The sequence below is a fragment of the Stenotrophomonas sp. INTA L402-1 genome, from assembly GCF_059295135.1.
On record NZ_JCAFWP010000032.1, the window covers coordinates 1 to 55,985 of the forward strand.

Here is a 55,985-nt window from a genome sequence, read left to right on the forward strand (position 1 = left end):
AGATGTGTATAAGAGACAGCTACCAGAGTCTCCGGATCTCAGCCCTTCATCGTGCCGGTATCCAGCCAACGCTGGTGCCACGACAGCGCTTCCGGCAGCAGGTGCGGGGTGTGCTTGCCGTAGCTCTCGCGGCTGGCGCGGTCGAAGTAATCCTGCAGCTGCGGGCGGAAATCCGGGTGCGCGCAGTTGTCGATCAGCACCTGCGCACGCTTGCGCGGGGTCAGGCCACGCAGGTCGGCCAGGCCCTGTTCGGTGACGATCACCGACACGTCGTGTTCGGTGTGGTCCACGTGGCTGGCCATCGGCACGATCGCCGAGATGGTGCCGTTCTTCGCGGTGGACGGGCTCAGGAACGCCGACAGGAAACCGTTGCGGGCAAAGTCACCGGAACCGCCGATGCCGTTCATGATCCGCGTGCCCATCACGTGCGTCGAATTGACGTTGCCGTAGATGTCCACCTCGATCATGCCGTTCATGCCGATGCAGCCGAGGCGGCGCACCAGTTCCGGATGGTTGGAGATCTCCTGCGTGCGCATGATGATGCGCTCGCGGTAGAAATCGATGTTCTCCTTGAACGTCTCGTTGGCCTGCGGACTCAGCGCGAAGCCGGTGCACGAGGCATAGCTCAGCACGCCGTCGCGCAGCAGGTCGAGCATGCCGTCCTGGATCACTTCGGTGAACGCGGCCAGGTCGCGGAAGCCGCTCTTGGCCAGGCCGGCCAGCACCGCGTTCGGAATATTGCCCACGCCCGACTGCAGCGGCAGCAGGTTCGGCGGCAGGCGGCCCTTCTTCACTTCATGCTTGAGGAACTCGATCAGGTGCGAAGCGATCTGCTCGCTGGTCGCATCGATCGGGCTGAACGGGCTGTTGCGGTCCGGGCCGTTGGTGCGCACCACGGCCACGATCTTGTCCGGGTCGCAGCGCAGCGCGGTGTCGCCGATGCGGTCGTTGGCGTTCACCAGCGGAATCGGCTTGCGGTGCGGCGGCAGCGCGGTGCCGTAGTAGATGTCATGCATGCCGTCGACGCCGGCCGGCTGCCATTCGTTGACCTCGACGATCACCTTCTTGGCCAGGTCCAGCCAGGTCTTGTTGTTGCCGACCGAGGTGGAGGGCACCAGCGAACCGTCTTCGCGGATGGCCGAGACTTCGATCACGGCGGTATCGATCTCGCCATAGAAACCGAACCACACGTGCTGGGCCACGTGGCTGAGGTGGATGTCGATGTAATCCAGCTTGCCCTCGTTGATGCGGTTGCGCGCATCCGGGTCGCTCTGGAACGGCATGCGCATGGCGATGCCATCGGCCTTGGCCAGCGCGCCATCGAGTTCCGGCGCGGTGGAGGCGCCAGTCATCAGGCTGATCTGGAAGGGCTGGCCCTGGGCATGCACCGCTTCGATGCGGCGGGCCAGTTCGACGGGAACGGCCTTGGGATACCCGGAGCCGGTAAAGCCGCTCATGGCCACGGTTTCACCGGGCTGGATCAGCGCGGCTGCGGCCTCTGCGGAGACCACGCGGTCACGAAGACGCGCGTTGGCGATGCGATCAACAGACATGACGACACGTGTTGCTGGGGGGAATTCCGATTATCGGCCATCCTCATCCGTACGGGGGGTTCTACCTTCGTGGAATGGCTTTTCCCGCAGGGGTCACCCAAACCCGCCGGTTTTGTTTTGCAGTGCAGCGTGCAAAGTGCTTTCGCAGCCCGCACGATGGACCTGCATCCCGACGTGGGGGAGGGAGCAGAGCCCGCTGGCAGTTCGCTGCAAGCGGGCTTTTTTATTGCCTGTCGTCCAGTATGAATACGCGGTCTCCATTATCGGTAGTGCCGGCCGCTGGCCGGCAACCCCAGTAACCTTCGGCAGGATCATCGGATTTGCCGGCCAGCGGCCGGCACTACCGGGTCCGTTGCGTCCCGGCCGGGTCGATACAATCAGCCCATGACCCTCGCCCCCGCCGACCTTCCCGCGTCCCTGCAGCCCCTTGTCGACCGCGCGCTGGCGCGCCTGGCCCAAGTCCTGCCCGAGCCCGTTCCTGCTGAGCTGCTGCCGCTGCTGACCCGTTTGGCAGTTGCCAGCGACTTCGCGCTGGACACCCTCGTGCGGCAACCGGCCTTGCTGGCACAACTGGCCGCTCCCGGCTGCCCGCCGATCCCGGCGCCGGTGCTCGATCCGCTGCAGCCCAGCGACTGGCCGGCGCAGATCCGGCGCTGGCGCACCGCGATGTCCACACGGCTGATCTGGCGCGACCTGGCCGGCCTCGACGACGTGGCGCAGACCCTGGCCGGCGCCACCGCTTTGGCCGAAGACTGCCTGCGGCTGGCACTGGACGCCCTGCAGCAGGAATTCGCCCAGCGCCACGGCGTGGTCCGCGATGGCGAAGGCGCGCCGCAGCAGCTGGTGGTGTTCGGCCTTGGCAAGCTCGGCGGTGGCGAGCTCAACTTCAGTTCCGATGTGGACCTGGTCTACGCCTACCCGCAGGGCGGTGAATCCGACGGCCCACGCGCACTGGCTGCCGAGGAGTATTTCGCCCGCCTCGGCCAGCGCCTGGCCAAGCTGCTGGACGAGACCACCGTCGATGGCTTCAGCCACCGCGTCGACCTGCGCCTGCGCCCGTTCGGCAGCGCCGGTCGCGTCGCGCTGTCGTTCGCGGCGATGGACCAGTACTTCCAGCGCGAGGGCCGTGATTGGGAGCGCTATGCCTGGCTGAAGGCGCGCGCGGTGGCCGGCGATATCGAGGCCGGTGAGGCGTGGCTGCAGACCCTGCGCCCGTTCGTGTACCGCCGCTACCTGGATTTCACCGCGCTAGACGGCCTGCGCGAAATGAAGGCGGCCATCACCGCTGAAGTCGCACGCCGCGAACTGCACGACGACATCAAGCGCGGTGCCGGTGGCATCCGCGAGATCGAATTCCTGTGCCAGGCGCTGCAGCTGATCCGCGGTGGTCGCGAACCGGCATTGCGCGAGCGTCGGCTGCTGGTGGCGCTGGACGCACTGGTGGCCGCCGGGCAGATCGCGCCCGAGGATGGCAGCGCGCTGCGCGAGGCGTACCTGTTCCTGCGGCGCCTGGAGAACCGCCTGCAGATGCTGCGTGACGCGCAGACCCATGTGTTGCCCAGTGATGCGCTCGACCGCGAACGCATCGCCGTGGGTCTGGGCTATCCGGATTGGGAGGTGCTGCGCGCGGCGCTGGCCGAACAGCAGCAGCGCGTCAGTACTGAATTCGCCGCGCTGCTGGCACCGCGCAAGGGCCAGGCCGCGCCCGATGCGCTGGCCAACTACTGGCGCAGCCTGCCCGAAGGCAGCAACGCACCGCTGCTGGCCGAAGCCGGTTTCCTCGATGCCAACGGCGCCGACCAGTCGCTGCGCGACTTCGCCCAGGGCACTGGCGTGAAGTCGTTGTCCGATGCCGCGCGTGCGCGGCTGGATCGCGTACTGCCCGCGTTGCTGCATGCGGCCACGCGCTCGCCACAGCCCGATGCCGCGCTCAAGCGCGTGCTTGGCCTGCTGCAGGCGGTGCTGCGCCGGACCAGCTATCTCGCCTTGCTGGATGAACAGCCCAGCGCACTGGCGCGGTTGGTGGACGTGCTGGCGCGCAGTGCGCTGCTGGCCGAACGTCTGGCCGCGTATCCGCTGCTGCTGGACGAGCTGCTGGACGTGCGCGTGTCCGGGCCGATGCCCGATGCCGCCGGCATGCTGGCCGAGTGCCAGCAGGTGCTGACGGTGGAAGATCCGGAATCCGCGCTGCGCTGGCTCAATGAAACGCGGCTGGCACTCAGCTTCCGCATGGCGATGGCCACGCTGGATGGCCGCCAGGGCGCGGTCGACAGCACGCGTCAACTGGCCGAGCTGGCGCAGGCCGTGGTGGTCACCGTGTTGGCGATGGCCGAAGCGGACATGCATGCCGCGCACGGCGAGATTCCCGGCGGGCGTTTCGCGATCATCGGCTACGGCAGCCTTGGTGGGCTTGAACTGGGCTTCGGTTCCGATCTGGACCTGGTGTTCCTGCACGACAACCCGGCCGGCGTAGACGCCAGTGATGGCGCGCGTCCGCTGGAACCGGGGCGCTGGTATGCGCGCCTGGCGCAGAAGGTGATGGCGCTGCTCGGTGCGGTGACCGCCGCCGGGCGCCTGTACGACATCGACGTGCGCCTGCGCCCGGATGGTGGCAAGGGTTCGCTGGTGTCTTCGTTGGCCAGTTACACCGAATACCAGCGCGAACGCGCGTGGACCTGGGAACACCAGGCGCTGGTGCGCGCGCGTGGCGTGGCCGGCGATGCCAGCCTGCTGGCCGACTTCGAGCAGGTGCGTGCGCAGACGCTTGGGCGTGAGCGCGACACCGGTGTGCTGTATGCGGACGTGCTGAAGATGCGCGGCCGCATGCGCACCGAACTGGACCGCAGCGATGCCGCGCGGCTGGACCTGAAGCAGGGCGCGGGTGGCGTGGTGGACCTGGAGTTCCTGCTGCAGACCGGCGTGTTGGCGCGTAGCGCCCGGCATGCAGCGCTGCTGCAGCCGCGCGACACGCCGTCGTTGATCGATGCGTTGGCGGTTGCGGAATTCCTGCCGGAAGACACCGCGCAGGCGCTGCATGGAGCACATGCCACGTTGCTGGATGTGGGCCTGGCCTGCACCCTGGACCGGCGCCCGCGGCTGGCACCGACCACGCCCGCGATTGAAGAGGCGTGTGCCGCAATTGCGGCAGCGTGCATCGCCGCGGAGCTGCCGTTCGCCTGAGTGGGGGCACCCGCCAGCGCAATGGCCTGCTTTGGGTGGGTGCCGACCGTTGGTCGGCACAATCTGTCGGCAGCGATGAGTTCTGCTGGGCGTGCCGACCAACGGTCGGCACCCACCGGATCAATGGCCGGCGATGACCTGCTGTTGGCAGCTACCAGATCAATGGCTCGGCGATGGTCGCCGTTGGTAGGTGCCGACCGTTGGTCGGCACAATCTGTCGGCAGCGATGAACGCTGAAGGATCGTGCCGACCAACGGTCGGCACCCACCGGGTTCAAGGTGTGTGCCAACCAAGGTTGGCAGCTACCAGAGCATGTGCGGTCAGCTGGTGGTGCGCAGCGGCGCCATCTTCCACAACAGCGCGCGGAACGGGGCCAGCAGGCAGACGCCAATCGCCAGCTTCACCGCCAGGTCGCCGGCAGCCCAGCTCACCCACGGCAGGGTCGAACCGGCAAACGCGATCGACCAGAAAATGGTGGTATCCACCGTGGCGCTGCAGGTGGTGGCCACCATCGGTGCGCGCCACCAGCTGCCACGGCGCAGGCGGTCGAACACGGTGATGTCCAGCAGCTGGGCCACGATGAAGGCCGAGCACGAGGCAATGGCGATGCGCGGGGTGGCCACCCAGATCGACAGCAGCACCGCCACCGCGAAACCGATCCACGCCACGCGGCGCGCAGGGCCCGGGCCGAAGCGGCGGTTGATCAGGTTGCTGACCAGGAACGCGACCGGGTAACTGAAAGCACCCCAGGTCAGCCAATCGTTGATCGGGTACTGCACCAGTACGTTGGACAGCAGCACCACCGCGCCCATGGCCAGCACCGCCAGCACCAGGGCGCGGGCGGTCAACGGGGCAAACACAGGGGCAGGACGCACGGACATGGCGAGCCAGGGGGACAAAGGGGATCGCCCATTATCCGCCCGGCTCGCGGCAATGCCAAAACCGGCCGTTCAGCTTTACAGCGTTTCGCTCATCACATCGCCGGCGGCATAGGCGGTCGGCACATAGGCCAGCGCCTGGCCCTGCGCGCTCTTCACGGTCCAGCCGGCACCCGCGTCGGTCGGGTCGAAGCGCACCTGCTGGCCGACGACGAAACCGGCAATCGGGTCATCGCCTGCAGCTGCCGGCCATTGCAGCGTTGCGGTCTGGTCGGCCTTGCCGGGCACCTGCAGGTGCACCTGGCGATCACCGGTTGGCGTGGTGGCGACCTGCTTCACTTCCATCGGTGGCAGCGGCACCGCCGGCGTGCGTGCGGCGACCTTGCCGTTGCGCTCGCTGGCCTTGAACGGGGCCTTGGACAGTTCGGCCAGTCCCATCGACGTGGCCAACGGAATCGACAGCACGATCAGCGACGTGACCAGCACGCTGGTCTGGCCGCTGTTCAACTGCGGCGCTGCGCCGGCATGGACGGTGGGCACCACCAGCGCCGAAAGCAGCAGGGCAGTGGCGGGAACGCGCAGGCAACGGAACATGGAGACCTCCTGGTCAGGGTGGGGACGGCGGCTCAGCGCCGGGTGTCGAAGATGTCGCGCGGGCCGGTGGCCTCGGGCAGGTATTCCAGCGGGCGGCCCTGGTTGTCCTTCAGCTGCCATCCCTGGTCGGCGCCGGTCGGTTCGAAGTTCACGGTCTGGCCCACGGTGAACTGCACGGCGGGATCGCCGATGCCGCGCGGGTACTGCATCGATGCGGTGTTCTGCGGGTCGTTGGCATCGCGCAGCAGCACTTCGCGGCGGCCATCCACGGTGGTGGCGATCGCACTCACCTGCATCTGCGGCAGCTTGATCTGCTGCGGGCGGGCCAGCGGCTGGCCAGCGTCGGCGGCATCCTGGGCTTCCTTCGCCGCCGCCGCGCGGGCCGACGTCACCATCTGCGTGGACATCTCCAGGCTCGGTCCCTGCGGGCCCGGGTCGTGGATGATCACGATGCGGCGCTCTGCATGAGCGGCCGTGGACCAGGCCAGGCTTGCGACGATCAGCATCGGCATCAGGACGGCGGGCAGGGTACGCATGTCGTTCTCCTTGCTGGATTCAGGGCGTGGCGGCGGCAGCACCAGCTACCGGCACGTGAGGGATCACCAGTTCCTGCTGCAGCTGGCTGCGCTGGTGCAGGAAATCGAACACCGATTCCACCGTCACCACCGAATAGTTGCCGGAGATGCGTTCGCCGGCCGGATGATCAGTGGTGGTGGCGTTGGCCACGAACAGGCGCGCACCCACGCGCTTGCCGAGGCCGATATGCAGCACGCTGGGCTGGTACTTCTGCTGGCGCAGCCACTGCTGCGCCTGTTCGCGCTTGACGATGGCCGGCGCGCCTTCGGCCTGTGCCATCGCCGCGGCCAGCACTTCCAGCACCCACTGGTTGGAGTTCTGGTAGTCGGTGGCGAACGGGTAGGCAACCACGTTGTATTTGGTTTCGTGCAGTGCCTTCGGCTGGATCGACGGCGACACCAGCATCGCTTTCAACGCGGCACGCAGTTGCGCCGAGGGCACGCCGATGCGCAGGTCGGTATGGCCGCCGCTCTCACCGACGAAGTTGCCCAGCCCTTCGTGGTACAGCTGCGAGCTGTCGGTCTTGCAGCGGTTGAGCAGGTGCATCGCGCGCCAGCGGCCATTGTCCTCACGCACCAGGAAGGCCAGGTGGCTGTGGCGCAGGCCGTAGCGGCTCAGGTCCTGGCCACCGCGCGCGGCCACCACCACGTCCACATCGGGCAGCGCGTCCAGGCGCTCAGCGGTGGTCCAGGCCACGTCCAGCATCGCCGCCTGCGCGGCCACGCTCGGGTAGCGCTCGCGGCATTCTGTGCTGTTGGCCCAGGCCGGTGCGGTCGCCAGCAGGCTGGCGATCAGCAGCGCGGCGCGGGGCAGGCGGGAGAAACGATCCATGTCGATACCTTCAACGGCGGGCAGGCCCGCGCGCCGATCATACGCTGCTCAGCGCAGGGGACGATCCACGCCCTTGCGCTGGAGCTCCTTGTCGCAGGCATCGCTGATCGGGGCCACCGGCAGCGGCGGGCGCTGGCCCTTCGGATCGCGCAGCGCCGGTTGTTCGCGGTACGCGTCCAACTGCTGCTGGCATTGATACGAAATCGGATCCAGCTCGGTGGGCGTGGTGGAGCAGGCCGCGAGCAGGGCCAGGGGCAGCAGGAGCAAGGTACGCATGAAGACGTTCAGAGTGATGGGGGACGCTGGACTCTAACCGCGTAGCCGGATCGAAATGTTCAGAAATCGCTGCGCGGTCGGGTAGTGCCGGCCGCTGGCCGGCAACGACAGGGTGTTCGGTAATGGGTACAGCGTTGCCGGCCAGCGGCCGGCACTACCGTGATGCCAGGCGCCGAGGATTGCCGGCCAGCGGCCGGCACTACCCCAATGCCAGACGCTGTTTCACTTCCGCCGCCACCCGCGCGGTCTCGCGCAGTGGTTCGATGCGGTCGTACTGCCAGTCCAGCCAATGCGCCTGCAGCCGCCCGCGCTCGCGCAGCTGCTGCTGGAAGCGTGCCAGCCGGCCTTGCGCGGTCTCGGCCAGCGCCACCATCACCGGCATGCGCGTGGCGCAGGCTTCAGACAGCAGGTTCACCGAATCGGGCGAGACCACCACGCGGTTGGCCCAGCCGAGCAGGCCGCCATAAGGATTCGTACCGTCGCCGCCGTCGCCCCAGATCACATGCGGCAGGTCGGCGAACGTCGCGCGCAGGATCTCGGCCAACGCCGATGGCGTGCGCCGCGAGGTGGTCGCCAGCAGGCTGCCGCCTTCGCTGCGGATCTGCCCAGCCAGCGCCTGGAACACGCCCACCATCGCCGTTTCATCCCACGGCGCCAGCGGCGTCGGTCCACCGACAAGCAACGCGGTGCGCGGGCCGGGCAAGGTACTGAAGCCGGCGAACGCGGCGCGGCCCCAGGCCAGCCAGTCGTCGTCCACCGGGTTGAGGCTGCCGAGCAGGGTCAGCACGTTGCTGCCACGCAGGGCATCGTGTTCGGGCACCACCACCATGTCCCAGTGGCGGGCATTGATGCGCGGGTCGAGGATCTGCACCACCTGGCTGCCACGTGCGCGCAGCACGCGCAGTGCGCCGGCGGCCTGGCGGCCACAGCCGATCGCAAGCGGCGGTGCGTCTGCGGCCAGCGTCGCGAATGCCTCGCCGTAGCCGTTCACATCACTGGGCAGCCGCCGCGGCGACAGCCAGCGCCAGGGGGCGCGGGGCTGCAGGACCAGCGGGCGATGGGTGCCCTGGCGCAGCGCAGAGGCCAGCGCGACCGCCTGGCGGACATTGCCGGCACGGCCGTCCGTGACCGTCCAGGGCGCACTCGATCGTTTCACCTGTGGCATTAATTCGTTTCAGCCCTGCTGGGTGTTGCAACAGTCGCGACACTCTACACTGCGGCTCGTCGTTTCGCCCCGCGCCGCCCGCGGGCACTGACTTCCCTTAGCCGCCCTGGAGATCCACCGATGTCCCACGCGCTCGACGCTGCTGCCCTCGACCAGCTGTTCCGAACTGCCCGCACCCAGAACGCTTTCCTCGACAAGCCGGTCCCGGCCAGCCTGCTGCAGGAACTGTATGACCTGGTGAAGTGGGGCCCGACCGCCGCCAACACCACGCCGGCCCGCTTCGTCTTCGTCACCTCGAAGGAAGCCAAGGCCAAGCTGGCCCCGGCCCTGTCCGAAGGCAACCACGACAAGACCATGGCCGCCCCGGTCACCGTCATCATCGGCTTCGACCTGGACTTCCACGAGAAGCTGCCGTACCTGTTCCCGCACACCGATGCCAAGGCCTGGTTCGACGGCCCGCAGGAAGGCCGCCACGAAGCCGCCATCCGCAACGGCAGCCTGCAGGGCGCCTACCTGATCCTGGCCGCACGCGCGCTGGGCCTGGATGCCGGCCCGATGTCGGGCTTCGATGCGGCCAAGGTGGATGAAGCCTTCTTCGCCGGCACTTCCATCAAGTCGAATTTCCTGGTCAACCTGGGTTACGGTGACTCGGCGGGCCTGTTCCCGCGTCTGCCGCGCCTGTCGTTCGACGAAGCGGCGCGCATCGCGTAAGTCGTTGTATCGGTTTCGGGCCTGCCGTCCCGCGGCGGGCTCTTGCTACACCGTGTACCCACCCTACGATCCGGAGAGTTCCTGAGATGAGCGCCACCCGTAAACTGCTGCTGCCGCTGGCCCTGACGCTGGCCATCGCCGCCTGCTCCAAGCCGGCCGACACCGCTGCCCCGGCCGCCGATGCCGCCGCCCCGGCCACCACCGAGCAGGCCGCCACCCCGGCCGCCGATGCCGCTGCTGCTGCGCCGGCCGCCGAAGCGATCAAGATCGCCTCGGGCACCTACAAGCTGGACCCGACCCACACCGACGTGCTGGCCCAGTGGAGCCACTTCGGCTTCTCCAACCCCAGCGCGCACTTCGGCAACGTCGAAGGCACCCTGGTGTACAACGCCGAAGACGTGACCAAGTCCACCGTGGAAGTGAAGCTGCCGCTGAGCGGCCTGAACAGCTTCACCGCCAAGTTCGACGAGCACCTGAAGAGCGCCGACTTCTTCGACGCCGCCAAGTTCGCCGATGCCACCTTCAAGAGCACCAAGGTGGAAGCTGCTGGCACCAACAAGCTGACCGTCACCGGCGACCTGACCATCAAGGGCATCACCAAGCCGGTCACCCTGGACGTCACCGTCAATGGCGGCGGCGAGCACCCGATGGCCAAGGTTCCGGCCGCCGGCTTCGATGCCACCACCACCCTGAAGCGCAGCGATTTCGGCGTCGGCGCGTATGCCCCGAACGTCAGCGATGAAGTGAAGATCCGCATCACCACCGAAGCCACCGGCGAAAAGCCGGCCGCTTGATGCACCCCACTCACTCGTCGTGAGAAGGCAGAAGGCCCGCTGAAAAGCGGGCCTTCTTTTTGGGGTTCTGGTAGAGCCGGCCGCTGGCCGGCTGCATGCGAGGTGCCCGATGCTGATGGGTTGCCGGCCAGCGGCCGGCACTACCCGATAGATGCCAACCTGCACCTTGTGGGTGCGGACCTGCATCTGGTGGGTGCGGACCGTTGGTCCGCACGATCCCTCAGCGCAACGCGCCCAACCATGCCACGCACGCCTCGCTCGGGCTCTGCTTGGCCTTCACCGCCAGCCCGCTCACCCGCACGAAGGTCTGCGCGGCCTGCGCCACCACCTGGCGTGCGATCAGCGCCGCCTGCTTGGTCGCGGCCTGCTGCTTGCGCAGCTGCACGATGTTGATCGAAGGCCGACCGACCGGCGCATATTTCTGGTCGCGGCGCAGCACATCGGCTACCTGCGCCACTTCGAATTCGGCCTGCAGGTAGCGGTGTTGTGCTTCCACCAGCTCACGCAGCGGTACGCGCAGGGCAGCGGTGTCGGCGAAGGCGGCCAGTGCCGCGTCGCAGGCGGCGTCATCGGCAAAGCGGGTACGCAGCGCATCCACGCTGGCCAGGGTCAGTTTGGCCATGTGGCCCTCGTTGCTGCAGGAAAGGAGCGCGATTGTCGCATTGCTTGGCGTGCTCCGGGCCGGGAGGCTTTCGCTTTGGTAGAGTCGACTGTCAGTCGACTGCTCTTGGCGCGATGCCGGAAACCCCCGCGCTGCGCGCGATAGTCGACTAACAGTCGACTCTACCTGGCTGGCATTTCAGGCGCAGCCGCATCCACGGAAGGAAGACCCATGCAGGACACGCAGTACTGGTTGAACGAATTCTGGACGGGCCTGAGCGTGCTCGATCTGCTAGGCGGCAGCCTGCTCGGTACGCTGCTTGGCCTGGTGCTGGGCATCTTCGCCTGGCGCTGGCTGCACCGCCGGGGTTGGTTGCAGCGGCGCAAGCGCTGGCATCACTGGCTGCTGGCCAGCTACGTGGTGGTGCTGCCGCTGGCCACCGCCTTCTTCGGCCTGCAGCTGGGCTTCACTGCTGGCGCGCACCGCGCGCTGTTCAAGCAGCTCGATCATTTCCAGCCGCACCTGCAGACGCTGGTGGAAGGCTGGAGCGAAGGCTTCACCGATTCGCTGGACGACCCGCGCATGCGCGAGGCATTGCGCAGCCAGGGCACGGTGGGGGATGTGGCCGACACCATCGCCTCGGCCTACCTCAGCGAACATCCGTTGCCTGGCCTTGATCGTCTTGGCAACGGCCCGTTGGCGCGCGGCACCGGTTGGGTGATCGGCAAAGTGCGCGAAGGCCTGCTGCGCGGCATGGTGGAAGACACGCTGGTGGACAAGGCCGGCACGCTCGGCCTGGAGCCCAAGGTGGTGCGCGAGGCGCTGACCATGCACGTCGATGAGCTGCTGCACACCCGTGGCGTGCTGCGGCTGGTGAAAGCGCAGATCAACGGCATGATGCCCGGCGTGTACTTCGGGCTGCTGTTGCCGTTGCTGATCATCGCGCTGCTGGTGGCGCTGGAGATCTGGGCCGCGCAGCGGTTCGGGTGGACGCGGCAGGTGGCATCCAGCACGGTAGTGCCGGCCGCTGGCCGGCTGTTGCGCGATGCTTCCGGAGGAGTTTGAGGTTGCCGGCCAGCGGCCGGCAGTACCGCGCATTGAACGGCCCATGAGGTTGCCGGCCAGCGGCCGGCACTACCGCAGTGGCGCGGCATCCGGGTCGGCCACCGGCGACGGCGGGCAGGCCGGAATCTCCGACGGCGTGGCCAGTTCTTCGGCGTGCGAGGGCTTGCCCATCATCTTCGCCTTGCGCCAGCCGCCCCAGCGGTAATACGCCAGCGACAGCAGCATCGACACCAGCGAGCTGACCGGGAAGCTCCACCAGATCGCGTCGGCGCCCCAGTACGGCTGCAGCAGTTCGGCGAATGGCACGCGCACGCCCCACAGTGAGCCGGCCAGGATCAGCAATGGCGGAATCACCGCGCCGGTCGAGCGCACCACGCCGGAGATCACGAAGCTGACGCCGAAGAACAGGAACGAGCCGATCACCACGTGGTTGAGGTGGCGGGCGATGTCCAGCGCTTGGCTGGCCGGCGGCAGGAACAGCGCCAGCAGCTGGCGGTCGAACAGCACCAGTGGCAGGATCAGCGCGCCGGTCAGCAGGAAGTTGAACAGCACGCCCTGGCGCGCAGTGCCACGCACGCGATCCCAGCGCTGCGCACCGACGTTCTGCGCGGCCATCGACGAGCACGCCGCACCGATCGCCATCGCCGGCATCTGCAGGTAGTTCCACAGCTGCAGGGCAGCGCCGTAACCGGCGCCGGTGTCGGTGCCGTACTGGTTGACCATGGTCATCAGCAGGATCACCGACAGCGAGATCAGCACCATCTGCAGGCCCATCGGCACACCCTTGATCACCAGCGCCTTGAGGATGGTCAGGTCGAGCTTGAACAGGCGCATGTCGGCGCGGCCCAGCCACAGGGTGTGGCGCTTGTGCCGCATGTACAGCAGCAGGCCGGCCAGCGACAGCGTCTGCGCGACCAGCGTGGCCCAGGCCGAACCGGCAATGCCCAGCGCCGGGAACGGCCCCATGCCGAAGATCAGTACCGGGTTCAGCACGATGTCCAGTGCCACCGACACCATCAGGAAGCGGAACGGCGTGCGCGAGTCACCGGCACCGCGCAGTGCAGCGGTGAGGAAGGCGAACGCGTACAGCGTCGGCATCGCCAGGAAGATGATCTGCAGATAGGCTTCGGCCAACGGCAGCGAGGCGGCCGGTGTGCCCATCGCCGCCAGCAGCGGATGGGCCATGAACCAGCCGGCGATGGCGATGATCACTGACAGGCCGATGAAGAAGGTGGCGCTGGTGCCGACCACGCGCCGCGCCTGCGCGATGTCGCGCGCGCCGATCGCCTGGCCGATCAGGATGGTCGAGGCCATGCCGAAGCCGAACACCGAGCCGATCAGGAAGAACATGATGTTGTTGGCGTTCGCGGTGGCGGTCAGTGCCGCCTCGCCGAGGAAGCGCCCGACCCAGACCGCATTCACCGAACCGTTCAGCGACTGCGCGATGTTGCCTGCCAGGATCGGCAGTGAGAACAGCAGAAGATTGCGGCCGATCGGGCCGGAGGTCAGGTCAAGCGGCGCTTTGGCCATGGAGTGGTGATCGAATCCCGGGAGGCGCACACTAGCACCAAGCCGGTTTGCAGGATGTGGCAATGCATCAACGACTGCAGGTGAAATGGAGCATGGCGTTGGCCTTGATCGGCGCCGCACTGGCCGCATGTTCGACAGGTGACCGGCTGGGCGATACCCAGGTGCGGCCAACCGACCGCCCCGAGTGCCTGGTCGGCAGCCAGCGCCAGGATCTTTCCGCCGGCGTTCCCACCCTGATCGGGGGCAGCGGTTGCCGCACCGACCCCGATAACCCGCGCCCCCTGAACAAGCCACCGGAGTAGCACGCACCAATGCCCGAGCTTTCCCCGCTGTCGCCCAGTGTCCGCCTGGACATCTGGTTGTGGGCGGCCCGTTTCTTCAAGACCCGCAGCCTGGCCAAGCAGGCCATCGAAACCGGCAAGGTCAGCGTGGCCGGGCAGCGCCCGAAATCCTCGCGCGCGGTGCGTGTTGGCGAGCAGCTGCAGGTCGACCGCGGTGAGGAGCATTTCGAGATCCGGGTGCTGGGCCTGAGCGACCAGCGCGGGCCGGCGCCAACGGCACAGCAGCTGTACGCCGAGAGCGAGGCTTCGAAGGCGCGCCGTGCCGAACAGCGTGCACTGCGCATCGCGGCACGCGATGGTTTCCAGCCGCCGGAACACAAGCCGGACAAGCGCGCGCGGCGTTTGATCCGGGCGTTGGGTGACATCGACGCGCTCTAGCGAAATCCTGATTCCAACGGATTGTTCCTATCGCGGTGCGAAACAAAGCGCCGGTCACGGTGCGTTCGGATTGCGCTGGGCAGGCTGTTTTTTCACCTATCGGAGGCCTGCCCATGCGTCGTCTGCTGTTATGCCTGTCCCTGCTTGCTGCTGCGCCACTGCACGCTGCCGACATCACCTTCTGGGACGTTCCGCAACGCGGTGGCAACAGCATGAACATGTCGCCTCCGGACCGGAAATACTTCGAGGCGCTGCGTGCGACCGGTGCGACCTGGGTGCGGCTGGTGCCGGACAAGTGGAAGGGGCAGGGCGGTCGTGACTTCCTCATCGGCAACGCCGATGACTATCGCGGACTGGTTCCGGCCGACCTGGCCACGCTGCGGCGGGTGCTGGATGACGCCGATGCGGCCGGACTGAAAGTGGTGCTGACGCCGCTGTCGCTGCCGTTGCTGCGCTGGAAGCAGCACAACGGCGATGTGGTCGACCAGCGCCTGTGGCAGTCCTTCGACAACCATGTGCCGGCCCGTCGCTTCTGGCATGACCTGGCCACGGCGCTGAAGGGTCATCCTGCCTTGGCCGCCTACAACCTCATCAATGAGCCGGTGCCCGAGTACGGTGCAGGCCTGGCCGAGCATGCGTCCACTGAGGCGATGCAGCGGTGGTATGCCGGTGTGCAGGACGGCCCACGCGATCTGCGCCGCTTCTACTCGGAACTGATCGCCAGCATCCGCGAGGTCGACACCGCGATGCCGCTGATGCTGGATGCGGGCTGGTATGCCGCCGCCGACGGTTTCAACTACTGGCCGGCACCGCTGGCGGATTCGAAGCTGCTGTACAGCGTGCACATGTACGAGCCGTATGCAGCAACCAGTGCACCGAACCAGACGCGTGCCAAACCCTGGCGCTATCCGGCGCAGGTGCCGTTCGGTGCAGGCAGCGAGCATTGGGATGCGGCGCGTGTACGCCGTTACCTGCAGCAGCCGATGACGTGGGCCGCCTCGCATGGCGTCGGTGCCAACCGCATGGTGGTGGCCGAATTCGGCTGCATGCGGCGGTGGCCGGACTGCAGCCGCTACCTGCAGGATGTGCTGCAGGTGCTGGAGCAGGACAAGGTGCACTGGGCCTTCTACGCCTTCCGCGAGGATGGCTGGGACGGCATGGACTACGAACTGGGCGACAAGCCGCTGCCGTGGTCGTACTGGCAGGCGCAGGAAAAGGGCGGCCATGTCGAGCCGCCGCGTTCGATGCAGGCGCCCCTGTTCGCACCGATCCTGCAGCGTTTGAAGGCGGGCAACCGGTAAGCCGCCGGGCATGGCCCGGCGCTACCCATGGCGATGCCGGTAGCGCCCGCCCATGTCCGGCCAGGCTTTCCCTCAGCGCTTGCCGCCGAGCAGATTGCCGCCCAGCTTGAGCAGATCGCCCACTCCGAGCTGGCCGTCACCGTCCTGGTCCAGCAGGCTGCCGAGCAGGCCACCGGCAAGACCGCCCTGCTGCTGCACCTGCTGCTTCTCCTGGCCCAGGGCCTGGCTGAGCGAGCCGGCATCGGCCTGGCCGCCGCCGAGGCGCTGGGCGAGGAAGGCCATCACGATCGGGGCAAGAATCTGCAGTAGCTGGCTGGTGCGGCCGCTGTCGAGTTGGGTGGCCTGGGCCAGGCCGGTTTCCACCTTCTGCTGGCTGCCGCCGAAGATGTGGCCGAGGATGCCGGCGCCGTCGCTGGCGGCACCACCGCCACCACCGCCCAGTACCGATCCGAGCACGCTGCCCAGGTCCAGGCCGCTGTGGTTGTTCTGCAAGGCGCCGAGCAGCGCCTGCGCGCCCTGCGGCTGCGAGGCGTTGTTGCCCAGCGCGCCCATCAGCACCGGCAGCGCGGCACTGATCGCGCCGGAAGCCTGGGTATCGCTGATGCCGAGCTGCTGCGACACCTGCTGCAGCGGGGCGCCCTGCAATTTGGCGAGAAGTTCGTCGGTCAGGCTCATCTGCGGAATCCTTGATTGGGGTTGGGCGTGCAGAAGGTACGACGCGGACCGTTAAAACGGCGACGCCGCCTCACGGGGAGGCGGCGTGCCGTACACGGGGCAGGGCGATCAGAGCTCGATGTCTTCGGCGCCCGGGGTGGCGGTGGGGAAGTCCGCTTCCGGCTGCGCCGGCTTGAACGGATCCGACGGCTGGCTGGCCAGCGCCTTCAGCGCCGCGGCAACACCGGCACCGTAGGCCGGGTCGGCCTTGCTGCAGTTGTCGATGTGGCGCTGCTTGATGAAGTCCGGCGCATCGCCCAGGGCGCGGGCGGTGTTGGCGAACAGGCGGTCCTTCTGTGCCTGGTTATAGCTGCGGAACAGCGCACCGGGCTGGCTGAAATAGTCGGCGTCGTCCTCGCGGAAATTCCAGAAGTCGGCGTCGCCCCGGATCTTCATCGGCGGCTCGCGGTACTGCGGCTGCTCCTGCCACTGGCCGTAGCTGTTCGGCTCGTAGTGCGGCAGGCCGCCGTAGTTGCCGTCCACGCGCATCGCACCGTCGCGGTGGTTGCTGTGCACCGGGCAGCGCGCTGCGTTCACCGGAATCTGGTGGTGGTTCACGCCCAGGCGGTAGCGCTGCGCATCGGAATAGGCGAACAGGCGTGCCTGCAGCATCTTGTCTGGCGACGGGCCGATGCCCGGCACCAGGTTGCTCGGTGCGAACGCCGACTGCTCCACGTCCTGGTACCAGTTGACCGGGTTGCGGTTCAGTTCGAACTGGCCCACTTCGATCAGCGGGTAGTCGCTCTTCGGCCACACCTTGGTCAGGTCGAACGGATGCACGCGGTAGGTTTCCGCGTCCAGCTCCGGCATGACCTGGATGAACAGCTTCCACTTCGGGAACTCACCCTTCTCGATCGCGGCGAACAGGTCGCGGCCGTGGCTTTCGCGGTCATGGCCGACCAGGATCTGCGCCTGTGCGTCGGTCAGCGATTCGATGCCCTGCTGGCTGACGAAGTGGAACTTCACCCAGAAGCGTTCGCTGTCGGCGTTGGTGAAGCTGTAGGTGTGCGAGCCGAAACCGTGCATGTGGCGGAAGCTGCGCGGAATGCCGCGGTCGCTCATCACCACGGTCACCTGCAGCAGGGCTTCGGGCAGCAGCGTCCAGAAGTCCCAGTTGTTGCGCGCGCTGCGCAGGTTGGTGTGCGGGTCGCGCTTGACCGCCTTGTTGAGGTCGGCAAACTTGCGCGGGTCGCGCAGGAAGAACACCGGGGTGTTGTTGCCGACCAGGTCCCAGTTGCCTTCTTCGGTGTAGAACTTCAGCGCGAAGCCGCGGATGTCACGCTCGGCGTCGGCGGCGCCACGCTCGCCGGCCACCGTGGTGAAGCGGGCGAACATCTCGGTCTGCTTGCCGACCTTCTCGAACAGCTTGGCGCGGGTGTACTTGCTGATGTCGTGGGTGACGGTGAAGGTGCCGAACGCGCCCGAGCCCTTCGCGTGCATGCGGCGCTCGGGAATGATCTCGCGGTTGAGGTTGGCCAGCTTTTCCAGCAGCCAGACGTCTTCCATCAGCAGCGGGCCACGCGGGCCGGCGGTCTTGCTGTTCTGGTTGTCCACCACCGGTGCGCCGAAGGCCGTGGTCATCGGCGTGACCGGATCATCGCCGTGCTTCTGCTTGGGCGTGGTGCTCAGCTCGCGCTGCTGCTCGGCGCCCTGCTCCGGCGACGGGGCGGTGTGATACGGGCACTTGGCGTTGTTGTTGTCGGACTGGCTCATCGGCTGGCTCCTGGTGGCGGTGAAGACGTGGGAGAAACATCTTCACTCGACTTTAGCTATGGCCAGATGAAATGAATAATCGAATGATCCATTCAGGTTGATAGATTCTGTCAATTGAAACGCAGAATCGGATTTGCACAATCTTTCAACAGGCCTCCCGCAAGGCGAGCGGGAGGCCATGGGCGTGCGCTGCGGCTACAGCAGTGCCTTCAACCGGTACAGGGCTTCCAGCGCCTGCTTCGGCGTCAGTTCGTCCGGGTCGATCGCCGCCAGCGCGTCCTGCGCCTTGCTCGACGGTGCTGCGAACAGGCCGAACTGCTGCGGCGCATCCAACGCCTGCGGCGCCAACTCGGCGGCATGGCTTTCACCACCGCGCTGTTCCAGCTCGGCCAGGCGACGCCGTGCCTGTGCCACGGTGGCGCGCGGCAGGCCGGCCAGTGCCGCCACCTGCAGGCCGAAGCTGCGGTTCGCCGGGCCATCCTTTACCGCGTGCATGAACACCAGCGCCTCACCGTGCTCGACGGCATCCAGGTGCACGTTGGCGATGCCGCTGCGGCCACCCTCGTGCTGCTCGTCGGCCAGCGCGGTCAGCTCGAAGTAGTGGGTGGCGAACAGCGTGTAGCAGCGGTTCTGGTAGGCCAGGTGACGGGCCACCGCGTCGGCCAGTGCCAGGCCATCGTAGGTGGACGTGCCACGGCCGATCTCGTCCATCAGCACCAGCGAATGGGCGGTGGCGTGATGCAGGATGTAGCTGGTTTCGGCCATCTCGACCATGAAGGTCGACTGCCCGCGGGCAAGGTCGTCACCGGCGCCGATGCGGGTCAGGATGCGGTCGATCGGGCCGATCAGCGCACGGCTGGCCGGCACGAAGCTGCCGATGTGGGCCAGCAGTACGATCAGCGCGTTCTGCCGCATGTAGGTCGATTTACCGCCCATGTTCGGGCCGGTGATGACCAGCATGCGACGGTCCGGATGCAGATCCAGATCATTGGGTTCGAACGGCTGCTCGCGCACCGCCTCGACCACCGGGTGGCGGCCACGCTCGATCTTCAGGCACGGCTCGGCCTGCAGCTCCGGGCGCGCCCAGTCCAGCGCCTGCGCGCGTTCGGCGAAGGCGGCCAGTACGTCCAGTTCGCTCAGCGCGGCGGCGCATTGCTTCAGGGGTTCCAGTTGGCCGCCGAGGGTGTCCAGCAGCTGCTCGTACAGGTACCTCTCGCGCGACAGCGAGCGGTCACGCGCGGACAGCACCTTGTCTTCGAACGCCTTCAGTTCTTCGGTGATGTAGCGCTCGGCATTGGTCAGCGTCTGGCGGCGGGTGTAGTGCACCGGCGCGCGGTCGGACTGGCCCTTGCTGATCTCGATGTAGTAGCCGTGCACGCGGTTGTAGCCCACTTTCAGGGTGGGAATGCCGCTGCTTTCGCGCTCGCGCTGTTCCAGGTCGACCAGGAACTGGTCGGCGTGGGTGGACAGGCGGCGCAGCTCGTCCAGCTCTTCATCGAAGCCATCGGCCAGCACGCCGCCATCGCTCAGCTTCAGCGGCGGCATTTCGGCGATGGCGCTGGCCAGCAGCTGCGCGCACTCGTCGTGTTCGCCCAGCGCCGCATGCAACGTCTGCAGGCGCGGCGAATCCAGTGGTGCCAGCACCTCGCGCACCGCCGGCAGCAGGCCCAGGCCGTCGCGCAGGGTGGAGAAATCGCGCGGCCGCGCCGAACGCAGCGCGACACGGGTGAGGATGCGTTCCAGGTCACCGAGGCGGCGGAACTGCTCGCGGATGTCCGCATCGCTGCCGCGATCGATCAGGGTTTCCACCGCATGGTGGCGCTGTACGAGCACCTCGCGCAGGCGCAGCGGGCGGTGCAGCCAGCGCCGCAGCAGGCGCCCGCCCATCGGCGTCACCGTGCTGTCGAGCACACCCAGCAGCGTATTGCGGGTGTCGCCATCAACACGCGTATCCAGTTCCAGATGGCGGCGGGTAGCGGCGTTCATCGCGATCGCCTCGCCGGCGGTTTCCATCGCGATCGAGGTCAGGTGCGGCAGGCGCTGCTTCTGGGTTTCCTCGACATAGCCAAGCAGGGCACCGGCCGCAGCGGTGGCGCGCGGCTTGTCGTCGATGCCGAAGCCGCTCAGGTCATGCAGCTTGAAGAAATTCAGCAGCTGGCGGCGGCCGCTGTCGGCATCGAACAGCCACGGCGCGCGGCGACGTACGCCGGTGCGCTGGCGCAGGAACTCCGGCCAGTTCTCTTCATCGGGCACCAGCAGCTCGGCCGGTTCCAGCCGTGCCAGTTCGGCTTCCAGCGCGTCGTCGGTTTCCACCTCGTTGACCAGGAAGCGGCCGCCGGCCAGGTCGGCCCAGGCCAGGCCGTAGCCCTGCTTGCTGCGCGACAGGGCCATCAGCAGGGTGTCGCGGCGTTCATCCAGCAGCGCCTCGTCGGTGACCGTGCCGGGGGTGACGATGCGCACCACCTTGCGCTCGACCAGGCCCTTGGCCAGCGCCGGGTCGCCGATCTGCTCGCAGATCGCCACCGACTCGCCCAGCGCCACCAGCCGTGCCAGGTAGCCTTCATAGGCATGTACCGGCACGCCGGCCATCGGGATCGGTGCGCCGCCGGAGCTGCCGCGCTGGGTCAGGGTGATGTCGAGCAGGCGCGCCGCCTTACGGGCGTCGTCATAGAACAGTTCGTAGAAGTCACCCATGCGGAAGAACAGCAGCAGGTCCGGGTAATCGGACTTGGCCGCGAAGAACTGCTTCATCAGCGGGGTGTGTTCCTTGGACGCCTTGGCGTTGCTGGTGTTGTCTTTTGTATCAGTCACTTGGGGCGTTTCGCGTCTTGGCAGGGCGTCGGGGCGTGGCCACGCGCAGGCATGGCCGGAGAGGACATTAGTGTAGCGACCTGGGGAGGTCGATGATCCGCGGCACCCGTGCTGGGCCCGGGGGCTGTCCGTGTGCCAACGGCTGCGCCCCTGCGCCGGCACTTTGGTTGATTTCCCCAGGGGCCCACGGTAGTGTCAGCCCCGGCGATTTCCGCCAAGCGGCCTCCATGGAAACCGGGGCGACTTATCCCCCGGGCGGGCGTTGATGGAAAGAACAAGCATGACTGCAGCCTGCATGGCCGCCGAACCTCGTTACACCTGGCGTACCGTCCTGCTGAGCATCCTGGTCGCCATCGTTCCGCTTGCCGGCTCCGCACCCTACACCTTGCTGAAGGCGGTGCTGCTGCTGGCCCTGCTGGTCACCGGCGTGGTTCTGATCCGCCGCCAGCCCGATGTCCGCCTGCGCTACCGCATCGCCCGGTTCATCGTGATCGTCTGCTTCCTGCGCCTGGCTTATGCCTTCTACAGCATCCTCTGGCACGGGCTGCGCTGGAACGAGCTGGATCTGCCGGCGCAGACACTGCTCTACCTGGGCACCGCTGCCGTGTTCGCCACTGCGCTGGACTGGCGCCTGATCTGGAAGATCTTCGCCGTGTCCACCCTGGTCTTCGGCGGGTCGTGCATCGTGCAGCACCACGTGATGGGCCTTGAACGCGCGCACGGTTTCAGTGGCGGCGAATGGACGGCGATCGAGTTCACCATGGTGACGCTGTGCATGGCGTTGTTCTCGGTCATCCGGTTGATCCAGCCCAATGTGCATCCGGCCGAACGCTGGCTGCACGGCGTGGCCATCGCGGTCGGCGTCTACGGTTCGATCCTGGCGCAGAGCCGCGGGCCGATCCTGGCGTTCATTCCCGCCATGCTGATGGTGATTGCGGTGCACGTCCGGCGCACCCGGCGCTGGCGGGGGGCACTGGCCTTCGTCGGTGCCCTGGTCATTGGCGTGGTCGGTGCCACCTCGGTGCTGAACCATGAGGTGATCCAGCGCTTCGGTGAGGTCAGTGGCGAGATCTCCGGTTTCAACCAGGAAAACGAGGTCGGCTCGGTCCGCGAGCGCATCGCCATGTGGGGCGTGGCGGTCGACGCCTTCGCCGAGCATCCCGTGGCAGGGGTGGGCCTGAACCAGTTCGGTACCTATGCACGTGAGGGCATCGCCCGCGGCGAGGTGTCCGAGTCGATCTTCCGCTACAACCACCCGCACAACGAGTACCTGGAAGCGGCGGTGACCGGTGGCGTGCCGTTGCTGCTGATCATGCTGCTGGTCTTCATCCTGCCCGGCATTCATTTCGTGCGACGTCTCGGCCACGCCGACGACATCACCGCGATGATCGCCACCGCCGGACTTGCCGTGGTCATCGTCTATGCGCTGTCGGCGTTCACGGACAACGTGTTCTACCGGGCGATGCCCCATTCGTTCTATTTCTACCTGGTGCTGGGCTTCATGCTGGCGACCGCCTTGCCTGCGCGCGACCTGCGCCGGCCAGGGAGTCCCTCCTGATGGCGCATATCCACCTGCTGGCCGCCGACAACCAGCGTGGCCTGTCCCATGACATCCAGGTGATCGAGCGCTCGTTGCAGCAGCTCGGGCACACGGTGACGGTCAGCCGTCTGGACGCGGTGCGCAATGGGGGGGCCTGGAAGCTCCGCGGGATGCGCCTGCGCAGGCTGCTGGCCTCGTGGCTGAGCCTGGGGCGCACGCCGGCCCGGTTCGACATCAACATCTCGCTGGAGCATGTCCGGCCGGCAAGCTTCGGACTGGCCGAGGTCAATCTGTTGATTCCGAATCCGGAATGGGTGTCCGCACGCAGCCTGCGGATCCTGCCGCGGTTCGATGCGTTGTTGACCAAGACCGAAGACGCTACGCGCATCTTCAATGCGCTGGGCATGCGCGCACTGGAAGTCGGTTTCTGCAGCCGTGACCGCTACGACCCGGCGGTGCCGCGCAGGCCGCGCACTTTCCTGCATGCAGCTGGTACCAGTCGCATGAAGGGCACGGCAACGCTGGTCGAGGTCTGGAAGCGCCATCCGGAGTGGCCCTTGCTGACCATCCTGCGCGGCGGCCCTTCGGACGAAGATGAGGGCGGGGCCGCGAACCTGCGGATCGTCCGCGAGCGCCTGCCCGACCAGGAGGTGCAGCGCCTGCAGAACGAACATGCGTTCCACCTGTGCCTGTCGCAGACCGAAGGCTGGGGCCATTACCTGGTGGAAGCGATGAGCTGCGGGGCGGTGGTGATCACCTGCGATGGCGCGCCGATGAACCAGATGATCGACGACAGCCGCGGCATCCTGGTTGCCGCGCACGAGGGCGAGCCCTGCCATCTGTCCAGGACCTGGCATGTGGATGAGAAGGCACTGGAACAGGCCGTCGAGCATGCGCTGGCGATGGATGAGGCCGAGTGGACCCGGCTGGGCGCCAATGCACGCGCATGGCACCTGGCCAGCGAAGTGGCGTTCCCACGCCGGCTGGGCGAGGCCCTGGCCAAGCTTTGAGCTGATGGGGGCTGGTTGCTGCAGAGTGCTCAGCCTGGCACCAGGGTGATCTGCGGATGGCTGCCGAAGATCTCCATGACGATCTCGAAGTAGGTCTGTCCCTGGCCAAGCGACAGTGCCATCAACTGAGCGTGGATGGCCGGACCGTTGAACCTGCCGCCCTGATCGAGTTTCGACTGCAGCCAGGCGCGCGTCGTCTCGCGGCCCAGTGCCTCGCGGCTGTGGGCGATGTCGCGCCACACCACCGTGGCGGTGGCATGACCGGCGAGCGCGCCGTAGCCCCCGTGCAGCAGGTCATCAAGCGCGTCCAGGCTTGCGCCCAGCTGCCAGTCTTCGTCGGCCATGAACACACGATTGATTTCCACGTAGAGGCTGGCGATGTCGTTGATGGACGCGCCTTCGATGTGCAGGATCCGTGTCATCTGCAGACTGTAGCCCTCCGGGGCGACGGTTGTGTCCGGCGCAGATAATCCGGGCCGCCTTGGATGGGGTGGTGTTATTATGGTGTTAATCCTGCGTGATTTTCATCGGGCGTTGGCGTGGCAGCGGTATTCGATAAGGATATGGCGCCATTATCGGCCGCTGCATTTTCTGACTGCCTGCACAGTTCCATATATTTGGATCGGTCCATATATAAAGTCCCGTAAAGTTTCCCTCCGCTGCGCCGCCATCGAACGTACGGCCACGATCAAGGGAATTGAGATGCTTGCCTTACGTAATCTCCGTGTGGGATCCCGGCTTGGCGCCGGCTTCGGTCTGCTGCTGCTGTTCATCATGGCCATCGTCGGCCTGGTGCTGTATGGGAATCAGCTGAAATCCGCCCAGTTCGAGAAAGTGGTGGACGTCAACATGGTGAAGATGCGCCTGTTGAATGACATGCTTGATACCAACAACGCGGTGCTGATGCATCGTCGCCTGATGGTGATCAAGCGGGGTGACGAGTTCGACAAGGATTACCAGCGTGCCCAGGAGTTGTCGCGGACCTATGACGGTATCTGGGCCAAGTACATCAAGATTCCGCGTGACGCTACCGGCGATACCCTGGTCGCGCGCATCGAGGCGGCCCGCAAGGCCACCGATGCATCAACCCAGCAATTGCATGAGCGCATGAAGGCGGGGGATTTCGATGGTGCAGCGAAGGAGCTGCTGGCCGAGCACGGATTGGCAACGGCCTGGAATGAATCCATTTCGGCCCTGCTGCGCCACCAGGAAGCACTGACCGAACGCAGCCGCGAAGAGTACCGCGCAACCGAATCGTGGACCGGCACGCTGTCGATCGCGTTCGGGGCACTGAGCCTGTTGCTGGGGACGTTGGCGGCCTGGGCGATCACCCGCAGCCTGACCCGCCCGCTGGAAGGAGCGGTGAAGCTGGCCGACGGCATCGCCAGTGGCCGCCTGGACAGCAGCATCGACGCCACCGGCAACGACGAGGTGACCCAGCTGCTGAAGTCGATGCAGCGCATGCAGGCACAGCTGCAGTCGGTGATGGCGGCACAGGGGGAGCTGGCCCGCCAGCACGATGCCGGCAGCCTCAGCTACCGCATGGACGAGAGCGCGTTCCCCGGTGACTACGGGCGCATGGTGCATGAGACCAATGCGCTGGTTGGATCGCACGTGCAGGTACAGAACCGGCTGATCGAGGTGATGAAACACTACGCACGCGGCGATCTGTCGGTGGACATGGACCCGCTGCCGGGCGAGAAGGCGGCGATCACCCAGGCGATGGACGAAACCAAGTCCAGCCTGTCGGCGATCAACAGCGAGATCCGCCGGTTGGCGACAGCGGCCGCGGCAGGCGACTTCAGCCTGCGCGGCGACGAAGATCGCTTCGCCTATGATTTCCGCGACATGGTGGCCGGGCTCAACCGCCTGATGCAGACCACCGACGAGAACCTGGTGCAGGTGTCGACCCTGCTGCAGGCCATCTCGCGCGGCGACCTGACCGTGCGCATGCAGGGTGATTTCCATGGCGTGTTCGCGCGCATGCGTGATGACTGCAATGCCACCGTCGACCAGCTCAAGCAGATCGTCGGCCGAATCCAGTCCAGCGCCTCCAGCATCAATCTGGCCGCAGGTGAAATTGCTTCGGGCAACACCGACCTGTCGCGGCGTACCGAACAGCAGGCGGCAAACCTGGAAGAAACGGCAGCATCGATGGAGGAGCTGACCTCCACCGTGAAGCAGAATGCCGAGCATGCACGGCAGGCCAACCAATTGGCCATCGGCGCGCATGGTGTCGCCTCGCAGGGCGGTGAAGTGGTGGGCCAGGTGGTCACCACGATGTCGGCCATCGAGGCATCGTCGAAGAAGATCGCCGAAATCATCTCGGTCATCGATGGCATCGCCTTCCAGACCAATATCCTCGCGCTGAACGCGGCGGTCGAAGCTGCGCGTGCCGGCGAGCAGGGCAGGGGCTTTGCAGTGGTGGCCAGCGAAGTGCGTACGCTGGCGCAGCGCTCGGCGGGTGCGGCCAAGGAGATCAAGGGGCTGATCGAGGATTCGGTCGGCAAGGTCGCCGACGGTTCGGCGCTGGTCCGCCAGGCGGGCACCACGATGGGCGAAATCGTGGCCTCGGTGCAGCGCGTGACCGACATCATGGCCGATATCTCTGCTGCCTCCCAGGAGCAGAGCTCGGGCATCGAACAGGTCAACCAGGCGGTGGTGCAGATGGATGAGACCACGCAGCAGAATGCGGCGCTTGTAGAAGAGGCCAGTGCGGCGGCACGCTCGATGGAGGAGCAGGCCAACCTGCTGGCCGAGGCGGTTTCGGTGTTCCGCACGGGGGCAGTGACCGCTGCCGCCGCGGTGCGCCCGGCGCTGGCAGCCGTGGCGGCATCGGTTGCGCCGGTGCGCCGGCCCGCGGTGCTGTCGCCGCGGATCGAGCCGACGCTGGCGGCCAATGCGGGTGGTTGGGAAGAGTTCTAGAAGAGGGCAAGGTCGGCAGGGAGACGGCGCCCATCGCGACGGCTGGTCGCGATGGGCGCGGATTTTCTTCCTGAACGTGCGATGGCCGATGAAGTGGCGGACACGCGCATTTCACTTCCGGTTGCCAACCGCGGGAGGACACTGGCGCCATACCGGAACTCAGGAGATGGCCATGAAGACCTCGACCCGATTGCTTGTGCTGGGCACCCTGCTGGCGGCTTCGTCGGTGGCCGGCGCGCAGACCTATGGCCCGCGCGATGAGGGACGCAAGTTCAACGACGGCAGCCGCGTGGTCTGCAAGAACGTGGAAGTGCAGCGCAACTCGCGCGATCCGAACCGCATCACGGGTACCGCTACCGGCGCCGTGATCGGTGGCCTGCTCGGCAACCAGGTAGGTGGCGGCAACGGCAAGAAGCTGGCCACCGTGGCAGGCGCCGTTGCAGGTGGTGCGGCCGGTCGCCAGATTCAGGGCAACAGCCAGCAGAAGAACGGCGACCGCGTGGTGGAACGTCGCTGCGAACGCGTCTACCGCTGATTGACCGACCTGGTTGGCCCTTCCACGATGCAGTATCCGAACGCCGGCCTCGCGCCGGCGTTCTTCGTTGCAGGAAAAGGGGACGGAGGGGATTAAGTCGCAATCCCCCAATCTGCCGTTTACGACTTAATCCCCTCCGTCCCCTTTTTTGCGAGGAGGCGCCAGGTGGCGAGGCTGCCGTAGAGCAGCAGCAGGACGGTGAGGGTGACCAGTTCGTGGCTGACTTCGGCCAGGCGGGCGTCCATCTGGTTCAGGCGCACCATCAGGTTGATGCCCGAGGTGGTCGGCAGAAGCTGCGCCAGCCAGACCAGCGGTGGTGGCGTCATCACTGCCGGCCACGACAGGTTGGCCAGGAAGAACAGCGGGATCGAGGTGGCGATGATGTACTGGAAGGCGCGTTCGCGGGTGCGGAAGAAACTGCCGACGAACAGGCCGAAGGCCACGGTGGCGGCGATGAACAAGGTGCCGCCCAGCAGCTGGCCCAGCGGATTGCCGCCGCGCGGGTAGTCCTGCACCCAGGCGGTGAAGCCGGCGTAATAGAACAGGCCAAACAGGCCGATCAGGCCGAAGCCCAGTGCCATGCCGGCCAGGGTCGGCAGGTCGAAGCGCAGGCGCCGGCCGAGTGCGAGACGACGGCCACCGAGCAGGACGCCGATGCCCATCAGCAGGGTCTGGTGCACGATCAGCTCGGCCACTCCCGGCACGATGGCGCTGCCGTAGCCTTCCTGGGTGTTGTACAGCGGGCGCTGCACCAGCGTGACCGGTGGTGCCTGCGGTGCGCCCATGAAGGCGGCCTGGCCGACCACGGCATCACGTCCGAACGCGCCCAGTGCATCGGCCACGCTGCCCAGCACCCAACTGGCACGGCCCAGGTAGGCGCCGTTGCCGAGCAGCACCAGCTTGGCCGGATGGCCGCGCAGGATGTCGCGCTCCAGGTCGGCCGGGATCAGCACGATGCCTTCGGCGTGGCCGGCTTCCAGCTGCTGGCGCGCGCTGTCGATGTCTGCCGGTTGTCCGATCACGCGCGCAACACGGAGTGCATCGAGCTTGCGCAGCAGCTCGCGGCTGGTCGCGCTGTGGTCTTCATCCACCACCAGTACCGGCAGGTTGCCGGCCACCTGGTGGCGATACGCGGCCGGGTAGAAGAACGAGTACAGGATTACCGCGCCGACCATCACTACGATCGCATAGCGGTCGCACAGTACCGCCATCAGGGTCTGCCGCAGGCTGCGCCAGAGTGCGCTCATGCGTCGGCCCCCGCCGGTTGCGCGGCTTCGGGCGTACGCGCGAAGGCGATCAGGCGCAGCCCACCGATGCTGCCAGCCACCACTGACATCAGCAGCAACGTGGCCATCGGCCATACCGAAACCTGCAGCGGCGAACCGATGAACTGTTGCTGGGTCTGCAGCTTGATATAGGCGCTGAGCGGCAGCAGCTGATGCCAGACGCGGGTGAATAACGGCCCGTCCAGCACCGGGAAGGTGGCGCTGGAAAATGCCAGTGCAGTACCGATGCTGAGGCCGACCGCGGACAGCGCGGTACCCATGTCGCGGGTGACGCCGACGAAGAACAACGCGTAGGCGGCAGTAGCCAGGTAGAACAGAGGTTGTGCGAGCAGCAGCAGGAGCACGCTGCCGGCCACACCGTCGCCGCGCAGCCAGGCCAGGTAACCGATGCCGAGCGCGCCATACAGCGAGAACAGCAGGACGTACGGCGCGATCTTGCCGGCAATCGCCGGCCACGGTGTGCGGCCGAGCCGGGCGGGCAGGCTGCCGTCGCGGATCTCGCGGCCGAGGCTGCCGGCCACCGCAAGTGCCAGCACCAGCGACAACACCGCCGGGAAGATCAATGGCAGCAGGAACAGCTCGTAGCTGCGCGCCGGGTTGTACAGGATGTCCGACTGCACCGCGATCGGTGCCGCACGCAGCTTGCCCGGGCCGACCTGCAGGCCGATGCGCTCGCGCAGCAGGCGTGCGTTCCAGGCCGAGACCGCGTCGCCGATATCGCGCGCCGCGGACTGGCCGGTGGTCATGTAGGTGGCGTTGTAATAGGCGAACACCGTGCCCTGGCGCCCACGCAACGCCTGCCGGGTGACATCGCGCGGCACCAGTACGATGGCGAACACATCCAGCCGACGCAGCTGCGAGCGTGCGTCTTCCAGGTCCACCGGCTGGCTGGCGATGCGCACGCCGGGGCTGGCATCGAGCATGCGCAGCAGCAGGCGGCTGTCGCTGCTGTGGTCAAGGTCGACCACCGCGATCGGGATGTCGCGCATCACCGAGGGCGTGAACATCCACGCCATCACCACTAGCATCAGCAGCGGCAGCAGGGTGACCAGCAGCAGGTCGGCGCGGTTGCCGCGCAGCGACCGCAGCTCGCGCCGCCAGCTGGCGGCGAAGCTGCTGCTGTCGGGGCTCAGTGCTGGGGCCATGCGAACAGCACGCTCATGCCGGGGCGGAAGCCCTCGATGCGGCGTACCGGGCGCACCCGCACCTCGAAGCTGCGGACGTCGTAGCCGGACGACTGGCGGGTGGTCCGCCAGGTCGCATAGTCACCGGCCGGATTGATGAAATAAACCTCGAACTCGCCGTTCTGGCCAAGCGCCGGCACGCTGCCCTGCAGCTTGCTGCCGACCTTCATGCCCTGCATCTGCGATTCGCGCAGGTTCATCGCCACCCACATGCGGTCGATGTCGACCAGGGTGAACACCGGGTAGCCGGCCGGCACCAGTTCACCCGGGTCGGCCATGCGCTTGTTGATCTCGCCGGCCACCGGCGCGCGCCCTTCCACTTCGACACGCGCGGCGTTGACTTCGGCCACCGCGCCCTGTGCCTGTTGCACCTGGCCCTGCGCGGCACGCTTGTCCTGCTCGCGTGCGCCGGCCAAGGCCATGTCGTACTGCGCGCGGGCGGCACGCGCCAGTTCGCGCGAACTGGTGGCCTGGGCATGCGCTTCATCGCGCTTCTGCCGGGTCATCACCCCTTCGTTGAACAGGTTCTGCACGCGCTGGTAGGTGGCTTCAGCCAGCGTCGCACCGGCTTCAGCCCGCTTCCAGTTCGCTTCGGCGGCGCGGATGTCCTCGCTGCGCGCACCTTCGTCGGCCTTGTCGGCCACCGCCTGTGCGGCGGCCAATGCGCCGTGCGCCTGCTGTTCCTTGGCGGCCACTTCGGGGCTGTCGAGCAGGAACAGCACCTGCCCGGGCTGCACGCGGTCGCCCTCGCGCACCTTCAGTTCGGCCACGCGCGCGGTGATCTTGGCGGCCACGTTGATGGTGTCGGCGTCGGCCATGCCCTGGATCTGGTCGGCCGGGCTGCGCCAGGCCAGCCACAGGCCGAGCACCACCACGACCAGCAGCACCACTATCAGGATCGGGCCCAGGCGGCGCTTGGCCGGGGGCGTCGTTGCATCGTCGTGCAGCACATCACTCATGGTCGATCACCTCGTCCGCACGCCGCCGGAACTCTTCGAAACGGTCCATCTGTCCACTGACCTCCAGCAACTGTGCCAGCGCAATATCGTATTGGTAGGCGGCCTGTGCGCGCTCGACGCGGGCGCCGCCGAGGCCGAGCCGCGCGTCGATCACATCCAGCGAGGTGGCCTGGCCTTCGCGGAACGCCAGCTCCTGCAGGCGCAGGTTTTCCTGTGCCTGGGCGATGCTGCTGTCGAGCAGCACGTACTGCTGGCGCGCGGTTTCCAGTTCGTTCCAGGCCTTGCGCACGCCCAGTGCGACCTGGTTCTCGGCCTCGCGCAGGCCCGCTTCGGCCTGGTCCTGCTGCGCACGCGCGGCGCTGATCTGCGCCGGCCGCGAATTCGGCGACAGGAAGGTGTACTTCAGGCCGATGCCGAACGCCCAGTCCGGATCGGTCAGCATCTCGTCGCGGCGGCGGAAGTCGTACTGGCCGAAGGCGAAGATCTGCGGCTTCAGCTTGGCCTGCTGCACGCGCACGCCCTGTTCGGCCTGCGCCACCATCGCCCGCAGGCGTGCGATCTGCGGCTGGCGCGCCTGCGCCGTGCGCTCGAAGCTGGCCACCGGTTCCAGCGGCACGCGCTGCACGAACAGCGGCGACACCGGCTGCACCTCGCCACCACTGCGCAGCAGCGTGGCCAGCGCGGCCTTCAGCGTGGCCAGGTCGTTCACCGTCTTCTGGTATTCGCGCTCGGCCTTGTCGCGGGCCACGGTGGCCTGCAGGCGCTGGGCGCGGGTGGCGAAGCCCTCGCGTTCCAGCTTCTCTGCGTCGGACAGGTGGCGGTTCAGGCCATCGCGTACGTCGCGCCGCACATCCACTGCCTGCTCGGCCAGGCGCTGGCCGAAATAGGCCTGGGCCAGCTGCACGGTCAGCGATTGACGCTGAGCCTCGCGCTCGGCGCTTGCCTGCTCGTGGGCAGCGCTGGCGGCACGTTGCGCGGCCGGAATCACGCCGCCGGTGTACAACGGCAGCACCGCGGTAACCACGGGCCGGGTACGCCAGTCGCGTTCGGTGAATGACAGCGGTGAGTCGATGCCATAGGCCTCGGCGACAGGTGCCAGCGAACCCAGTGGCAGGGTGAGGGTCTTCTGGAACTGCAGCCGGCGCACTTCGCCGGTGATCTCCGGCAGGCGCAGCAGGCGGGTGGCGTCCTGAAGGTCCTGCTTGTTGCGCACCGCTGCATCAGCGGCGGCCAGTGCATCGGAGACCTGCTCCAGGCGCTGGCGTGCCTGTTCCCAGTCCAATGCGGGTGCATCGGTGAGGCTCTGCGCCGGCACAGCCAGGGGCAGGCAGGCTGCCAGCGCCAGCGCGGCCTTCGCGCCGTGCATCCTTGTACGTCGGCCGATCACGCCCATGCCGTCCCAATGGTGAAGAAGTGCGCAAACGGTAGTGCGCGCGGCGTGAAGCCCGGGTCTGCGGTCATTGGATTGTCCTCAACGAAGGGTGCCGCTGGCTGCAGTGCGCAGCGCCTGGGTGATGTGCTGCAGCGTGCTTGAACGCACGGCAGCATGCTGCCAGTACAGCGGCACATCGAGCCAGCGGCGGGGTTCCAGTACCACCACGCGGCCGGCGCGCACGGCGGGCGCGACCAGGGTTTCCGGGGCCATGCCCCAGCCGAGTCCGCACGCGGCGGCTTCGACGAAACCGGTGGAGGAGGGCAGGTAGTGTAGCGGCGGCTGCAGTCGCGCGCGGGTCAGCCGCCGCACGAAGCGCCACTGCAGTTCATCCTTGCGGTTGAACACCAGCATCGGTGCGCGCGCCAGGGCCGTGGCCTGCATGCCGTCGCGGAAGTACTGGCGGGCGAAGCCGGGCGAGGCGATGGCGTGGTAACGCATGGCGCCGAGCGGATGCACGTTGCAGCCCTTCACCGGCTGGCTTTCGGCAGTGACCGCGCCGAGCACGCTGCCATCGCGCAGCAGCTGCAGGGTATGGTCCTGGTCATCCATGCGCAGGTCGAACAGGTAGCCATGGCGCTGGTGCAGTTCGGCGATGGCTGGCACGAACCAGGTATCGAGCGAGTCATCGTTGACCGCCAACGGGATCGGCGTGCGCGCGGCATCGCTGCCGCGTTCGGGCAGCAGTTCGGCCAATGCCTCGGCCTCCAGCGCCTGCATCGGCCGGACCCGGCGCAGCAGCGCTTCGCCTGCGGCGGTGGGCCGGCTCGGTGCCTGGCGCACAACCAGCACCTGGCCGAGCCGATCCTCCAGTGCCTTGATCCGCTGCGACAGGGCCGACGGACTGATCGACAGGCGGCGCGCCGCAGCCTCGAAGCTGCCTTCTTCCAGCACCGCAGCAAACGCGGCCAGTTGCGGATGTACCAGATCCATGCCGGTGCCTCTTCAGTTTTCCTGCACAGGATAAAGAAAAATCAGATTGTCTAAACAGGGTCAGCGGCCGCACCCTGCGCGTCCTCTCGCTGCCTGGCCTGTCCTGATGTGGATCGCCGCTACCGCCGCCGGCCTGTTCGCAGGTGCCGGCCTGATCATCGCCATCGGTGCGCAGAACGCCTTCGTGCTGCGCCAGGGCCTGCAGCAGCGCCATGTGGGCAGGGTGGTGCTGGCCTGTGCCGGCGCGGACATCGTGCTGATCCTGGCCGGCGTCGGCGGCATGGGCGCGCTGGTGCTGCAGTGGCCGCTGCTGCTGCAGGTGCTGCGCTTCGGTGGTGCGGGCTTCCTGCTCTGGTATGGCCTGCAGGCGGGGCTGCGCGCATGGCGCGGTGGCAGTGCGCTGGCCGCCGCCGAGGCGCAGGGCGGCAGCGGACGGCAGGTACTGCTGACCTGCCTGGCCTTCACCCTGCTCAACCCGCACGTCTATCTGGATACCGTGGTGCTGCTGGGCAGTCTGTCCACGCGTTACCCGGGCGATCTGCGCTGGGCCTTCGCCGCCGGTGCCTGCATTGCCAGTGTGGTCTGGTTCTGCACGCTGGGCTATGGCGCGCGCCTGTTGCAGCCGGTGTTCCGCAGGCCGGGCGCCTGGCGTGTGCTGGATGCAGGCGTGGCGATCTTCATGTTCTGCCTGGCGACGTTGTTGCTGCTGCGTCCTTTATCGCCATGAGTGCGTGACGTACGCCGGTGTTGCGTATGTGTTCCACCGGTACGGTTCACGTGGCCGGATACAGCGCGGATAATGCGCGCCTGGTCGCGACCCCGCCGCGCATGCCGTCGTTCGGCAGCCCCCCGGTCGCCTGTGTTCTCGTTGTACGACCGCCACGGCGCGGCATCGGTGTTGCATGAAAGACAATCTACAGCTGCTCCTGTCCCACCTGGGGCGCACCTTCCTGTTCGGCCTGATGATGGCGCTTCCGCCTGCGTTGGCCTGGCTCGACATCCATTGGCTGGGCAATGCAGTCGGCGAGTGGTCGCTGGTCGAACTGACCCAGGAAGGCTTCCTGGTCGCCAGCGTGGCTGCCTTCGTCCGGCTTGCATTGCGACGTGCCGATGATCGGGCCTTTGCCGTTCTGGCGGCCGCGCTGTTCGCCTGCATGCTCCTGCGTGAAATGGATGAGGCGCTGGACCTGATCGCACACGGCTTCTGGAAGTACCCGGTGGCCGTGCTGATCATCGGTTCACTGGCCTGGGCCAGCCGCGACTGGCGCCGGGCCATGCCGGCGCTGGTGCGTTTTCTCGTATCCCGGCCGGGTACCGTGATGACGATCGGCCTGGTTCTGCTGCTGTTCTATTCGCGTCTGATCGGCATGACGTCGTTGTGGACCGGACTGCTGGGTGACCAGTACATCCGCGTGTTCAAGAACACCATCGAGGAGACCACCGAACTCCTTGGTTACACCTTCATTCTCGCAGCCAGCGTCGGCTATGTGGCACAGCGGGTACGCGAACCGCTGACGGCACGGAAGCGCGCCGTGCACGAGGGTGCCGGGATGCAGCAACGGCCACTCTAGGCGGCATCCACCGCGCACAACGGCGTCTCGCCGGGGCGCAGGGTCAGTACCCGCACGCCGGTGCGGGTGACCGCCACCGTATGCTCGAACTGCGCCGACAGCTTGCCGTCGCGGGTGTACACCGGCCATTCGTCCGGCTGCTGGCGGATGGCCGGCTTGCCCTGGTTGAGCATCGGTTCGATGGTGAACACCATGCCTTCCTCCAGCACCATGCCGGTGTTGGGATGGCCGTAGTGCAGGATCTGCGGTTCCTCGTGCATCTCCTGGCCGATGCCGTGGCCGCAGTATTCCTTCACCACGCTGTAGCCGTGGCTGCGCGCGTGGCGGGCGATGGCGTGGCCGATGTCGCCCAGGCGTGCGTCGGGGCGGACCGCAGCGATGCCTTTCCACATCGCCTGGTAGGCGGTCTGCACCAGCCTGCGCGCGGCGTAGTCGACCTCACCGACCCGGTAGGTGGTGCTGGAGTCGGCGATGTAGCCGTTCTTCTCCAGGGTGATGTCGAGGTTGACGATCTGGCCGTTGCGCAGCACGTCGGTGGTGCTGGGTACGCCGTGGCAGATCACGTTGTCGATCGAGGTATTGAGCACGTACGGGAAGCCGTACTGGCCCTTGCTGGCCGGTCGCGCCTGCAGTTCATCGACGATCATGCGTTCGACGAAATCGTTGATCTCCATCGTGCTGTGGCCCTGCAACGGCAGCCGGTCGAGCGCGGCGAACACCTGCGCCAGCAGGCGACCCGATTCGGCCATCAGCGCGATCTCGTCGGGGCGCTTGATGATGCCCATCGGCTCAGACCTGGCCCGGCGGCAGCAGCGGCGGCTGCACACCGGCCGCGCGTAGTTCGCTGGCGACGATGTCCTGGAAGCTCAGTGTGGGGTTCAGCTCGCACAGCATGCCGACCCGGATCCAGAAGTTGGCCTGGGCGTTGATCGAGCGGCTGGAGACGGTGCAGGCACGGCGCAGCTGGTCGTGCAGGGTGTCATCGATGTTGACGATGCCCATGGGCGGTCCTGAAGGAGTGGATATACGAAGCGTATATGCTTCGTATATTCGACTCAAGGCCGCCCGGTTCAGCTCGCGTCGGTGGCAAAGCGCAGGCGGTTGCCGTCGGGGTCACGCAGCAGCATCTCGCGGCTGCCCCATTCGGTGTCATGCGGCGGCTGTTCGATGGGGACGCCTGCGGCGCTGAAGGCGCGGTGCAGGGCGTCGACGTCCTCTACGATGAAGTACACCGCGCCGCCGACCTCGCAGTCGCCGCTGTGTTCGGTGAGGAAGATCGTCTGGCCATCGCGGGTGAGCTGGGCGAACAGCGGGAAGCCGGGTTCGAAGCGGTGTTCCCAGTCGACCACGAAGCCCAGCCCCTGCACGTAGAACGGCAGGGTGGTATCGGCATGGCGCATGCGCAGCTGCGGGATGACGGTCTGGGCCATGGTGGCGGCTCCTGGGGCGGGAACCCAGTGTAGTGCCGAGCCATGCTCGGCCATCGCCCCCTGTAGAGTCGAGCCATGCTCGACTGCTGTTTGCCGTCCGCTGAGTCGAGCATGGCTCGACTCTACAGAAAGCGATAGCGATAGCCGAGCATGGGCCCGGCACTACCGAGGCGCTCAACAGTTGGTCGGCACAGCGGCCATCGCCGCCAGCAGCTCGCGGTTCACCTGCTGGTGCCGCGCCTGCCACACAGGTAGATCCTCGGCGCTGACGTCAGGCTGGCCATCCAGCGACGACAGCCAGCACTTGAAGCGGCTCTGGTAGTTGGCCAGCGACACTTCGCCGGTGATGTCACTGCCGACCAGGCCGCCGGCGCGCAGCGCTTCGATCACCACCAGTGCGTGTTCCAGCTGGAAGCGGCCCTGGTCCCAGTTGCTGCGGGCGACGTCCTCGGCGAACACATCTTTGTCGATCGACAGGTAGGTTGGTTGCGGTGACTTCGCCTGCTCGGCGGCGAACGCGGCCACCAGCGCTTCGGGATGCTCGAAACGGCGGAAGGCGTGGCCCATGCCGAGGCGATGCCCCCAGCCCACGTCCACGTCCATGCACCAGTAGGTCAGGCGACCGCCGATCAGCGGGCGCCAGTGGTTCTCCCAGGCATGGCCGAGGCCGATGTCGCTGGAGGTGATGCCCAGCACGTGGATGTGCGAGATCTGCGGCAGCTTGCTGGCGGCGTTCACCCACGACCCGCAGTGCATGCCGAACGGGAAGCGCATGTTGTCCGGATGGTTGTCCAGCACCACCAGCTGGAACGGCGCCTGCGTGCGCATGCGCTGCAGCAGCGGCAGGCTGAGGTGGTGGAAGTCGCCACTGCCGAGCATTACCGTGCCGAGCTGGGCCGGCAACGGCGCCAGCACTTCAGTGGCGAAACGCTCCAGGGTGGCATTGCTGCAGGCGAAGCGCAGTGGATCGTGCCATTGCGGCAGGGCCAGGGTCTGCGCCTCTGGCAGCGGCAGCACGCCACCGTCCAGGTCCAGGATCAGCGGGGAACGCAACGGCATCGCTCAGCCACCTCCGTCCGGTTCGCCCTGCAGGTACGGGGCCAGCCTGCGCAGGGCGGCGCGCAGCAGCGGGGAGCGTGCGTGGATCGCGTGCCGGGTGGAGGTGAAGCGGGCGCCCAGTTCGGCCTTGATCCGCGAATCGGTCCAGCCGGCCACGTAGTGGCTCAGGCTGTGCTGCAGCGCGTATTCGAGGTTGTGCATCCAGCTCACCGCGTACAGGTTGTGCTCGCGGGACTGCGGATAGGCCAGGCCGATGTACTTGTCCACCAGCTTGCCCGCATGCACGTAACACAGGTTCCAGCCGATCAGCTGGCCCTGGTGGCGGTACAGGAACATCCGTCCCTGGCCCTGGCTGTCGGCCAGAAGATGCTGGAAGTAGGGCAGGTCGAGCTGGTCGAAATGCACTGCGCTCTGCGCGTACACGCCGAGGTACAAGGCATACAGTTCGGTCTGCAGCTGCGGGTCGGCCAGCGCCGGATCGCCGGTGGCGATGCAGTCGATCTGCAGGTCGTCGCGCGAGCGCAGCTTGCGCCGGATGTTCTTGCGGCGCGAAGACGACAGGCGGCCGAGATAGCCATCGATCGAATCGAAATCGATCGCCACCCAGGCCAACGGCATGCCTTCCAGCTCGACGAAGCCGCGTGCCAGCAGCGCCTGCAGGAAGGCATCGCTGTGTGCGTTGGCGGCATCGCCCAGCAGCGGTGAATCGATGGCCAGGTCCTTGACCACCAACAGCCGGGTATCGCCGATCGCGTGGCGCGTCACGTCCTCGGCCAGTGCCTCCGGCGCGACGTGCGCCGGCAGCGGGGTGTACTCGGTGCTGGTGGCACCGATGAAGCGGGTCTGCCAGGTGATCCACGGCCGCCACAGGCGCGACAGCGGCAGGCCGAGCAGCTTGCCGCGCAGTCCGTCATCCATCGTGGTGGTCAGGTCCAGCGGCGCACGGAAGGTCGGCAGGCCACTGGGCAGGCGGCCCGCCTCGAAACCGAGCGGCGGGTGGGCCAGGAAACCCTCCAGCAGAGCGGCCGGTTCCAGCGCGGTGCTGGACGCGCGTGACGTCATCTCCATCGGCACGGGAACCGGCAGCGCATCCGACCTCAGCCCTTGGCCTTGGTCAGCGCCTGGTCGAGCAGGGTGATCGCCAGGTCGATCTCTTCGTAGCTGATGTCCAGCGACGGCGCGAAGGTAATCACGTTCTTATACCAGCCACCCACGTCGAGCACGAGGCCCATGCGCTTGCCGTCGTGCAGCAGGTCACCGGCCAGGCCGATGTCGACCATGCGGTCCAGCAGTTCCTTGTTCGGGGTGTAGCCGTCGGTCTGGCAGATTTCCGCACGCAGGGCCAGGCCCAGGCCGTCGACGTCGCCGATTTCCGGGTGGCGCTTCTGCAGGCCACGCAGGCCATCGAGGAAGTACGCGCCCTTTTCCGGCACGGTGCGCTCGTAATCCATTTCCTTGCCCAGCTTCAGCACTTCCAGGCCCAGGCGGGTGCCCAGCGGGTTGGAGTTGAAGGTGGAGTGGGTGGAGCCCGGCGGGAACACGGTCGGGTTGATCAGCTCTTCGCGCGCCCACAGGCCCGACAGCGGGTTCAGGCCGTTGGTCAGCGCCTTGCCGAACACCAGCACGTCCGGGGTCACGCCGAAGTGCTCGATGGCCCACAGCTTGCCGGTGCGCCAGAAGCCCATCTGGATTTCATCGACGACCATCAGGATGCCGTACTTGTCCAGCACGCGCTTGAGGCCGGTGAAGAAGTTGCGCGGCGGGATGACGTAGCCGCCGGTGCCCTGGATCGGCTCGACATAGAATGCGGCGTACTCCGCCTGACCGACCTTGGGATCCCACACGCCGTTGTATTCGCTTTCGAACAGGCGCTCGAACTGCCACACGCAGTGGTCGGAATACTCTTCCGGGGTCATGCCCTTCGGGCGACGGAAGGGGTAAGGGAACGGAATGAACATCGCGCGCTCGCCGAAGTGGCCGTAGCGGCGGCGGTAGCGGTAGCTGGAGGTGATCGACGACGCACCCAGGGTACGGCCGTGGTAACCACCCTCGAAGGCGAACATCAGGCTCTTGCCGCCGCGCGCGTTGCGCACGATCTTCAGCGAGTCTTCAATGGCCTGCGCGCCTCCGACGTTGAAATGCACGCGGCCGTCGAGGCCGAACTTCTCGTGCATGTCCACGGCAATGGTCTTGGCCAGCTGCACGCGGGTCGGGTGCAGGTACTGGCTGGCGACCTGCGGCAGGGTGTCGATCTGGTCCTTCAGCGCATCGTTCAGACGCTTGTTGCTGTAGCCGAAGTTGCAGGCCGAGTACCACATCTGCAGGTCGAGGTAGGGCACGCCCGCACCGTCGAACATGTAGCTGCCTTCGCCGCGCTGGAAGATCTTCGGCGGGTCGACGTAGTGGACGGTATCGCCGAAGGAACTGTAGCGGGCTTCGTCGGCCAGCAGCTGCGCGTCGGAGGCGGCGGCGTCGGCGTTCTTGTCAAAAATGTTCATGCAGTTCGGTTCCGTGAAGGACGTTCGAAAGAGGTAGCGGGGGCGTGCTTGGAAGGGAGTGCTCAGGCGGTGGCCAGCAGCAGGGGCAGTACGGCGGGCTGCGGGCTGGCGTCGATACGACGTGGCTGCAGCAGGCTGCCATCGAGCAGGCGCGGCAGCAGTGCGATTGCATCGTGGAAGGTATCGATGGCGGCATGCTCGATGCCGGCATGGGTGCAATGGGTGATCAGGCGACGCTTGGCGAACACGAAGTCGGCATCTTCGGAGACGCAGAAATCCGAACTGCCATCGCCGATCATCAGCACACGCGGTGCTTCGTTGGCGCGCGCCTGCGCAGCGCAGGTGCACTTGCAGGTGCCGCTGCGGCAGCCTTCGGCCTGGTAGGGCGATTCCAGTTCCCAGTGGTCATCGCACCAGCGCAGCTGGTTGGCCACCACCGGCAGTCGCGACAGGCCGTGGTTGGCGAGGATGCGGTGGATCGCATGGTCCAGGCCGTCACTGACGATGCGCAGCGGCACGCCCAGCTGTTCGGCACGGCTGACAAAGGCGGCAAAGCCCGGATCGATCTGCACCTGGTCCAGGTGGGCGTCGAGCGTGGCCGGGTCCAGCTTCAGCAGCCTGACCTGGCCCTGCATGCATTCGCGCGAGCCGATCTTTCCCGCTTTCCACTGGTCTTCCAGTTCCTGCCAGCCCGGCTGGCCGTATTTCTCCAGCAGCGAGTCGATGACATCTTCGAGGCTGATGGTGCCGTCGAAGTCACACAGGATGCTCCAGTGCATGGGCAGGTCCGTCGATGAAAGGAACGTCCGGCGCGATGCCGGGGCAGGCTCAATGTAGGCAGGCAGCCTTTCTCGTTCCTTTCCTGTTGAAAGCCTGCATTGCAGGGCGCGGAAAGCGTTCAGGAAGGTGCATGGATGAATGCGTGAGGCGCACTCCATCCGTGCGTCCTGGCGTCACGCGCGGGCCAGTGCCCGCAGTATTTCGGCGGTCTCTTCACGGGTCTGCCAGGCGCTGTTGCCGAGGGTCAGCATGCGTGCGGCGAAGTCGCGTGCGTTGGGCATGTCGTCCTGCGGCACGATGCCGCGCAGGTAGGCATAGCCGGGCAGGGCATGGATGAACATGCGGCTGGCGCCAAGCCCGCGTGGCCACAAGTCCTTCAGTACCGCATCGCGGGCGCGTTGGCTGGGCAGCAGCAGCATCAACAGTGGCCAGGTGCCACCGCTACCGGCCAGCCCATCGACCACCTCAACGGCAGGCAGCTGTGCCAGCTGCACCCGCAGCTGCAACGCACGCAGCCGACCGGCCTGAAGGAATGCCGGCAAGCGCCGCGCAGCATGCGCGCCGATGTTCTGCCGCCACTGGCTGACCCGGTGCTGCGGGATATCCAGCGGGAAAATGTCACCGACCGCATCTTCCAGATCGCCACGCTGAAGCGCATTGCGCAGTGGATTGCCATACACCAGTGACAGCAGCGAAGGGCGATAGCAGGCAGCAAGGCCCAGCAACTGCACGCTGCGCAGCAGCTCCCAGCGCAGGCTGGAGCGAACGTGCTGGACGGCATGTTCGGCCAGCGCAGCACGCAGTTCGTCATCGCGGCTGACCAGCAGGCCGCCTTCATGCAGGCTCAGGCCCTTGCCGGCGGCCAGGCTGAAGAATCCGATATCGCCGCGCAGGCCGACACTGCTGTTGCCGACCCGTGCGCCGAGTGCCTGCGCGGCATCTTCGATTGCCCAGGCGCCGGCGTTGCGGGCGACTTCGCAGGCCAGCTCGACATCGGCAATGCGCCCGCCCAGGTGGGTGGGCAGGATCGCCAGCGTGCGCGCATCGGCCAGCCGCTTGAGCTGGCCGGGGTCGAAGTCGAAATGACCGCGCCGGGTATCGCACAACTGCACGCGCAGGCCCAGGCTGTGCACCGCGATCGGCACCAGCGGGCAGGTATAGGCAGGCATGATCACGGTGTCGCGCTTTGGCGCACGCTTGCGCAGCGTGCGCAGGGCGATCAGCAGCGCGTGCGTGCCGGAACAGGTCAGCTGCAGCGGCGGTGTGCCGAGCTGGCTGGCCAGGATGTCACGCAGGTCGCCGCCACCGGGAAGGAAATCGCTGGCCTGCATCGGCAGGCCGGCGGTTGGTGGCAGTTCGCGCGCGAACAGGCTCATCGCAGCGCGCTCACGGGGTGCTTTCGGCAGGGCTGTGCGGGTCGTCCGCCTCGGCGCGGCCGAGGCAGACGATGCCGGCCACGATCAGTACCGCACCGAGCAGATGGTGCAGGGTCAGCGGCTCGTTCAACAGCCACGCCGACAGCAGCAGCACGCTGATCACTTCCAGGTGCGAGGCAGCAAAGGCGGGACCGATCGGCGCATGGCGCAGCAGGCTCATCCAGGTGAAGAATGCACCCACGTAGCCGAGGATGGCGCCGTAAACCCACGGCTGCGACAGCACGCGCAGCAGCCAGGCGGTGTTGGCCTCGACCGGCAACGCGGCGTCACCGGCGTACTTGAAGCACAGCTGGGCCAGCGTGTCGAACGCCATCAGCAGCGGGAAGCCGATCACATACAGGCGCCTCATGAGCCGGCCCCCACCACGGCTACGCCGGCGGTGACCAGCAGCATGCCGGTCACCCGCAGCGGCGTGAGTTTCTCGCGGAACAGGAAACGGCCGGCGATCATCAGCGCGACGATGTTGATCGAGCCCAGCAGCACGCCCTTGGACAGCGGCACCAGCGACAGGAACGCGATCCAGGCGACGAATTCGAGCACATAGCAGGCGATTCCCAACCACAACCAGGGCCGGCTCAGCATGTGCTTCCAGCGCTGCAGGCCCTCTGCTTCATTCGGGTCGCTGGCGGCGGCCTTGAACGCAAGCTGGCCACCGGTATCGAGCACCACGTTGACCAGCCACAACAGCGTGGCGAGTGATCCCATTTCAGGCCACCGCCTTGAGGATGCCGCTGCGTTCACCGATCTCGCTGAAGAAGCGCGCGCTGCGACGGATCACGTCGCGCCGTTCGCGATCGATGGTGATCATGTGGTAGCTGTCTTCCAGCACCACCAGTTCCTTCGGGCCGCTGACCCGCGACATCACCAGCTCGGCGTTGCCCATGCTGGCCACGTCGTCTTCGCGGGCGTGCATCACCAGACAGGGGGCGGTGACCTGGTGCAGGTGGCGGCGGGTCCAGTTGCTCAGGGCGCGCATTTCGGCCAGGGCATGCCAGGGGTTGCCCGGCAGGCCGGCGGCGGCGCTGTCGCCGGACAGCATGGCGGCGCTGACCTGCGCGCGCAGGCGCTCGTCACGCAGGCCGTAGGGCGGCTCTTCCATGAACATGCGATCGCGGCCGATGTTGAAGCGCTTGAACCACGGCAGCAGGAACGAGAAGCGGGCCACGGCCGGAATGTTCCAACCGTCGTAGCGGAACGTGGCGCCGTATACGCCCACGCCGGAAACCCACTCCGGGCGGCGCGCAGCCAATGCCAGCGACAGTACCGCGCCCATCGACAGGCCGCCGACGAACAGCTGGTCAACCTTGCCGCGCAGGGTCGCTGCCGCATCTTCCACGCCCTGGTACCACTGTTCCCAGGTGGTCGCCAGCAGGTCGTCGACGCTGCCGCAATGGCCGGGCAGCTGCACGCCGTGCACGGTGAAACCGGCATTGTTCAGGCCCTTGCCCAGCATGCGCATTTCCGCCGGGGTGCCGGTCAGGCCATGGACCAGCAGCACGCCCTGTGGGCCACCGGGGAGGAAGAAGTCGTGCGATTCGGTCACCTGGCGGCTCCGGGACGGCAGTGGGGATGGCAGGATCGCAAGCGCGATTTTCGCCAGCCTTTCAGCGCCCCGGGCCGGGTCAGGGCGCCTTCAGCAGCGGCAGCGTGATGGCGACCTTCAGTCCGCCACCTGGGCGGTTCAGGAAGCTCAGGTGGCCGTCGAAGTGCTCCACCGCCTCGTGCGCGATGGCCAGGCCGAGGCCGGTGCCGCTGGCAGCGGTGCCCGGCGCCCGGAAGAAGCGCTCGCCCAGCCGTGGCATCACGTCGTCGGGCACGCCAGGGCCGTTGTCTTCCACATACAGTTCGACATCATTGTCGTCCAGCGCGTGCACGCCCACCGTGACGGTTGCATTGCGGCCGGCATAACGCAGGGCGTTGTCGATCAGGTTGTCCAGCGCTTCCTGCAGCATGGCGCCGTTGCCCAGTACACGCAGCGGATGGGGACTGCCGCGGTAGCCCAGATCGATGCCATCGCGGATCGCCTCCGGTACGCGCATGCCGACCCACTGCGGTACCAGCTCGCACAGGTCCAGTGCCTCCACGGTATCGGGCACGGTCTGCGCCCGGCTCAGTGCCAGCAGCTGGGTGCTGACCCGGGCGGTGCGCTGGTTGAGCCGGCGGATGTGCTGCAGCGCCTCGCGCACTGTATCGGGGTCGCCATGTGCCAGTGCCTGGTCCACATGCAGGGCCATGCCCGCCAGCGGCGAACGCAGCTGGTGCGCGGCATCGGCGATGAAACGGTTCTGCAGGGTGATCATTTCCGCCTGGCGGGCAAACAGATCATCGATGGTGCTGATCAGTGGCTGGATCTCCTCTGGCACGTCGGCATCGGAGATCGGCGCCAGTTCGCCGCGGCGCTGGGCCAGGCGGGTCCTCAGCGGGGTCAGGATACGCAGGCCATAGGTCACGCCGAACCAGACCAGCGCTGCGGTACCCAGCGCCAGCATGGTCATCAGCGGGATGATGATCATCAGGATCTCGCGTGCACGCTGCCGGCGGTCGGCCATGCTCTCGGCCACGGTCACCGCCAGCTGGTCCTGCGGATCGTTCATCGCCTGCGTGCAGACGGTGGCCATGCGCACCTGCTGGCCATTGAGGTTGCCGTCGTACAGCGCCGGATGCACGCCGGTGCAGTCCTGCGAAGGGGCGTACGGGCTGAAGTCTGCATTGCCGCTGAGCGTACCCATGCGGCTGCTGTCGACGTTGAAGTAGCGATGGCCGTCGGGGTCGTACTCGATCAGGAAGCGCGCCTGCGGAGACAGGTCGCTGGTCACCGGCATGGTGCTCAGCATCTGCGCGAAGGAATGCGTGTCGTCGATCAGGTTGCGGTCGTGGATGCGGTTGGAATAGTCCAGCGCAACGTAGTAGGCCAGGATCGTGTTGAAGGTGAGCAGGCCCAGCATCGGCAACGCCAGAAAGGCGAGCAGGCGCCGGCGCAGGCTGGGCGGGCCACTGATCACGGCGTGCTTTCGTCCTGCGCGTCTTCCAGCATGTAGCCCAACCCGCGCACGGTGCGGATGCCCATGCCGCCGGGCTGCAGCTTGCGGCGCAGGCGGTGCAGTGCGATGTCCAGGCCGTTGTCGGTGAGGTCCTGGCCCCAGTCGCACAGCGCTTCCACCAGTTGCGCGCGCGACACGATGCGCTCGGCGCGTACCGCCAGTGCCGACAGCAGGCCGAACTCGCGCGCGGTCAGTTCCAGCGACTGGTCGTCGATCCACACGCGGTGCCCGGCCAGGTCCAGGCGCAGGCGGCCGATGCGCAGGTCCGGGTTGCCATTGCTGGTGACCCGCCGCAGCTGCGCACGCACGCGTGCTTCGAACTCGTCCAGCGCGAACGGCTTGACCAGGTAGTCATCGGCGCCCAGGTCGAGCACGCGCACGCGCTCGGCCAGGCCGTCGCGGGCGGTCACCACCAGCACCGCCAGGCCATCGCCGCGCTGACGCAGGCGCTGCAGCACATCGCGGCCATCCAGCTGAGGCAGGCCCAGGTCCAGCACCAGCAATGCGTACTGGGTCGAGCCCAGTGCCGCGTCGGCGTGCGCGCCGTTGTCGACGTGGTCAACCACGTGCCCCTGCCGGCGCAGCGAGGCGCACAGGCCGGAGGCGATATCCGGGTCGTCTTCAGCAATCAGAACGCGCATGCGCGGGGGCTCCTGTAACGGTCAGGCCCACCGGATGGACGGGGTGGGCCTCTCTCGGCTGCCGAGGGTAGCCGCAAACCGGGTGAAGGTGGAGCGCGCCGCCGCCGCCCGGTGCCGTCGCGCTGTCCCTTCATTCAGTCCTGCAGGCCCGGCTCACCCGGCGCCAACGGCACCCGCGAGCCATCCAGCAGGCCACGGCTGAGCCTGCCATTTTCGATGAACAGCAGTTCGCCGTTCTCGCCGTTCTTGATGCTGCTGTCGATGGCGATCACGCGGTCGCCATGGAAGCTGCTGACGTGTGGCATCGAGGTGTGGCCGACTACGATGCGTTTGAGCTGCAGGCGGTCGAGTACGGTCTGCACCCCCGCGGTGTCGAGGCGGCCATCGAAGTAGCCGCGGTACCAGATCGGGCTGGTCTTGCCGTCATACAGCGGTGCGGTGGCCGGGTCGGCCTTTACTTCGGCCTTTGGCAGGCCCAGTGACGCCTGGTAGGCCGCATTGGTGCGCGCCGGGTCCAGCGCCAGCTGCACTGCCTCGGGCGAAATGCCGCCGTGCAGGAACAGGGTGTCGCCGATCTTCAGCAGCACCGGGCGGGTGCGCAGCCACTGCCCGATCACCGAGTCGGCACCGTACAGCTGCGGGTAGCTGCGGCCGAGCAGCTGCGCGCTGCGCAGGTACTTCGGGTTGACGTAGCGCAGGTCGTCGTACAGCACCATGGTTTCGTGGTTGCCGAGCACGAAGTGCACCGCGCCGCCGGCGGCGGCCGCCTGCTGCTGCAGGCCATACAGCAGCCAGAAGGCCTCGGTCACCTGCGGGCCGCGGTCGAACACATCGCCGGCGATGACCAGCGTGTCCTTGCCCAGCGCCCAGCGATCCTGGGCATCGATGACCTGGTGGGCGCGCAGCAGGCGCACCAGCAACCCGTACTGGCCATGGATGTCGGACAGCGCAACGATGCGCGGCACGGCCGGCAGCACGGAAACCGAAGGCGCATTCGGGGCAGCCACGTGCACCGTGTGCTCGTAGCCGCAGCGCGGGGCGATGTCGGTACCTGCGGCCTGCGTGGCAAGCGTGTGCGACTCGACTTTGTCGTCGCAGATCCACTTGGCCTGCAGCTGGTCGCCCTGGCGGAACACATAGGGGCCATCGGCCTGCACATGGTCGGCGGGCGCGGCAACCTCGCGGGCCTGCGTGGTTGCTGTGGCGCAGGCCAGCAGCGGCAACAGCAGGGCGGTCAGCAGGGAAGGGCGATCGCGCGACATCGGCGGCATCCAGTGGCGGAAAGGTCTGATGCTAACCGGCGCGGGTGTTCGTCGGTGTGCGTGAATGGGCGGATCATGGAGGTGAAGTCGTCTGGATAGGCCATCGGCAAGAACGTCGACCGGGGACCCAGAAGGCCCGTCGTGATGCCGGGTATCCGCGGATTACGTTGGCATGTGACCGACAGTGCGATCCTGCCGCGCGGGCCCTTGGAGTTTCAATCGGCCATCTCTCGCTCTAGCTTGCGTTGCGAGCCCCTCTCTGAAGCAAGTTTCAGCAATGTGGAGATCTTCTCTAGCTTCCCTGCAAAGATAATCACGATCACTGCTCCCGCCAGCAAACCCAAGCTGCAACAGGTGATCAGAAGCTTGGCATCTGACACCCACTGCGCGGCCTTGTCGCCGTTCCCGGTGCTCAAGAGATTGATGATCAGTGCGCTGATGGCGGTTGCTGCAGATGCCAATCCAGCACGCCTTGTGAGGAGCTTGGATTCCTGCTCCAGAAGCTTTGAGCGCTGGTCCAAGTGCTGGGTATTGCAGTGCGAAAGATCCTCGGCAAGGGCGGAATCTGCGTCAGCAGAGACATCCACGCGATCCGCCATATTGTTGAAGCCATGCCTGAACAGCAGAAAGAGCTGGATGACCTGAATTACAAAGAATACTAGCCCCAGGAGCATGATAATCCCCGTCAGCGGGAGCACGATCACTTTGGCAGCCTGCTGAGTGATCTGATCTGCCTTCAGAAGTGCCATGCATCCAAGGCTCAGAAGGAACAACGCGACCATGCTGCCAACTACGTAGTTTTCCGCCTTGCTGAGGGGTATAACCTGCTTCGGACGTTTGATGCGAAGCAGCAAGATGCGGGTGCTGGGGATCTCAGGGTATTGGTCTTTGTCTATCATGTTTGATGCACGGGCGGAATGGGCCTCGAGCATCGGAGATCTTCGTCTCAGATACTGAGATGACTTTGATAAGGCCGATCAAATTGCGTATTTGTCCGCTGCAAAAGAACTAGAACGTCGTACTTGGGTTGAGCACATCTGAAAATTTCAATCTGCCCTTTTGATTGGGCTGGTGGTGATGAGTGACCTAGAAGTGGGTAGATCAGCGAGTGCTGTGTTCGGCACGGTGGCGTTCGAGCTGTGGGTGCTATGCGCCAATTGCTTTGGAGGCGTCGTGTGCCACGAGGGCAAGCTCAAAGACGCTTGAACAAAAGCCTACTGGGCCGAGGTATGAGCAGTGGTCATCGTCTAGCATCACGAGTAGAGAGCACCTTACGAGACGTTGTAGAAGAACCGATCCTCGTCTGGCGGAAGCGCGCGCTTCAGACGAGCTTGAGCACGACCGTCTGGCCTGACGCGAGAGCATGACCAGCTGCGTCTAGCGGCTGCATGTAGGGCAGCGGCCGCCGCGTCGCCGATTCGATCAGCTGTGAATGGGCTTCACCGGCCTCGAAGCGATGGCGTTCCGCCCATTGGCGCAGCGCGACCAGCAGCGGGAACAGTTCCTGGCCAGCGGCGGTGAGCACGTATTCCTGGTAGGCCGATCCATCGGAGGCCGGCTGCAGCTGCAGGATGCCGGCCTCTACCAGCCGGCGCAGGCGGTCGCTGAGGATGTTGCGGGCCGCGCCGAGGCTGCGCTGGAAATCACCGAAACGGGTGACGCCATCGAAGGCATCACGGATGACCAGCAGCGCCCAACGGTCACCGAGCAGATCGGCGCTGCGGGCGACGGGGCAGGGGCTGTCGGCGTGCATGGTGGACCTCTCTGATGTGGTTGCAGTTTAAAACCAATGGCAGTAGCCTGCATCAAGTTTCAAATTGCAACCACGTCATGAGTGTCACATCGCTTCCCCGCCCGCTGCTGGTCCTGCTTGCGGTTGCCGCCGGCGCCAGCGTCGCCAACGTCTACTACGCGCAGCCGCTGCTGGATCAGCTTGCACGCGCCTTTGCGCTGGACCGGGCCGTGGCCGGCGCGGTGCTGGCTGCTACCCAGGCCGGTAGCGTGCTGGCGTTGCTTGGCCTGCTGCCGCTGGCGGACCGTGGTGACCGGCGACGCCTGCTGCGGCTGCAGTTGATCGCATTGGTGCTGGCGCTGCTGTGGCTGGCAGCGTCACGCACGGCGGGCTGGCTGTTGTCGGGCATGCTGCTGGCCGGCTTGCTGGGCACGGCGCTGACCCAGGGCCTGATCGCCTATACCGCCATGCTGGCACCGCCCGAGCAGCGCGGTCGCGTGGTCGGTGTGGTGCAGGGCGGCGTGTTCATCGGCCTGCTGCTGGCGCGCGTGGTGTCCGGTACGGTGGCGGCGGCCTTTGGCTGGCAGATGGTCTACCTGTTGTCAGCGATGGTGATGGCGGGGTTGGCGGCGCTGCTGTGGCGGCGCCTGCCCCCAGTACCGGTGCCGTCGGTTCCCCCACGCTGGCGCGAGCTGCTGGGCTCGATGCTGGGCATGCTGCGCCGCGATCGAACGCTGCGCGAACGCGGGCCGCTGGCACTGCTGCTGTTTGCCGGCCTCAATGTGTTCTGGGCGGCGGCACCCTTGCCGCTCTCGGCGCCACCGCTGCATTGGTCGACCGCCGCCATCGGTGCACTGGGCCTGGCCGGGGTGGTCGGTGCGCTGCTGGCGGCGCGGGTAGGGCACTGGATGGACCGTGGTTTCGCGCATCCGGTCAGCGTCGGTGCGCTGTTGTTGATGCTGGTTGCGTGGTGGCCCTTGCTGGGCCTGCCGCAGTCGCTGTCGTTGCTGCTGTTGGGCGTGATTGTGCTCGACCTGGGTGGGCAGGCACTGCACGTATCAAACCAGGCATTGCTGCTGCGCGCGCCGGCTGAACAGCATGGACGCCTGGTGGCTTTGTACATGCTGTTCTATGCGGTGGGCAGTGGTGCCGGAGCAGCGGCCGGGCCGTGGATGCAGGCGCGCCATGGCTGGCCGGCGGTATGCCTGTTGGGGGCGGGCATTGCGTTGCTGGCGCTGCTCTGGTGGGCAGCGTGGCGGGTGGTGGCGGTGAAAGCAGCGGCCGGCGGCCGTATCGGTAGTGCCGGCTGTCAGTAGAGTCGACTGTCAGTAGAGTCGACTGTCAGTCGACTGCTCTTCGCCCTGCGTGCGAAAAGCCCCGCGGTGCGCGCGATAGTCGACCCGCGGTCGACTCTACCTGTCCTGCCGTCATCGCTGCAGTGCGCGCCGTCCCGGCGCTTCCTGCAGGTCCGCACTGGCCACCACCACGCGGTTGCGGCCGCTGCGCTTGGCCTCGTACATTGCCGCGTCGGCACGGGCCATCAGCCGCTCGTAGTCCGGATGGCCGTCGTGGCCGGCCACGCCGATGCTGGCGGTCAGTGCCAGCACCTGGCCGTTGGCCAGTGCCACCGGCGACTGTGCGATCTGCCGCCGCAGGCTCTCGGCGATCACGGTCGCCTGCGATTCGCTGGCAGCCACCAGTACCACCACGAATTCTTCGCCGCCATAGCGGAACAGGTAGTCGCTGCCGCGCGTGAGCTGGCCGAGCAGGCCGGCGACGTGCTGCAACGCGCGGTCGCCGGCATCGTGGCCGTGGCCGTCGTTGATTGCCTTGAAGTGATCCAGGTCGAGCAGCAGCAGCGAGAATGGTGTGCGGTTGCGTGTGGCCAGCTCGATTTCCCGGCGCAGCACGGTGGGCAGGAAGCGACGGTTGAGCAGGTTGGTCAGCGCGTCGCTGCCGGCATCCAGTTCGCCGATGCGCTCGAACAGCAGTGTCATCAGGGTGCGGATGGCGGCCAGGTCCTCGCGGATGGCCGGCAGCACCGCCAGTCGCTGCGCCGGAGCATCGCCGCTCGCGCGCTGCAGGTGGCCATCAATGCGGGCCATCAACTGGCCCACCTGCTGCGTTTCGCTGCTTTCGCCGAAGCTGGGGATGCCCTTGTGGGTGAACCACAGGCCGAACTCCGAGGTAGCCAGGCTCGCGTTGTCGCTGGCCTGCACGTGACCGGCCAACGCGTAGAGCAGGGCGTTTTCCCAGTCCAGCAGCAGTGCGCGCTGGCGCTCGCGTTCGGTACCGACGTTCTGTACCAGCGAGAACAGCCGGTAGGCGGCGTCGGCACGGGTGGAGCGCTCGCGCGCATGGGTGTAGGCCAGGGTCATGCCTTCCATGGCGATATCCATGATCGCGCTGAGGCAGTCGATGGCGGCGAATGCGGTGTCGCTGTCCGGTGCATCGTCACGCAGGCGCACGAACAGTTCGTGCTTGAGCACGCGCGCACCGCGGGTAACCAGGTCGACCGGAATGCCGACGCGGGCGTGCACGTCGCCGATGATCCGCTGTGAGGCCACGGTGTTGGCGATGCCGCTGGCATCAGTGGTCAGCAGCTGCGCCAGCCAGCGCTGCATGGCCGGCTGCAGGCGCTGCTTGACCTGGTCGTGGGACAGGAAACGGCGCGCACGGGTGTCCTGCAGCAGCACTTCGTAAAAGCGCTGGGCCAGCGCGGGTGGGGCATCGGTAGCAGCGGCCTTGAGCAGCGCGGTGGCGGCAGGGCCGGCCTGCAGCAGACACTGCTGCCAGGCCTCGGCCAGCGGCTGGCTGGCATCGTCCAATTGGGGTGGTTCCACGTCGATCTCTGACTGCGTACGGCAAACCACGGGTATCGGCCGCGGCGGCATACGGTTGATGGCGGGTTAGCCGGCCAGTTTACGCGCGGTGCAGGGTTGCACGGTGCGCAAACCACATCGGCGCCGCTGCGGCAATGAGTGAACGCATTTGAGAATCAATCGCATTGATGGGAGAATGCGCGCACGGAACGGGCTGCAGGTGCCTGCTGCAGGACTGCTCCGCCTCCCCCTCGTCGTTGCCTCAAGCCCTTTGCCAGAGGCCCCGTAGCCCTGCCAGAAGGTCCTGATCATGTCCCCTGCCGTTGTCCTTTCGCCGCGCCCGCTGGCGCTTGCCGTTGCCGCCCTGCTGGCCGGCAGCGCTCTGACCGCCCACGCCGAAACCGACGCCACCGATATCGACACGGTGCACGTCACCGCCTCGCAGATCGCGCGCCAGGCCCTGGGTACCTCGACCATCACCGCAGAGGACATCGCCAGGCGCCCGCCGGCCAACGACATCGCCGAGCTGCTGCGCACCATGCCCGGCGTCAACCTGACCGGCAACAGTGCCTCGGGCCAGTACGGCAACAACCGCCAGATCGATCTGCGTGGCATGGGCCCGGAAAACACCCTGATCCTGGTCGACGGCAAGCGCATCGGTGCGCGTGATGCCGTGCGCATGGGCCGCAGCGGTGAGCGCAATACCCGCGGCGATACCAACTGGGTGCCGGCGGAAATGATCGAGCGCATCGAAGTGCTGCGTGGCCCTGCAGCGGCACGTTATGGCTCGGGTGCTTCCGGTGGCGTGGTCAACATCATCACCAAGCGCCCGACCGGCGACCTGACCGGCGCGGTCGACCTGTATGGCCTGGTGCCCGAGCACAGCGCCGAAGGCGGCAGCGAGCGCGTCGGCCTGCAGCTGAGCGGGCCGATGACCGACACCCTGTCGTTCCGCCTGTACGGCAATCTCAACAAGACCGACGCCGATTCGCTGGAACTCAATCGTGACTTCGCGACGAATCCGAACGCGGTGCCGCCGGCCGGTCGCGAGGGCGTCAAGAACCGCGATGTCAACGCGCTGCTGCGCTGGGACGTGACCGCCAACCAGGTGGTCGAATTCGAAGCCGGCACCAGTCGCCAGGGCAACATCTATGCTGGCGACCGCGCGGTCAGCACCACCGGTACCTCGACACCGATCGATCTGGGGGCGTTGGCCGAGCAGCAGGCCGAGACCAACCGCATGTACCGCAACACCGGCGCGATCACCCATCGCGGCCGCTGGGGTGATGTGACCTCGCGGGTAACGGCTGCAGTGGAGGCAGTGAACAACTCGCGCATCAACGAAGGCCTGGCCGGTGGCCCGGAGGGCAGCTTCAACGGCACCGACTGGTCGACCTCGCGCCTGCGCAACTACCAGCTGGACGGCGAAGTCAGTTTCCCGACCACGCTGGGTGGTGCCGAGAACATCTGGACGCTGGGCTTTGAATACCTGGACAGCCGCCTGACCGACCCGTACTCGATGAGCCAGTCCAGCAGCAGCGGCGGCGGCATCCCGGGGCTGTCGGCCGATCGCGCACGCGGCAAGTCCGACGCGCAGACCACCGCCGTGTTCGTGGAAGACAACATCTACCTGGGCGAGCGCTGGATCGTCACCCCGGGCCTGCGCTTCGACCACCACAGCCAGTTCGGCAACAACACCAGCCCCAGCCTCAACGCGCAGTTCCGCATCAACAGCGACTGGGTGGTGAAGGGCGGTATCGCCCGTGCATTCAAGGCGCCGAACCTGTACCAGTCGAATCCGGACTACCTGTACTACACCCGGGGCAATGGCTGCCCGAATGCACTGCCGAGCCTGGGCGCCGGCTGCTACATGCGCGGCAACTCGGACCTGAAGGCGGAAACCAGCCTGAACAAGGAACTGGGTATCGAGTGGGCACCGCAGAGCGGCTGGCAAGCGTCGTTGACCTACTTCCACAACGACTACAAGGACAAGATCCAGGCCGGGTACAACCAGATCGGGCTGACCGCCGACACCAAAGGCCGCATCTTCCGCTGGGAGAACGCACCCAAGGCGATCGTGCAGGGTCTGGAAGGCAACCTGGTGGTCCCGCTGCTGGGCGAGCAGGGCAACCGCCTGAAGTGGAGCAACAACTTCACCTACATGGTGGAGAACGAGAACAAGAGCACCGGCCAGCCGCTGTCGGTGATTCCGAAGTACACCGTCAACACGATGCTGGACTGGCAGGCCACCGACAAGTTGTCGCTGCTGCTGACCGGCACCTTCTACGGCAAGCAGAAGCCGGCCACCACCAACATCAACAATGATCCGCGCTGCACCGGCACCTGCGATCCGTCGATCGCGCTGCAGGATCGCGGCGCCTACAACATCTGGGGCGTGAGCGCGCGCTACAAGGTGACCGAGACGGTCAGCTTCGGCTTCGGCGTGAACAATCTGGCCGACAAGCGCCTGTTCCGCGAGGCCAACAGCAGCGATGCCGGCGCGGCCACCTACAACGAACCGGGCCGCGCCTACTGGGCCAGCCTGCGATTCGGCTTCTGATCCGATGAGCGCTGCGCCGGGGCGGTCCCGGCGCAGCCTGCGGGACTACTTCACCTGACGGCAATCGCGCAGGTGGACGCCGCCGGTATCCATCTTGTCGACCACGCCTTCCAGTTTCACCCAGTCGTTCTCGCGCAGGGTGGCGCCCAGCGCCATCTGATCCGGGGCCAGCGCACAGTGCACGGTGAAGTTGGCATTGTTGTCATCGTTCGACTGGCGCCCACCGATGCCGCCGATGCCCTTCATCTTGGTGACCAGGTAGCCCACTTCGAAGGTCTTGGCAAAGCGGTTGGGCTGGGCGGTGTACACCTGGCCATCGATGATGAAACGGCGGCCGAAATACTTGACGAGCAACGGCTGGTACATCGCGTCGGTATCCGGTGGGGTGTTGCTGCCGGAGAACAGCGCCCTGAGCGGTGCGGTGTTGACTTCCCGCTGCAGCCGCTTGGAGTCCTTGCCCATTTCGGTGGACATGCCAACCGCAGTGGCCTGGATCGGCTTGTCGAAACCGCTGGAAACACGCACGGCTTCGGCGATCGCCTCGCCTTCGGGGCCGGTCTTGAGTTTGTCCAGCCAGCCACACAGCGCGCTGCGTGCGTCCTCTTCCTTGGCGGTCTGCCCGCGCGACAGCTTGGTGCCGACCACCACGTTGCCGCCATTGGAGGCGGTGATGATGCTGACCAGCGGCATCTTCGTGTCGGTCTGCAGCACGTACATCTGGCCTTCGGTTTCGGTGATGACATCGCCGCTGACGAAGTTGTTGCCTTCGTCGAGTGCGGCCTTGCGCAGCTGGCCCAGCGCACTGCGGGGCTTCAGGCCGGGAAGGGTGACCTCGGAGGTGAAGAACTGGCCATTGCGGGGGTCGCCTACCGAGCGGAAATTCTGCTGGCAGGTCTTGGCCGAGACGTCTGCGGCCATGCCCAGCGCGCAGGCCACGGCGACGGCGACCCAAGGGGTCTTGGTAGTCCACATGTTCCGTATTCCTTGTGCTTGGGTGTCCATTGCGGGCAGCACCGCGAGGCGATCCGGCTGCCCGTTCCCCCCTCCAGAGGGGATGCGGCCATCATAATGTGGCCCCGCGCCGGCGCAAGCTGCAGCGACCCACGTCGCGGATCCTGCAATGTTATAAACACCGTGATAGTTTCCCCACGGCCGCCGGCGTAGCCTGCCTCCATCGCAAAGGAGCTGTTGCCATGGGCCACGACCACGATCACCTGCCATCCGAGATCCGCCACGAGAAACCCTTGTGGTGGGCGCTCGGCCTGACCTCCACCTTCCTCGTCGTCGAGGTGGTGGGCGCGTTCTGGACCAACAGCCTGGCGCTGTTGTCCGATGCGGCGCACATGGCCACCGATGCTCTGGCATTGATGATCGCGCTGGTCGCGGTACGGCTGAGCCGGCGCCCGCCGGACGCGCGCCGCACCTACGGCTATGCACGCCTGGAAGCGCTGGGCGCGATGATCAACGGTGCGATGCTGTTCGTGGTCGCCGGTTACATCCTGTGGGAAGCCATCGGGCGTTTCCGCGAACCGCAGGAGATTGCCTCGTCAGGCATGCTGGTGATTGCCGCGGCGGGCCTGGTCATCAACCTGATCTCGATGCGCCTGCTGCAGGCCGGCAGCGGTGAGAGCCTGAACGTGAAGGGCGCCTACCTGGAAGTGTGGGCGGACATGCTCGGCTCGGTGGCGGTAATTGCGGGTGCGCTGTTGATCAAGTGGACCGGCTGGAAGCCGATCGATCCGATCCTGGCGGTGCTGATCGGCCTGTGGGTACTGCCGCGCACCTATGTGCTGATGCGCGAGGCGATCAACGTGCTGCTGGAAGGCGTTCCCAAGGGCATGGACGTGGCCAAGGTGCGTGACAGCCTGTCCGGCCACGCTGCGGTACTGGACGTGCATGACCTGCATGTGTGGGCGCTGGCCTCCAGCACCCCGGCGCTGACCGCGCACATCGTGATGCGCGACGGCACCGATGCCGATGCGCTGCGTCGTGATCTGGGCGGGCGCCTGCACGATGACTTCGGCATCGAGCACGTGACACTGCAGATCGAAGCGGACCACTGCGGCGAAGCCTGTGGTGAGCCGGCGCCGGCCAAGGGCGGCGAGCACGAGGGCCATGAAGGCCATGACCACGGCGAGGACGCGCAGGGCCATCGCGGCCACGTGCATCGCTGAACGAGGATGGCGACGGCGCCGGGTGATGCCCGGTGCGGTCATTCGTCCCGTCGCGAGGCCAGCCGGTCTGCCAGCCGCGTCGGCTCCGGCAGCCGGTAACCGCGCAGCGTGCGCTGCACCCAGTCCAGCGCGGTATCCGCACTGACCCGATGGCCACCGGCCA

The 55,985-nt window shown here is 66.8% G+C and carries 53 protein-coding genes (1 of these 53 running past the window's edge); 16 read left to right on the top strand and 37 right to left on the bottom strand.

The annotated features are described in order from the left end of the window. Positions 1-38: 38 nt before the first annotated feature. Positions 39-1,553 carry a succinyl-CoA:acetate CoA-transferase ScpC gene (gene scpC / locus AC5O77_RS16565; protein WP_012509864.1) on the bottom strand — a complete coding sequence of 505 codons (1,515 nt, stop codon included), beginning with the start codon at positions 1,551-1,553 and terminating at the stop codon, positions 39-41. A 384-nt stretch (positions 1,554-1,937) separates the two neighbouring features. Between scpC and glnE the strand changes: the two genes are divergently transcribed. After that, a complete protein-coding gene (gene glnE / locus AC5O77_RS16570; protein ID WP_494506972.1) occupies positions 1,938-4,733 on the top strand; it encodes a bifunctional [glutamate--ammonia ligase]-adenylyl-L-tyrosine phosphorylase/[glutamate--ammonia-ligase] adenylyltransferase in 2,796 nt (931 codons plus the stop codon). A 320-nt stretch (positions 4,734-5,053) separates the two neighbouring features. On the opposite strand, the gene AC5O77_RS16575 is transcribed toward glnE, so the two are convergent. The 6 genes from AC5O77_RS16575 to AC5O77_RS16600 all read right to left on the bottom strand — a co-directional run bounded on the left by AC5O77_RS16575 (position 5,054) and on the right by AC5O77_RS16600 (position 9,053). After that, the gene (locus AC5O77_RS16575) at positions 5,054-5,614 is read right to left on the bottom strand and encodes a queuosine precursor transporter (RefSeq protein ID WP_004139497.1); all 561 of its coding nucleotides are present in this window, start codon (positions 5,612-5,614) and stop codon (positions 5,054-5,056) included. Positions 5,615-5,689: 75 nt separating this feature from the next. After that, complete coding sequence (locus AC5O77_RS16580) at positions 5,690-6,205, bottom strand: hypothetical protein (RefSeq protein ID WP_065724830.1); 516 nt, start codon at positions 6,203-6,205, stop codon at positions 5,690-5,692. 32 nt (positions 6,206-6,237) lie between these two features. Continuing rightward, entirely contained in the window at positions 6,238-6,741 is a 504-nt protein-coding gene (locus AC5O77_RS16585) for a hypothetical protein (RefSeq protein WP_004139502.1), read from the bottom strand. A gap of 19 nt (positions 6,742-6,760) precedes the next feature. Next, complete coding sequence (locus tag AC5O77_RS16590; RefSeq protein ID WP_494506973.1) at positions 6,761-7,612, bottom strand: DUF2145 domain-containing protein; 852 nt, start codon at positions 7,610-7,612, stop codon at positions 6,761-6,763. 48 nt (positions 7,613-7,660) lie between these two features. Continuing rightward, positions 7,661-7,888 carry a hypothetical protein gene (locus AC5O77_RS16595; protein ID WP_004139505.1) on the bottom strand — a complete coding sequence of 76 codons (228 nt, stop codon included), beginning with the start codon at positions 7,886-7,888 and terminating at the stop codon, positions 7,661-7,663. A 199-nt stretch (positions 7,889-8,087) separates the two neighbouring features. Beyond that, positions 8,088-9,053 (bottom strand): mitochondrial fission ELM1 family protein, encoded by a 966-nt coding sequence (locus AC5O77_RS16600; RefSeq protein ID WP_494506974.1) that lies wholly within the window; start codon positions 9,051-9,053, stop codon positions 8,088-8,090. A gap of 120 nt (positions 9,054-9,173) precedes the next feature. Here AC5O77_RS16600 and AC5O77_RS16605 point away from each other — a divergent pair, with 120 nt between their 5' ends. Together AC5O77_RS16605 and AC5O77_RS16610 are read left to right on the top strand one after the other, a co-directional pair. Further along, entirely contained in the window at positions 9,174-9,764 is a 591-nt protein-coding gene (locus AC5O77_RS16605; RefSeq protein ID WP_004139510.1) for a malonic semialdehyde reductase, read from the top strand. 86 nt (positions 9,765-9,850) lie between these two features. Further along, a complete protein-coding gene (locus tag AC5O77_RS16610) occupies positions 9,851-10,558 on the top strand; it encodes a YceI family protein (protein ID WP_005407837.1) in 708 nt (235 codons plus the stop codon). A 220-nt stretch (positions 10,559-10,778) separates the two neighbouring features. On the opposite strand, the gene AC5O77_RS16615 is transcribed toward AC5O77_RS16610, so the two are convergent. Beyond that, positions 10,779-11,180: a hypothetical protein gene (locus AC5O77_RS16615; RefSeq protein ID WP_049462943.1), complete on the bottom strand. Its 402-nt coding sequence runs from the start codon at positions 11,178-11,180 to the stop codon at positions 10,779-10,781. A gap of 210 nt (positions 11,181-11,390) precedes the next feature. Here AC5O77_RS16615 and AC5O77_RS16620 point away from each other — a divergent pair, with 210 nt between their 5' ends. Next, positions 11,391-12,224, top strand: a complete 834-nt coding sequence (locus AC5O77_RS16620) for a hypothetical protein (protein WP_494506975.1) — start codon at positions 11,391-11,393, stop codon at positions 12,222-12,224. Between the two features lie 69 nt (positions 12,225-12,293). Here AC5O77_RS16620 and AC5O77_RS16625 read toward each other — a convergent pair whose 3' ends face one another. Next, positions 12,294-13,754 (bottom strand): MATE family efflux transporter, encoded by a 1,461-nt coding sequence (locus AC5O77_RS16625; RefSeq protein WP_107432624.1) that lies wholly within the window; start codon positions 13,752-13,754, stop codon positions 12,294-12,296. A 62-nt stretch (positions 13,755-13,816) separates the two neighbouring features. Here AC5O77_RS16625 and AC5O77_RS16630 point away from each other — a divergent pair, with 62 nt between their 5' ends. The 3 genes from AC5O77_RS16630 (at position 13,817) to AC5O77_RS16640 (ending at position 15,774) form a co-directional block, all read left to right on the top strand. Further along, a complete protein-coding gene (locus tag AC5O77_RS16630; RefSeq protein WP_134951507.1) occupies positions 13,817-14,056 on the top strand; it encodes a hypothetical protein in 240 nt (79 codons plus the stop codon). A 9-nt stretch (positions 14,057-14,065) separates the two neighbouring features. Then, the gene (locus tag AC5O77_RS16635; RefSeq protein ID WP_121503894.1) at positions 14,066-14,473 is read left to right on the top strand and encodes an RNA-binding S4 domain-containing protein; all 408 of its coding nucleotides are present in this window, start codon (positions 14,066-14,068) and stop codon (positions 14,471-14,473) included. Positions 14,474-14,586: 113 nt separating this feature from the next. Then, complete coding sequence (locus AC5O77_RS16640) at positions 14,587-15,774, top strand: glycoside hydrolase family 5 protein (RefSeq protein ID WP_032127549.1); 1,188 nt, start codon at positions 14,587-14,589, stop codon at positions 15,772-15,774. 72 nt (positions 15,775-15,846) lie between these two features. Here the strand turns inward: AC5O77_RS16640 and AC5O77_RS16645 are convergent, their stop codons facing one another. The 3 genes from AC5O77_RS16645 to mutS form a co-directional block, all read right to left on the bottom strand. Then, complete coding sequence (locus AC5O77_RS16645; protein WP_049424483.1) at positions 15,847-16,449, bottom strand: DUF937 domain-containing protein; 603 nt, start codon at positions 16,447-16,449, stop codon at positions 15,847-15,849. Positions 16,450-16,557: 108 nt separating this feature from the next. Then, positions 16,558-18,201 (bottom strand): catalase, encoded by a 1,644-nt coding sequence (locus AC5O77_RS16650; RefSeq protein WP_478058392.1) that lies wholly within the window; start codon positions 18,199-18,201, stop codon positions 16,558-16,560. A gap of 195 nt (positions 18,202-18,396) precedes the next feature. Continuing rightward, positions 18,397-20,952 (bottom strand): DNA mismatch repair protein MutS, encoded by a 2,556-nt coding sequence (gene mutS / locus AC5O77_RS16655; protein ID WP_032127546.1) that lies wholly within the window; start codon positions 20,950-20,952, stop codon positions 18,397-18,399. Between the two features lie 340 nt (positions 20,953-21,292). Between mutS and AC5O77_RS16660 the strand changes: the two genes are divergently transcribed. Both AC5O77_RS16660 and AC5O77_RS16665 read left to right on the top strand, forming a co-directional pair. Next, positions 21,293-22,570, top strand: a complete 1,278-nt coding sequence (locus AC5O77_RS16660; protein WP_032127545.1) for an O-antigen ligase family protein — start codon at positions 21,293-21,295, stop codon at positions 22,568-22,570. Then, positions 22,570-23,562: a glycosyltransferase gene (locus AC5O77_RS16665; protein ID WP_478058391.1), complete on the top strand. Its 993-nt coding sequence runs from the start codon at positions 22,570-22,572 to the stop codon at positions 23,560-23,562. Before AC5O77_RS16660 ends, AC5O77_RS16665 begins: the two co-directional genes overlap by 1 nt. Positions 23,563-23,591: 29 nt before the next feature. Here the strand turns inward: AC5O77_RS16665 and AC5O77_RS16670 are convergent, their stop codons facing one another. Continuing rightward, positions 23,592-23,984 carry a barstar family protein gene (locus AC5O77_RS16670; RefSeq protein WP_049424493.1) on the bottom strand — a complete coding sequence of 131 codons (393 nt, stop codon included), beginning with the start codon at positions 23,982-23,984 and terminating at the stop codon, positions 23,592-23,594. A gap of 280 nt (positions 23,985-24,264) precedes the next feature. Here AC5O77_RS16670 and AC5O77_RS16675 point away from each other — a divergent pair, with 280 nt between their 5' ends. Both AC5O77_RS16675 and AC5O77_RS16680 read left to right on the top strand, forming a co-directional pair. Continuing rightward, entirely contained in the window at positions 24,265-26,487 is a 2,223-nt protein-coding gene (locus tag AC5O77_RS16675; RefSeq protein ID WP_032127542.1) for a methyl-accepting chemotaxis protein, read from the top strand. A 166-nt stretch (positions 26,488-26,653) separates the two neighbouring features. Further along, entirely contained in the window at positions 26,654-27,022 is a 369-nt protein-coding gene (locus AC5O77_RS16680; protein WP_032127541.1) for a glycine zipper 2TM domain-containing protein, read from the top strand. A gap of 119 nt (positions 27,023-27,141) precedes the next feature. Here the strand turns inward: AC5O77_RS16680 and AC5O77_RS16685 are convergent, their stop codons facing one another. From AC5O77_RS16685 to AC5O77_RS16705, 5 genes are all read right to left on the bottom strand, one after another. Then, complete coding sequence (locus AC5O77_RS16685; RefSeq protein ID WP_478058390.1) at positions 27,142-28,269, bottom strand: ABC transporter permease; 1,128 nt, start codon at positions 28,267-28,269, stop codon at positions 27,142-27,144. After that, positions 28,266-29,453 carry an ABC transporter permease gene (locus tag AC5O77_RS16690; protein ID WP_478058389.1) on the bottom strand — a complete coding sequence of 396 codons (1,188 nt, stop codon included), beginning with the start codon at positions 29,451-29,453 and terminating at the stop codon, positions 28,266-28,268. The genes AC5O77_RS16685 and AC5O77_RS16690 overlap by 4 nt, the downstream gene beginning before the upstream one ends. Further along, entirely contained in the window at positions 29,438-30,451 is a 1,014-nt protein-coding gene (locus AC5O77_RS16695) for an HlyD family secretion protein (RefSeq protein WP_478058388.1), read from the bottom strand. Before AC5O77_RS16695 ends, AC5O77_RS16690 begins: the two co-directional genes overlap by 16 nt. Next, positions 30,444-31,844, bottom strand: a complete 1,401-nt coding sequence (locus AC5O77_RS16700; RefSeq protein ID WP_189720740.1) for a TolC family protein — start codon at positions 31,842-31,844, stop codon at positions 30,444-30,446. Before AC5O77_RS16700 ends, AC5O77_RS16695 begins: the two co-directional genes overlap by 8 nt. Before the next feature lie 78 nt (positions 31,845-31,922). Then, positions 31,923-32,816: a LysR family transcriptional regulator ArgP gene (locus tag AC5O77_RS16705; protein ID WP_121503886.1), complete on the bottom strand. Its 894-nt coding sequence runs from the start codon at positions 32,814-32,816 to the stop codon at positions 31,923-31,925. A 106-nt stretch (positions 32,817-32,922) separates the two neighbouring features. On the opposite strand from AC5O77_RS16705, the gene AC5O77_RS16710 reads away from it, so the two are divergent. Together AC5O77_RS16710 and AC5O77_RS16715 are read left to right on the top strand one after the other, a co-directional pair. Further along, positions 32,923-33,543, top strand: coding sequence for a LysE/ArgO family amino acid transporter (locus AC5O77_RS16710; protein ID WP_032127535.1), 621 nt, complete (start codon positions 32,923-32,925; stop codon positions 33,541-33,543). A gap of 175 nt (positions 33,544-33,718) precedes the next feature. Beyond that, positions 33,719-34,387 (top strand): hypothetical protein, encoded by a 669-nt coding sequence (locus tag AC5O77_RS16715; protein ID WP_032127534.1) that lies wholly within the window; start codon positions 33,719-33,721, stop codon positions 34,385-34,387. Here the strand turns inward: AC5O77_RS16715 and map are convergent. The 16 genes from map to AC5O77_RS16795 all read right to left on the bottom strand — a co-directional run bounded on the left by map (position 34,384) and on the right by AC5O77_RS16795 (position 48,287). Beyond that, entirely contained in the window at positions 34,384-35,166 is a 783-nt protein-coding gene (map, locus tag AC5O77_RS16720) for a type I methionyl aminopeptidase (protein WP_478058406.1), read from the bottom strand. The two genes, AC5O77_RS16715 and map, sit on opposite strands and share 4 nt — an antisense overlap. 10 nt (positions 35,167-35,176) lie before the next feature. After that, positions 35,177-35,389 (bottom strand): ParD-like family protein, encoded by a 213-nt coding sequence (locus AC5O77_RS16725; RefSeq protein ID WP_005412680.1) that lies wholly within the window; start codon positions 35,387-35,389, stop codon positions 35,177-35,179. A 68-nt stretch (positions 35,390-35,457) separates the two neighbouring features. Beyond that, positions 35,458-35,817: a bleomycin resistance protein gene (locus AC5O77_RS16730; protein ID WP_125894499.1), complete on the bottom strand. Its 360-nt coding sequence runs from the start codon at positions 35,815-35,817 to the stop codon at positions 35,458-35,460. A 174-nt stretch (positions 35,818-35,991) separates the two neighbouring features. Then, positions 35,992-36,876, bottom strand: a complete 885-nt coding sequence (locus AC5O77_RS16735) for an arginase family protein (protein ID WP_494506976.1) — start codon at positions 36,874-36,876, stop codon at positions 35,992-35,994. Positions 36,877-36,879: 3 nt separating this feature from the next. Next, positions 36,880-37,944: a GNAT family N-acetyltransferase gene (locus tag AC5O77_RS16740; protein WP_478058386.1), complete on the bottom strand. Its 1,065-nt coding sequence runs from the start codon at positions 37,942-37,944 to the stop codon at positions 36,880-36,882. Between the two features lie 29 nt (positions 37,945-37,973). Then, entirely contained in the window at positions 37,974-39,374 is a 1,401-nt protein-coding gene (locus tag AC5O77_RS16745) for an aspartate aminotransferase family protein (protein ID WP_032127529.1), read from the bottom strand. Positions 39,375-39,436: 62 nt separating this feature from the next. Continuing rightward, complete coding sequence (locus AC5O77_RS16750; RefSeq protein WP_478058385.1) at positions 39,437-40,153, bottom strand: MtnX-like HAD-IB family phosphatase; 717 nt, start codon at positions 40,151-40,153, stop codon at positions 39,437-39,439. Positions 40,154-40,327: 174 nt separating this feature from the next. After that, positions 40,328-41,530 carry a DegT/DnrJ/EryC1/StrS family aminotransferase gene (locus AC5O77_RS16755; protein WP_478058384.1) on the bottom strand — a complete coding sequence of 401 codons (1,203 nt, stop codon included), beginning with the start codon at positions 41,528-41,530 and terminating at the stop codon, positions 40,328-40,330. Between the two features lie 10 nt (positions 41,531-41,540). Next, positions 41,541-41,939 carry a DMT family transporter gene (locus AC5O77_RS16760; protein WP_032127526.1) on the bottom strand — a complete coding sequence of 133 codons (399 nt, stop codon included), beginning with the start codon at positions 41,937-41,939 and terminating at the stop codon, positions 41,541-41,543. Next, positions 41,936-42,295, bottom strand: a complete 360-nt coding sequence (locus AC5O77_RS16765; RefSeq protein ID WP_135272787.1) for an EamA family transporter — start codon at positions 42,293-42,295, stop codon at positions 41,936-41,938. Before AC5O77_RS16765 ends, AC5O77_RS16760 begins: the two co-directional genes overlap by 4 nt. A gap of 1 nt (position 42,296) precedes the next feature. After that, positions 42,297-43,133 (bottom strand): alpha/beta hydrolase, encoded by an 837-nt coding sequence (locus tag AC5O77_RS16770; RefSeq protein WP_478058383.1) that lies wholly within the window; start codon positions 43,131-43,133, stop codon positions 42,297-42,299. A 79-nt stretch (positions 43,134-43,212) separates the two neighbouring features. Continuing rightward, complete coding sequence (locus AC5O77_RS16775) at positions 43,213-44,592, bottom strand: sensor histidine kinase (RefSeq protein ID WP_478058382.1); 1,380 nt, start codon at positions 44,590-44,592, stop codon at positions 43,213-43,215. Continuing rightward, positions 44,589-45,272 carry a response regulator gene (locus tag AC5O77_RS16780; RefSeq protein ID WP_049424529.1) on the bottom strand — a complete coding sequence of 228 codons (684 nt, stop codon included), beginning with the start codon at positions 45,270-45,272 and terminating at the stop codon, positions 44,589-44,591. Before AC5O77_RS16780 ends, AC5O77_RS16775 begins: the two co-directional genes overlap by 4 nt. A gap of 134 nt (positions 45,273-45,406) precedes the next feature. After that, positions 45,407-46,534 (bottom strand): metallophosphoesterase, encoded by a 1,128-nt coding sequence (locus AC5O77_RS16785; protein WP_071228483.1) that lies wholly within the window; start codon positions 46,532-46,534, stop codon positions 45,407-45,409. 215 nt (positions 46,535-46,749) lie between these two features. Beyond that, positions 46,750-47,466 carry a hypothetical protein gene (locus tag AC5O77_RS16790; protein ID WP_164161704.1) on the bottom strand — a complete coding sequence of 239 codons (717 nt, stop codon included), beginning with the start codon at positions 47,464-47,466 and terminating at the stop codon, positions 46,750-46,752. 389 nt (positions 47,467-47,855) lie between these two features. Next, positions 47,856-48,287 carry a winged helix-turn-helix transcriptional regulator gene (locus AC5O77_RS16795; protein ID WP_478058381.1) on the bottom strand — a complete coding sequence of 144 codons (432 nt, stop codon included), beginning with the start codon at positions 48,285-48,287 and terminating at the stop codon, positions 47,856-47,858. Between the two features lie 77 nt (positions 48,288-48,364). On the opposite strand from AC5O77_RS16795, the gene AC5O77_RS16800 reads away from it, so the two are divergent. Next, the gene (locus tag AC5O77_RS16800; protein WP_032127523.1) at positions 48,365-49,582 is read left to right on the top strand and encodes an MFS transporter; all 1,218 of its coding nucleotides are present in this window, start codon (positions 48,365-48,367) and stop codon (positions 49,580-49,582) included. 111 nt (positions 49,583-49,693) lie between these two features. On the opposite strand, the gene AC5O77_RS16805 is transcribed toward AC5O77_RS16800, so the two are convergent. Next, entirely contained in the window at positions 49,694-51,109 is a 1,416-nt protein-coding gene (locus tag AC5O77_RS16805; protein ID WP_049399641.1) for a GGDEF domain-containing protein, read from the bottom strand. Between the two features lie 289 nt (positions 51,110-51,398). On the opposite strand from AC5O77_RS16805, the gene AC5O77_RS16810 reads away from it, so the two are divergent. Further along, the gene (locus tag AC5O77_RS16810; RefSeq protein ID WP_125894483.1) at positions 51,399-53,648 is read left to right on the top strand and encodes a TonB-dependent siderophore receptor; all 2,250 of its coding nucleotides are present in this window, start codon (positions 51,399-51,401) and stop codon (positions 53,646-53,648) included. 45 nt (positions 53,649-53,693) lie between these two features. Here AC5O77_RS16810 and AC5O77_RS16815 read toward each other — a convergent pair whose 3' ends face one another. Continuing rightward, the gene (locus tag AC5O77_RS16815; RefSeq protein WP_094000237.1) at positions 53,694-54,620 is read right to left on the bottom strand and encodes a hypothetical protein; all 927 of its coding nucleotides are present in this window, start codon (positions 54,618-54,620) and stop codon (positions 53,694-53,696) included. Positions 54,621-54,841: 221 nt separating this feature from the next. Here AC5O77_RS16815 and AC5O77_RS16820 point away from each other — a divergent pair, with 221 nt between their 5' ends. Further along, positions 54,842-55,822, top strand: a complete 981-nt coding sequence (locus tag AC5O77_RS16820; protein ID WP_032127521.1) for a cation diffusion facilitator family transporter — start codon at positions 54,842-54,844, stop codon at positions 55,820-55,822. 38 nt (positions 55,823-55,860) lie between these two features. On the opposite strand, the gene nfi is transcribed toward AC5O77_RS16820, so the two are convergent. Beyond that, positions 55,861-55,985 carry the final stretch of a deoxyribonuclease V gene (gene nfi / locus AC5O77_RS16825; RefSeq protein ID WP_478058380.1) on the bottom strand. The gene runs 550 nt beyond the window's last position, so 125 of the gene's 675 nt are visible here — the last part of the coding sequence; the start codon falls outside the window, past its right edge — the gene reads right to left on this strand; it ends in the stop codon at positions 55,861-55,863.

Coding starts and splice junctions, on each gene's coding strand:
- scpC (WP_012509864.1), bottom strand. CDS start 1,553: ATGTCTGTTGATCGCATCGCCAACGCGCGTCTTCGTGACCGCGTGGTC.
- glnE (WP_494506972.1), top strand. CDS start 1,938: ATGACCCTCGCCCCCGCCGACCTTCCCGCGTCCCTGCAGCCCCTTGTC.
- AC5O77_RS16575 (WP_004139497.1), bottom strand. CDS start 5,614: ATGTCCGTGCGTCCTGCCCCTGTGTTTGCCCCGTTGACCGCCCGCGCC.
- AC5O77_RS16580 (WP_065724830.1), bottom strand. CDS start 6,205: ATGTTCCGTTGCCTGCGCGTTCCCGCCACTGCCCTGCTGCTTTCGGCG.
- AC5O77_RS16585 (WP_004139502.1), bottom strand. CDS start 6,741: ATGCGTACCCTGCCCGCCGTCCTGATGCCGATGCTGATCGTCGCAAGC.
- AC5O77_RS16590 (WP_494506973.1), bottom strand. CDS start 7,612: ATGGATCGTTTCTCCCGCCTGCCCCGCGCCGCGCTGCTGATCGCCAGC.
- AC5O77_RS16595 (WP_004139505.1), bottom strand. CDS start 7,888: ATGCGTACCTTGCTCCTGCTGCCCCTGGCCCTGCTCGCGGCCTGCTCC.
- AC5O77_RS16600 (WP_494506974.1), bottom strand. CDS start 9,053: ATGCCACAGGTGAAACGATCGAGTGCGCCCTGGACGGTCACGGACGGC.
- AC5O77_RS16605 (WP_004139510.1), top strand. CDS start 9,174: ATGTCCCACGCGCTCGACGCTGCTGCCCTCGACCAGCTGTTCCGAACT.
- AC5O77_RS16610 (WP_005407837.1), top strand. CDS start 9,851: ATGAGCGCCACCCGTAAACTGCTGCTGCCGCTGGCCCTGACGCTGGCC.
- AC5O77_RS16615 (WP_049462943.1), bottom strand. CDS start 11,180: ATGGCCAAACTGACCCTGGCCAGCGTGGATGCGCTGCGTACCCGCTTT.
- AC5O77_RS16620 (WP_494506975.1), top strand. CDS start 11,391: ATGCAGGACACGCAGTACTGGTTGAACGAATTCTGGACGGGCCTGAGC.
- AC5O77_RS16625 (WP_107432624.1), bottom strand. CDS start 13,754: ATGGCCAAAGCGCCGCTTGACCTGACCTCCGGCCCGATCGGCCGCAAT.
- AC5O77_RS16630 (WP_134951507.1), top strand. CDS start 13,817: ATGCATCAACGACTGCAGGTGAAATGGAGCATGGCGTTGGCCTTGATC.
- AC5O77_RS16635 (WP_121503894.1), top strand. CDS start 14,066: ATGCCCGAGCTTTCCCCGCTGTCGCCCAGTGTCCGCCTGGACATCTGG.
- AC5O77_RS16640 (WP_032127549.1), top strand. CDS start 14,587: ATGCGTCGTCTGCTGTTATGCCTGTCCCTGCTTGCTGCTGCGCCACTG.
- AC5O77_RS16645 (WP_049424483.1), bottom strand. CDS start 16,449: ATGAGCCTGACCGACGAACTTCTCGCCAAATTGCAGGGCGCCCCGCTG.
- AC5O77_RS16650 (WP_478058392.1), bottom strand. CDS start 18,201: ATGAGCCAGTCCGACAACAACAACGCCAAGTGCCCGTATCACACCGCC.
- mutS (WP_032127546.1), bottom strand. CDS start 20,952: ATGAAGCAGTTCTTCGCGGCCAAGTCCGATTACCCGGACCTGCTGCTG.
- AC5O77_RS16660 (WP_032127545.1), top strand. CDS start 21,293: ATGACTGCAGCCTGCATGGCCGCCGAACCTCGTTACACCTGGCGTACC.
- AC5O77_RS16665 (WP_478058391.1), top strand. CDS start 22,570: ATGGCGCATATCCACCTGCTGGCCGCCGACAACCAGCGTGGCCTGTCC.
- AC5O77_RS16670 (WP_049424493.1), bottom strand. CDS start 23,984: ATGACACGGATCCTGCACATCGAAGGCGCGTCCATCAACGACATCGCC.
- AC5O77_RS16675 (WP_032127542.1), top strand. CDS start 24,265: ATGCTTGCCTTACGTAATCTCCGTGTGGGATCCCGGCTTGGCGCCGGC.
- AC5O77_RS16680 (WP_032127541.1), top strand. CDS start 26,654: ATGGCCATGAAGACCTCGACCCGATTGCTTGTGCTGGGCACCCTGCTG.
- AC5O77_RS16685 (WP_478058390.1), bottom strand. CDS start 28,269: ATGAGCGCACTCTGGCGCAGCCTGCGGCAGACCCTGATGGCGGTACTG.
- AC5O77_RS16690 (WP_478058389.1), bottom strand. CDS start 29,453: ATGGCCCCAGCACTGAGCCCCGACAGCAGCAGCTTCGCCGCCAGCTGG.
- AC5O77_RS16695 (WP_478058388.1), bottom strand. CDS start 30,451: ATGAGTGATGTGCTGCACGACGATGCAACGACGCCCCCGGCCAAGCGC.
- AC5O77_RS16700 (WP_189720740.1), bottom strand. CDS start 31,844: ATGGGCGTGATCGGCCGACGTACAAGGATGCACGGCGCGAAGGCCGCG.
- AC5O77_RS16705 (WP_121503886.1), bottom strand. CDS start 32,816: ATGGATCTGGTACATCCGCAACTGGCCGCGTTTGCTGCGGTGCTGGAA.
- AC5O77_RS16710 (WP_032127535.1), top strand. CDS start 32,923: ATGTGGATCGCCGCTACCGCCGCCGGCCTGTTCGCAGGTGCCGGCCTG.
- AC5O77_RS16715 (WP_032127534.1), top strand. CDS start 33,719: ATGAAAGACAATCTACAGCTGCTCCTGTCCCACCTGGGGCGCACCTTC.
- AC5O77_RS16725 (WP_005412680.1), bottom strand. CDS start 35,389: ATGGGCATCGTCAACATCGATGACACCCTGCACGACCAGCTGCGCCGT.
- AC5O77_RS16730 (WP_125894499.1), bottom strand. CDS start 35,817: ATGGCCCAGACCGTCATCCCGCAGCTGCGCATGCGCCATGCCGATACC.
- AC5O77_RS16735 (WP_494506976.1), bottom strand. CDS start 36,876: ATGCCGTTGCGTTCCCCGCTGATCCTGGACCTGGACGGTGGCGTGCTG.
- AC5O77_RS16740 (WP_478058386.1), bottom strand. CDS start 37,944: ATGGAGATGACGTCACGCGCGTCCAGCACCGCGCTGGAACCGGCCGCT.
- AC5O77_RS16745 (WP_032127529.1), bottom strand. CDS start 39,374: ATGAACATTTTTGACAAGAACGCCGACGCCGCCGCCTCCGACGCGCAG.
- AC5O77_RS16750 (WP_478058385.1), bottom strand. CDS start 40,153: ATGCACTGGAGCATCCTGTGTGACTTCGACGGCACCATCAGCCTCGAA.
- AC5O77_RS16755 (WP_478058384.1), bottom strand. CDS start 41,530: ATGAGCCTGTTCGCGCGCGAACTGCCACCAACCGCCGGCCTGCCGATG.
- AC5O77_RS16760 (WP_032127526.1), bottom strand. CDS start 41,939: ATGAGGCGCCTGTATGTGATCGGCTTCCCGCTGCTGATGGCGTTCGAC.
- AC5O77_RS16765 (WP_135272787.1), bottom strand. CDS start 42,295: ATGGGATCACTCGCCACGCTGTTGTGGCTGGTCAACGTGGTGCTCGAT.
- AC5O77_RS16780 (WP_049424529.1), bottom strand. CDS start 45,272: ATGCGCGTTCTGATTGCTGAAGACGACCCGGATATCGCCTCCGGCCTG.
- AC5O77_RS16785 (WP_071228483.1), bottom strand. CDS start 46,534: ATGTCGCGCGATCGCCCTTCCCTGCTGACCGCCCTGCTGTTGCCGCTG.
- AC5O77_RS16790 (WP_164161704.1), bottom strand. CDS start 47,466: ATGCTCGAGGCCCATTCCGCCCGTGCATCAAACATGATAGACAAAGAC.
- AC5O77_RS16795 (WP_478058381.1), bottom strand. CDS start 48,287: ATGCACGCCGACAGCCCCTGCCCCGTCGCCCGCAGCGCCGATCTGCTC.
- AC5O77_RS16800 (WP_032127523.1), top strand. CDS start 48,365: ATGAGTGTCACATCGCTTCCCCGCCCGCTGCTGGTCCTGCTTGCGGTT.
- AC5O77_RS16810 (WP_125894483.1), top strand. CDS start 51,399: ATGTCCCCTGCCGTTGTCCTTTCGCCGCGCCCGCTGGCGCTTGCCGTT.
- AC5O77_RS16815 (WP_094000237.1), bottom strand. CDS start 54,620: ATGTGGACTACCAAGACCCCTTGGGTCGCCGTCGCCGTGGCCTGCGCG.
- AC5O77_RS16820 (WP_032127521.1), top strand. CDS start 54,842: ATGGGCCACGACCACGATCACCTGCCATCCGAGATCCGCCACGAGAAA.